Below are 57,671 nucleotides of genomic sequence, written 5' to 3' on the forward strand. Positions count from 1 at the left end.
ATTGCTTTGGCGCATCATCGACATCAAAAATGCCATCACATTTAACGAGGGTAACCACACAGCTCGCGTGGCAATGTTAAGTGGAATATCGTGCTTTTCTGCAGTTGCCTTCCATTCTATGTTTTGCCTTTCAAAGTAATCCAAGAATGGCCGTAAATTGCTAGAATGGCTGATATTGGCATTGAGTTGGCTCATCGCAGGTCTCTCTTTTGGCGGTAAATGACCTATTTTATCGCAGCTAGTATCACTATAGTTCGCCACATACAAAATGTGGAGACGAACGATGAAAATTGATCTAACAACTCTAATTATTGCCCCTTGGGTCCTAATCAGCTCACAAGCTTTTGCCAATAGCTCAGTTCAATTAAACCCAGTGGAAGCTGCGCTTCAGGTTGAAGGTGCGCAAGTGACTATTCCTGTAAAAGTCGCCAAACAGACCTTTGATCCTGACTTCATCTCAGCGGCTCGTAAAGAGTTCAACAACTTTCATTGGCAAATGGGAGGGGATCACTCTTTGTATTACAACATGCATATGAGCGAATTCCTACCGACTGCTATGGCAGCGCCAAATGCAGACTACAGACCACTAGAGAAATCGATAGACACCCGCCTAGACAAGCTTACTGTGAAAACAGAGACAAAAGGTGAACTGTCGATGGCCAATTACCTAGCAGATGAACAGTTTCGAACTCAAGGCTTTATGTTGATACATAAAGGCAAGATAGTTTATGAGGCATATCCGGGAATGAATCCGATGGATAAGCATGTATGGGCGTCTTCTGCGAAAACTACCGTTGGCACCGTTATCGCAATGCTCGTCGAAGAAGGGAAAGTCGATCCACGTGCACCGATCTCCACTTATGTTCCTGAACTAAAAGGCACTAACTGGGATGGCGTGACAGTGTTGAATACATTGAATATGTCTACGGCTCTAGACAATGAAGAAACGCTCGCTTCGATTTTAAACCCTGATTCAGATGTTGTGCGTTTTTTTGCATCAGCGTTTAACTCACCACGAGCAACAACGGGCGAAGTCGAGACTTGGATACAAGTTGCACAGGGTGCGCAAAAGCTAAAGGGCGAAAAGCCAGGAGATCACTTTAGATACGCTTCTATCAACACCATAGTGCTGACCAAGCTGGTGGAAAATGTAGAGAATAAGAGCTGGACACAAGTGTTTGAAGATCGCGTGTGGTCAAAGGTTCACGCAAGACAGTCAATGGACTTCAACCTAACGCCGGACGGAACCGCGTTGCCGGTAGGCTTAGTATCCAGCACAGTCGAAGATATGGCACGCTGGGGAACCCTGTTCACACCAAGCTGGAAAGCAGTAGCGGATGAGCCCGTTGTGTCTGAAGCTGTCATCGACCGAATCCGCAATAGTGGTGACCGCAAAGCATTCGTTGGTACAGAGAAAGAAAACAGCTCAATCCACGCCTTTGGTGAGAAAGCTGACTACAACGCCTATCAGTTCGACTTTATCTTTGATGATGGCGCCATGGCAAAAAGCGGTAACCTAGGCCAGTTAATTTACATCGACCCAGCACGCGACTTTGTTGGGGTGATGTTCTCAACCAATCCTTATCACTCAGGATTTGGAGAGAACAAAGGTCCGGCGTTGATGCGTTCTGCGGCTAAGCTGTTGGCGGATTAGAAATAGAAATTAATAGATGCAATAAGGCTCCTCTCGCGGAGCCTCTTTTTCACAAGCGTGAAGTTTAGAGGATGCCTGCTAGCACGGACAAAAGTGAGTTAGAGTTTAAGCCCTAAGTCGACAGCTTCGAATTATCTGAGCTTGGGTAAATGAAGCAGATGACACCCTACTCGGGCGTGTCTATAAAGTCAGTGGCTATTCAATATGCACTTTTCTGTGTCTGACTTCCGAGGATACTACCTAAATCAATAGCAAGTTGTGGGGACGGGACGTAGCTAGCTAATCGTAAAACTGAGTAAAGTGTGTATTTTTTTTAACAGCAAGCCCTAAACTTACCAATGAACAATACAAAGACTAAGCCCACCTTGGCCACCCACTTTATGTAATTAGACTGTGGCAATACAGTGGACGGCCAATAATTGCCATTTTAAAACCCTACTAATAAGGATTATTTTGTTTACTTTAGTTAAGAGAACACTAATCACAGTGGCTTGCTGTATGACTGGCACTACTTTTGCTCAAACAACACCAATCAACCCAGTAAGTTATCCTGTTGTTTCAATAACTTCAGGCCAATATCAGAACAACAATGACAATACGATTACCGATACTGTCACAGGCTTAATGTGGCAAAAAGACTATAAAGTATTGACTTATAATGAAGCAGTTGAATATGCAAAATCTGCTAATATTGGAGGCTACAACGACTGGCGACTCCCGAACATTAAGGAGATGTATTCGCTTATATTGTTCACTGGAGTGGATGCCAGCAATCGCGATATGTCTAAAGTTCCTGATGGTGCAAAACCGTTTATTGATATAGATAACTTTGATTTTGCTTATGGCACTAATGGAACACGAGTGATTGATTCACAGTACCTGACGACTTCCATTTATACCGGAAAAATCATGGGTAAAGATGAAGCCATGTTTGGTGTTAACTTTGCGGATGGACGTATTAAGGGTTACCCGCTTGTACACCCGCGTACTAAACAAGATAACAAGTTTACGGTTCGCTTGGTTCGTGGAAATACCGATTATGGTAAGAATAACTTTCAAGATAATAACGACCAAACAATTAGTGACTTGGCGACTCAATTAATGTGGACAGAGCAAGATAGTCAAACCGGAATGAATTGGGTGGAGGCTAAAGAGTGGATCGTTCAACTGAATAAAGAGCAATACTTAGGACACAGTGACTGGCGCTTACCTACAATTAAGGAACTGCATACGATTGTCGATTATACTCGTTCGCCTCAAGCAACTAACTCTGCTGCTATCAAACCTATATTTGCAATGTCTTCAATCAAAGATGAACAAGGGAATGTGAACTACCCTGTATTTTGGAGTAGTACTACTCATCTACGTGTTGGTCCAAAATCTCAATCACAAGCCGCTTATTTCTGTTTCGGGGAATGCTTAGGCTTCATGAAGAGACCAAACTCAGAGACTCGAACCCTACTTGATGTCCATGGAGCTGGAGCCCAACGAGCGGAACCCAAAGAAGGTAATGCGGAAGATTACCCTTATGGGCATGGTCCCCAAGGTGATGTAATTCGGATTGAAAACTATGTTCGAGCAGTACGAGACCTAAATTAGCTGAAGCTCTGGCAAACTTTGGGGCAGTTTTGAGTTACGAACTGCCCCGCTGTGAAATTTTTGGACAATAGTGGGTTACAGAGCTTGTGAAATTATAGGCGCATTGGTTAGCTGAAGTACCGCAAAATCTCTAATAGACTGGCCAAAATCACTCATCCACAACAATTGTTTTAATAGTATCCTCGCAACTCAGACACAGAAAAACGCATATTCTTGAAACTTATTTAGCCTCATTTTTTCTTTGGCAACATCCGTGTAAGAGTATCGTCTTTTTGCACGAAGTGATGATACAAGGCCGCTCCAGCATGAAACACAATCAAAATCCAAAGTACCCACGCACCGCTTATGTTTTTGTGGAAAAAGTCCCATTTCTTCTCCCAAGTATCCCAGTCAGTGTTGAACAAAGCCAAAATCCACTGTCCTAAACCTGTTTCACGAAATGTAGGTATCTGGAAAATTCCGTAGTCAATAGAACCACCAAACCCAAACCAACCTGAAATTGGCATTGCGAACATAAAAAAGTACAGTATCCAATGCATCCAGTGGGCACTTTTTAACTGCCATTTAGGCATTGGTGGCATTTCAGGTTGAACGTTGAAAAGCCTCCACCACACTCGTAAGCTCGCCCACAAAAGCACGCTAAATCCGATTGCAATATGAATATTCAGGCTCGGGCGAAATAGTGCATCGTCTTTGTCCAAAAACCATATTTTGTAGTAAATAATCACATATGCGGCGAGGAAACAAAGAGCGATCAACCAGTGGAACCACTTGGCAACGCTGCCATAACTTTTAGCTGTATTCTTGATCATATATAACTCACGATGTATAACGCAGAATCGAGGCACAAGCCTCAATCCAGTTTATTTTATTGTTCTGCTTTGTTTTCGGTTGCTACTAGGTTGTCATCTGACTTGAATAATTTGCAGATCAAGACAAAAAATAGCGGTGCAAAGTAAATCACCAATAGAGTTGCCCCCATCATGCCGCCCAATACAGATGTACCAATCGCATTACGTGCATTCGCACCTGCTCCTGTGCTCAGAACTAAAGGCAACACACCAAGCCCAAATGCCAATGACGTCATAATGATTGGACGCAGGCGCATCTCACACGCTTGGATCGTTGCCTCAATAATGCTAGCTCCTTTTTCATAAAGCTCTTTGGCAAATTCAACAATCAAAATGGCGTTCTTGGCGGTTAAACCTATGGTGGTTAATACACCTACTTGGAAGTAAACATCGTTCTCTAGCCCTCTTAGCATAATGGCTGCCAGTGCGCCGAGTACCCCTAGAGGAACCACGAGAATAATTGCGATTGGGATGCTCCAGCTCTCATACAATGCAGCCAAACATAGGAACACCATCAAGATGGAGATTGCGTACAGGATAGGGGCTTGGTTACCTGCTTCGATCTCCTGATACGACATTCCCGTCCAACTCACCTGCACATCATTAGATATTTCAGCTGCCAGTCGATTGATTTCATCCATCGCTTCACCAGTACTGTAACCAGCAGCAGCTTCACCAACAATTTCTACCGCAGGGTTACCGTTATAACGAGCTAGCTGCGGAGAGCCTTTGCCCCAATGGTACGTGCTGAAAGCCGAGATAGGCACCATCTCATTGTTGTTGTTACGTACATGCCATAAATTTAGGTCCTCTGGTGTCATGCGATATTTGGCGTCAGCCTGTATGTAAACCTTTTTAGAGCGACCGCGATCGATAAAATCATTTACATATGACGACGCCCAAGCAATGGATAGTGACTGGTTAATATCATCAATATCTACCCCTAGCACTTTGGCTTTTTCATAATCGACATCAAGGAAAAGCTGCGCTGTATCCTCAAGGCCGTTAGGTCGTGTATTTTGCAATAACGGGCTTTGTGCCGCAGCACCAAGTAACTGGTTCCTAATCTCAATTAGTTTGTCATGACCAACAGAGCCCACGTCTTCTAGGTAGAAGTTAAAGCCTGTTGAAGTACCAAGCTCGCGAATCGCTGGACTACTAAAAGCAAAGACCTGCGCATGTTTGTAATTTGAGAACTCGCCCATAACTCGGCCGATAATAGAATCAACATCGGTGCCAGGCTCTGTCCTCTCTGACCAATCTTTCAAGCCAATGAACGCCATCGCTGCATTTTGCCCTGATCCTGTAAAGTTAAATCCAGAAACGGTAAACACGTGATTGACGGTATGTGACTCGTTTTCTTCAAAGTAATCCTTAATATCCAGCATCACTTCTTGTGTCTTTTGTAACGTAGTACCCGTTGGCGTCGTGACCATGACCATGAAGTCACCTTGGTCTTCATTTGGCAAAAATGAGCTTGGCAGCACGTTGTACAGATAAGCGGTACCAGCAAAAAGTGCGAGGTAAACAAACGTGAAGCGGATTGGACGCAGTAAAGCGTGTTTAACTGAACCTCGATACTTGTTCGACAACTTATCGAATCCTCGGTTAAACAGGGCAAAAAACTTATTGTTAGATGCTTTATCAACAGGCTTTAAAAGCGTTGCACAGAGAACCGGAGTAAGAATCAATGCAACCAAAACCGATAGAACCATTGCCGAGACAATCGTCAAAGAGAACTGTTGGTAGATTACGCCTGTAGAACCAGACATAAACGCCATAGGAATGAATACAACCGACAACACCATAGTAATACCAATTAGGGCACTGGTAATTTGTCCCATTGACTTTTTGGTCGCTTCGAGAGGAGATAGGTTCTCTTCATGCATCAAACGCTCAACGTTTTCCACCACAACGATGGCATCATCCACCAGTAGTCCGATCGCTAGCACCATACCAAACATGGTTAATGTATTGATCGAGAACCCCAGCATTGCCATAACGCCAAAGGTACCAAGCAGTACCACAGGTACCGCAATAGTCGGAATTAAAGTGGCTCGCCAGTTTTGCAAGAACAGCAACATGACGAGAAATACAAGCCCAACCGCCTCAAAGAGAGTTTTAATAACTTCACTAATAGACAACCGGATAAATAAATTATTATCCGTTGATTTAACCAGTTCTAGCCCTTCGGGAAACCCTTTGGAAAGTTGCTCAAGTTTTGCGTCAACCGCTACTTGTGTATCTAACGAGTTTGCGCCGGTAGCAAGGGTGATGGCTATACCTGAGGCACCCATCCCCATATAAGCAGGAATTACTGAAGACTCTTCACTGGCTAACTCAACGCGTGCCACATCTTTGAGCTTAATTTGAGAACCATCACTATCGACTTTAATTAATATGTCCTCAAACTCCTCAACACTAGTTAATAGACTTTGAGCTGTGATACTGGCATTGATTAGCTGAGAATCAACGGCTGGCGTCCCACCTAGTTGGCCAACAGTAACTTGACTATTTTGAACAGATACTGCGTTAGAAACGTCAACAGGGGTGAGACTGTAGCTGTTCAGTTTGGCAGGGTCTAACCAGATACGCATCGCATAAGATGGGCCGAAAATGGTCACTTCGCCTACGCCATTGACACGGCTTAGGATGTCCTTGATGCTTGAGTTTGCATAATCTTGAATATCTCCCGCACTCATACTGCCGTCAGGAGAGTATAGATTGGTGACCGACATAAAACCTGAGGTGCTCTTGGTTACGGAGGTTCCTTGGTTTTGCACAGCGGTTGGGAGGCGATTACTCACTTGCTGTAAGGAGTTTTGTACTTGTACCTGAGCGATATCTGGGTCTGTGTCCGCACTAAACGTTAAGGTAACACTCGCACTACCAGATGAGTCACTTTTAGATGCCATGTAAAGCAAGTTATCTAACCCAGTCATGCCTTGTTCGATGACTTGAGTTACGCTGTCTTCAATGGTTTTTGCTGAAGCGCCCGGGTATGACGTTGAGATAGTCACGGCTGGCGGTGCAATCGTCGGGTATTGTGCGACAGGCAAGGAGACGATAGCCGCAATGCCTGAAAGCATAATGACAATAGAAATTACCCAAGCAAAAATAGGTCTGTTAATAAAAAAATTCGATAAGGACATGGTTTATTCCTCGCTCGTCAAAGCAGGAACGCTACTGTCTGTGCTGCTATCGACAACAACCTCAACCCCATTTTTCATGTTGAGGATATTGCTGATGACGACTTTTTCACCGCTAGAAAGTCCCTCTTTGACTACCCAACCGTTGTTAACTTCATTACCCAGTACAACTGGCTTTTTCTCGACATTGCTGTCTTGGTTAACCACAAATACTGAAGGCTCACCAGACTGGCTTCTAACTACCGCAGATTGTGGAACAACGAGATAGCCTCTAGCTTCTGGCATCGAGATATGAGCGCGAACGTACATACCTGCTAGTAATGTATTGTCAGGATTTGGAATGATGGCACGTAGCGTTACCGTCCCTGTCGAGCCCGAAACCTGCGTGTCCGAAAACTCTAAATGACCCGTTTCATCATAGGCACTGCCGTCTTCTAGAGTAATAGTCACTGGGATCTCAGCATTTTTGTCAGTAAAGTGTGCAAACTCTTTTTTGATTTTCGTAATCGCTAACGAAGATTGCTGCATATCCACGTAAACATTCGCGGTTTGTATAATAGTTGTCAGGTAAGAAGACTGCTCAGAGGTCAACAGAGAGCCTTCAGATACCAAAGAAAGGCCAGCTTGACCAGAGATAGGGGCTTTGATTTTGGTGTATGAAAGTTCAATATTGGCATAATCCAATTCCGCTTGGCGGATCGCGACTTCAGCTTGGGCTTCTTTATAAAGCGCATTTGCATCGTCATAATCTTGCTGGCTAGCCAGTTTTTTTCTTATGAGTTCCTTATAACGAAGCGCCGTTTTTTGAGTGGCATCTTCGCTTGTCAACGCTTTCGCCAACTGAGCTTGCGCGCTATTAACGTTGGATTGATAAGTGGTCGAGTCAATTTCATAAAGTACGTCACCAGCTTCTACCTGAGAGCCCTCTTTGTATAGACGACTTTTGAGAATACCCGTTACCTGCGGTCTCACTTCTGCTTGTTTGAACGCGGTAATTCGCCCCGGTAACTCGGTCGTTAAACGCAGTGTTGTTGGGGTCAAATCCAAAACGTCAACATGTATAGGACCTGAGACTGGTCGTTGCTCCATAGCTTGTTCGCCGCAGCCCAATAGAAGCGAGCTAGAGAGAAGTAAGCCCAAAGGCAACCTTAACGCATGGGGTAGGTACATAATTAACCTTATTCTAGAAACAGAACTACAAACATAGAAAAATAGTATAGTCGACAGATGGTTAAGGCAGGGTTAAGACGGACGAATTGTCGCTTGGCTCATAGAACGGCAGTTTTACATTACGGGGACGCTAAGTTTTCAACTCTATCGGACAAATTTGAGTAGGGTAAATTCAGGTTAATAAGATATGAATGAGTAAAGGCCTAACAAGAAAAGGGGCGCTTCAGAGTTATGGAGTGCCATCTTCACGCGGAGTGAAGAAGAACTCCCCACGGTAATTGTCCATGGGCATACCATTTCCACCGAGCAATACCTGATAGCTAAAATAACGATGCAACTCAAAACCAACGACTTTCTCGGTTAATTGGATTTTGTCGATTTTCAGTTTGCGTATTGCACCAATACCTTGAAGTGCACCGTCACCCTCACTAACTAGGGTCATTTCACCTTGCATAATCTCAGACTCAGAGTACCAATCAAGGTCTAGAAAAAAAGCCCAAAACTCTTCTGGCGTAATATTTTTATAGTGGTGGCTTAGTTCAAAAGAATACGTCTTTATTCTGCTCAAAATGAGTCTCCAATCTTCTATCTTTGTTGCTACTCGGTCACTTAACACTCACCCGATTATTTGAGTATTTGTCTTTTCCTAACGTCCAACCTCAACATGGCTAGTGTGTTGCTGTTGGATCATTTCGAAATTGCCGTGGGCTTACCCCTGTTTTTGCTTTGAATAGTTTTGAGAAATGTTGTGGGTACTCAAAGCCTAATTCATAGGCTATTTGAGTAATGCTGTCGCTGGTATCTAAAATCTGGCTCTTTGCTCGCTCTATTAAAAAAAGATGTATATGCTCTAGAGCTGTCTTCCCTGTTTCCTTTTTTATTAGATCACTTAAGTAATAAGGGGACAAACCAATCTCTTTACCACAGTATTGAACCGTTGGAATACCTTGTTCAAAAGGCTTCTCCCCTTGGTAATATGAGTCTAAGAACTGATTAAAACGTCTCATGTAATCGTGATTTAAATCTGCACGTACGATGAACTGGCGATCATAAAATCTAGAACAATATTTCAACAACAACTCAATGCTAGAGCAGATTAACGATTGAGTGTGTTTGTCCATATTCATTTCGGTTTCATTTCCGATACTAGAAGCAATATCAGTGACCATCACTCGCTCACGCTCAGATAGATGCAACGCTTCGCTATTTTGATATTCGAAGAAGGTAAACTGTGACATTTTGCTGCTAAGATCTGACCTTGCAATCAGTTGTGGATGAAAAGCAATAGTCCAACCTAACGAGTCTTCTAGCGGCTCAGTTGCTTCAATAACGACTTCTTGCCCCGGAGCAAGAAAGGTCATCGTCCCAATATCAAAGTCGTAGGTTGTATTACCATAGCCAATCGTGCAATGAGCAGAATCCTTTAAGGAAATCAGATAGAGGTCAAAACAAACTTTGACGCTCGAAGTAATCCCTTGCTTAACTTGGGATGGATGGAAAAAGCTCACCAGCGGGTGTGCGGGTGCATCCAACCCTAATGCAGCGTGTAGCTCCGAAATAGAAGTGATATGCAGTGTATTGGTCATTTCGATACCCTCAAAATTTTATCTAATCGACCTAAAAGGCGACCGTTTTCATCGTTTTTTCCAATTCGGTATAATAAGGGTTCCAAGTTAGTCGAGCATGAATACGATCTTTTTCAGTGTAACCCCATGCTGAAAACCAAGTCTGCTCACCCTGATTGCACGCCTCTACATCAGAAGTGCTCATACTATTGTCGCAGATTATTTTCTCACCATACTGTCCATAATAGTTATTATCGGGTGCAAATAAAGGGCTCATGTGAGAGGCCGTACTTACTCTTAGATCGTCTCTTTGCATTGAGTAGCTTTCTACTTTGGCCAGCTCGGTAAAGTCTGTGTTCCCCCCGTACCAAACCAGTTTACTTTTAGGATGCGTAAAATGCTGGTCAAAATAGGTATACAGGGCATTCGCATCAATCACGCTGTCGGCTTCTGATGTGACGAGCATTACTGGAATATCCAGTGTTTTGTTTGCGACTTTATTGCGAAACACTTTAGCGCTTTCAGAGTAGGCTAGGGCACTGGCAAGCAGACCAGAGTTATATTTTGCAAGGTTATTCTCTTCAGTGAACCAACCCTCTGCAAAGATTGTGGCTAATGGCGTTAATTTTTCTAGGATTGGCGTCGTGGTTTGAAAGCCAGGTGAAAACAACAATAAGCCATCTACACCCTGCTTTTCTAATGCATGAATAGAGACCAAGTTACCGCCCGTGGAGAAGCCTCCAAGCCAAACTTCATCGTATTGTTGTTTTAACTGCTGGGCATAATGATCAACCAATATTTGCCAATCTTGATACTTCGCCATTTCCATGTGTCTAGGGTTACTGCCGTGACCTGGCAAAAGCACGACTTGCACATAGAAGCCCTGCTCAGCTAGAGAATCCGAAATATCAGTAAAACTAAAAGGCGAGTCACCAAGACCATGTGCGAGCAAGATCGCTTTATGCGAGTTTGGATCACCCTTTGTGTAAGGAACGTTCATCGCTAACTCAGTTGTTTGCTGCTCACGCTCAGTGATAAAAGCACGATTTTCCTTTAGCCATTCTGTTGTCGTTTCCACATATTGGTCGAAAGTCGGCTGCAAGTAGTTGTAGTACTGCTTTGATTCATACATTGGCTCACGGGAGATATCGTTGCTGGAACAGCCAGTGATAATCAGGAATAAAGTTGCTAAAAGTAATGCTAATGAAGACTTAGTGGTTTTCATCGCTAGGTGATCCTCTGCTGTTCTTAGTTACAAGGCATAAGGAAATTCTAAGTGAAACGGCCAACCAAAACTTATTCATATCCCAATTAATCCTGAGTCTTAAAATAGCACTAAAGCTAATAAGTTATTGATTTGGCTGAGATTGGTGGCCTTATTTAACAATTGTGGAAATGTATAAGTTTATGAAAGGTTGGTCGATTAAACTTACAACGTAATTACAGCAGCCTAAAGAATTAGGTTGATACTGGGGGCTTAATATTGAAAAAGCACATTTTATCCATAGGAGTCTGCATGGTTTCCGCAATAGCTTTATCAGCTAACGACATGAATAAACAGTTATACCAACTAGAAGATACGGTTCAAGATGCTGAAGGTAATATCTACCGTACCGTCACCATTGGCGATCAAACCTGGTTAGCTGAGAGCCTCAGGAGTACCACATTTCAAGACGGTTCCGCTGTAAGAACAGGGGTAATCCCTAAAGATGAACCAGAGAATCTATTAAAGTATGGCAGGCTATACGATTGGCATGATGTTTCTGATAATCGAAACCTCTGCCCTGTGGGTTGGCGTGTAGCAACCGATGATGATTGGAAGCAATTAGAGCGCAATATTGGCATGTCCGAAGAGGAAATTGACCAAGATGGTTGGCGTGGCGGCGAGCAAAACCTTGGCGCTCAACTCAAAGAGTCCCAAAAAGATGGCCTGTTTAAAAAGTTTGATCCATCAATCGTAAATAAGCACCGATTTTTTGCTCGACCAGCCGGAGTGAAGTGGAATGGGTTCTACATCACTCAAGGTGCTTACACTGAATTTTGGACAGCGAGCGCTTCAACTGACGAAAAAGCCATTATACGAACCCTTGCTTACTCTTGGTGGAATGCACATAAAGGCGAGATCCGCCGAGCGACAAGTACCAAGGATTACATGTTCTCGGTACGGTGCGTAAAGATTGAGGGCTAATGTCTAAAACACCCTAACGATTAATTCATGGCCTTGCGCCACTCTTACACTTTTCATTATTGGTAAATACTATGAGCTTATCTTCAGTTCTTATTACAGGCGCTAATGCCGGACTTGGTTTCGAGGCTGCACGGCAGTTCGCTCTTCGCGAGGGCATCTCTAAAGTTATTTTGGCTTGTCGCGATAAAGCTAAAGCTCAAGACGCTCAGCAGCGCCTAGAACAATTGACGGAGAAGAAAATTTTCGAAACCTTGATCGTTGATGTTGGTGATTTAGATTCATGCAGAAGTGCTGCTGAAAATCTAGAGACCAAAGTTGATGGAATCGTGTTGAACGCGGGAGGCGGCGGCGGAACTGAGCCAACTAAAGTGACAAAAGATGGCGTCATGTTCGTCCTCGGGGTTAATGTGTTGGGACATGTTCATTTTACCGATCTTCTTATGGAGAATGGTAAGTTATCTGATAAAGGGTCGGTGATGTACGTCGCCAGTTTTGCTGCTAGAGGCGCTCCTGAGGTACGTGCTGCAAAACCTCCTATCATTGATGGCTCAATTGCAGAGTGGACATCGGTAGCTAATGGCACGAAATTCAATGGAAATAATACCTATACAGACATCTATGGGGCGGCAAAACTTATGGGGGCTCTTTGGACGATGAGTATGGCGCGCAAGCATCCGAGAATGCGATTCATTACGGTCGATCCAGGTATGGCGCGTGGCACTTCAGGGACCTCCCCGTTACCATTAGGTCAGAAGCTGTTAATAGAAGCTGTAATGTGGGTTATGCAAACACTTGGTAAAGCCCATTCTGTAGATGTAGGCGCAAAACGTTATGTAGATGTTTTGCTAAATGAAGATGAATTCAAAACGGGTATTTGGTGGGGGAGCAAGAAGGGGCTTACGGGAGCGTTGGCTAACCAGTCTGCTCACTGGCCTGAAATTATTGATAATGCAAACGTACAAAATAATGCCGATACAGTCATTCATAACTTTCTTTCGCAAGCAGTAAACCCAAGCAATCGTGCATAACCGATAAAATGGTCTCCTCCACCTAAACGCTGCATCATCATGTGCTCTGGCAGAGGTGGCGATTTTTACAATATAAGAGGGAAAGAAAGCCGATTTCCCGAGCACTTACAAGTGGTTGACTGAAATTGGCCATTTAGTTGGAGGAGTTATCTGACTCCGTTTCGACTTTTGTGACATTATTAAAAGTAAGCCAAGTTACGCTTCGTTGAAACTCGTGACAATCGACTGCAACTCGTTTTGGGGCAAAACCTTCTTAGAAGTTAAAGCTTTAAGCATCGTAGCTGATTTCGTAATACGCTTCGATCAACTCTTTCGATAATTCAACAAGTGAGTCGTAGATAACTGGTAATTCGTTATCTTTGAAAAAAAGCTTCAGGATTTCACATTCTTTAATCCCTTTGTTGTTTGGTTTTGTATATGTGAGATCATATCGCTTAGAAATTGGCGCAAAAATTTCTCTTAACTTGTCTCTATTCTTTTGTTTGGTCTCTTTGAACTCTGCTTCCACGTTAGCATACTGTGTTAAACGGAGGTAATAACCAGGTATCTGTTCGTCGACTCTCCAAAAAAGATGCTCAGTACTATCCGCATAGGCTTTGGGTTTCTTCCCTATATCTAGTTGAGTCCAAGGCCTCCCACCAACGTTTGCTCCCGACTTAAACCAAGTAGCGTCATTTGTACCGTCAATCTCACGATGAATTGCATCAATTAAATGATGTTGGGCCTGCGAGTCAGCAAAAAGACTGTAGTTGTTGTCTGATACCATCGATGATTCGATATATTGGATTTTTTCAATATACTTGAACTTCAAAAACTCAGTAAACTCCCGAGTAACTTGGTTACTAAACGTGAGACATTCAATTGCCGAACAAAGCTCTTGAGCACCAATGGCTACATACTCCAATTCATCAAGCAGCTTTTGTTCTGCGAAGTTAATACGGGCTAACTTAAGGAACTTGTAGTACTGGAAGTCAGAAAATTCTTTTTTGTACTTTTTTAACTGCTCCCGGCTAGCACTGCCCCTTGTTTTGTTTTCAAACAGAGCTTTATACGGTTTAGAATCAGCTGAGTACCGGATGATCAAGTCAGTACTTTTCTCTTGGCGTCTGACTTTTACTTCGGAGATGGACGATGTACCATTTGGGCACAAGCCTAGCTTTGTGAAAAATGATACTATGTCATCCGTTGCTTTTATTTCAATGATTAACCAGTTGAGAAATCCATCTAGCGCCAACTCTTTAGGCGCATGATTGAAAAAATTATTTTTCACAAATCACTAATCCTTTTCCAATTTATAGCGAATGTATCGAAAAGTTGTACTATGCGCTATATCCTAACGTTTTAACTGCTGCGTCAGCAAACTTAGACTCTTTATAAATACTGTTTGATAAGCTCCCGCTTACTAGACATTACTTTGATTAAAAAAAGTAGGTCGATACCTATCCACAAAGTGAGACTTAAAAGTGCGCTAGCTTGCAATGGGGCATTTCTAATTTAGCCCCAAATCAGCTAGAACACACCTCTGGACAGGAATAAGTTTGAAGCTTCCGACTAAATTTACCTATCAGAGAGTTTTTCACATCCCAAATAGCAAGACGACACCGCATCAGGTGATACCGCTTTTGGACTTTTTCTTTCATAGCCCACCAGATAGATGAAACGCATCTGATTGCGTAATTATTCTGTTCATTAAAATTTCATCCTACTATCCGTTAAAGTAGCCCTTACATTGCTTTCAGCCTGTGTTGAAAAAGCGCTACCAGTGCTCCGTTACGGCCATTGATAGAATTGCGCAATATAAAATCACTTGGCTGCATTTTGTCGGAATTTTTACTGCATTTGATGGCACGTTCGCTTCAGATTAATTAGACTTCTTTTGGATAAACTCAACTATAAAGGAATTTAATGGAAGCTACAAAAAACTGGTTTCGCTCCTGTCTAGGGCGTTACATTTCGTACATACAAAGAGCGAAAGCAACGGACGGAAGCAGGATTCTATCTCTACTAATTGGGGGCGTTCTATCTCTTGGCTTAAGTCTGGCAGGTGCTGAGGCAGTTATTCATGATTTAGATACTGAACACAAAAACTCAACTCAGAAATTCTTGTTCGATCAAAATCGGAAAGTAATTGAGAAAGGTTATCTCAAAGCGGAATATTGTGCTTCTAAAGACACAGTAAGTCGAAAAGCTAAAGTATGTGCGGATGCAGAAATAGCGCTGGTCGATTACTACAATAACAGTTCAGTGAAAGAGGACTCTTTAGTAATAGGTACAGACTACGACTACTTGCTGCTTTTGTATAAAAAAGCTTTATACGAGGTGCGAACAGCAACCTTAACCCCCGAAATGAGTATCTTTTCAATGTTTCCATTTAACATGGTTTCCGTTAATTACTTTGAGCTTGTAACCAAAACAGGAGTCGCTTCTTGGAAAGTCTGGATAATACTCTTGTTCCCGCTAATCTTTTTTGTACATGTCTACTTTTTGTATGTGAGGAAATCCCCTGAACCAACCCCTGATGATAGTTCAGGTAGCGGCCTAAATGGTACTGACAACGCGGAGCCTGATAATCACGGGGATTGCACTAATAACCTAAGCGAAGACGAGTTATCACCAACACGTTAACTTGCCCGTACTCAGCTAAATTCAATCTACAAAAAAGCGTACTCTAGCCTCAAGCCATTGCGCTTTGTTGTGTTAGTTGAGGGTGAAGAGGGGCTGTAAAGCTCCTCTTCAAATATATCACACATAGCATAATCACCATTGTGAGACACTTTTGGACAGGAATGAATCCAAAGCGTCTACTTCGGTGTTAGCTGCGCGACACTTGTTCTTGTTTGTTATGCTTTTATTTGAAGTAGAACGGATTATCGTAGACTGTATGCGGTTTCACTGAATCATCCAGATACAGGCGAAGATGAACGCGATAACCTAAGCTTTGATAGACTTCAAATCCAAGTGATTTATAGAAGCCGACTAGATTCTCAATAGTTATACCGCTACCGTCATCTGGTTCGGCGGTGATCTCAACACAAGCTTTAGGGCATGCGACTTCAATACGTTTTATTGCATCCTTCATCAATTCTCGAGCGAACCCTTTACCTCGAAATTCAGGCAATATGTCTATACGTTCAATCGTATAGACATTGTCGGGTTCAGGAGCTTTTCTCCACATGCAATTACAATCATCAGCGTAATTTTCGAAGTATGAATATGAAAAACCTTGGCTTTCTCTATACCAAATATTGGACAGCAGGTTCATGTAACTCCTTATAGATAAACTGTGATTAGCTAAGTTTATCGTAAAAGCGTGTAGATATTTACCAATAACATAACAGCTCAATAACAGCGTAGCTTTGCTGCGTCTGGCTTCGTAGGTGTTAAGTTGTTCGATTGTTATGAGTCAAGGCCACGGATGACTATGGTAAGACCCAACTTACTAGACATTACACAGATAAGAAAAAATAGGTCAAATCACCTCTTTGTGATTTGTGAGGTTGAGCGACACTAGCACAAAATGGGGCACTTCTGAGTTACGAAGTGCCAGCTGTGAAGGCTTTGCCATTTCTGAGTTAAAACATACCATCAATTAGTAAAGTTTGAATAAGTAAACGTTGGTCTAAACCGATCAAAATAGTGGATACCTCTAATTCTCGTATTGAGGAGGTAGGTACGCTTTTACATAATAAACAACTTCAGACACATACTTTCCAGTATCAAAGACTGGAGCACTGTGACCAACACCTTGCTCAACAAAAAGTTGATTCTCTACACCGTACTTGTCTAAAACTTGCTTGAGTAACTCGCTTTGCTCTAATGGTACAGGCTTATCTAAATCACCGTGAAGCATGATAAACGGTGGCGAATTTTCAGTGATGTAATGTGTTGGTGAAGCAGCTTTAGCTATCTCTGGTATCTCGCTAGGTATCCCACCAAGGAATCGAGATACTGATGCGCGTTCAGTCGTTGGTCTATTGCCCTTGTTACCTAAAGCCAGCAAATCGGTGGGCCCAAAGAAACTCACCACCGCTTTAACTCGATACTTTGGCTGTTCAAGAAAGTCGACCTGGTGCTCATTCGTAGCACCAACCAGATTCGCTAGGTGCGCGCCTGCAGAACGGCCCATTACGATAAGTTCATCCGCTTTTACACCATACTCACCAGCATGCGTGCTCAAATAATTGATTGCATCATTGACATCTTGAACTGGCTCTGGGAATGATGCTTCTCCGCTCAATCGATAGCTGACTGCAGCAATGGCATAGCCTTCAGTTAACACAGACTCTAGCAACAGTGGATTTTGCTCTGGCAATAGTTCTTTATTGCCTCTCTTCCATGCTCCCCCATGTACCCATACTAAGAGGGGGGATTCGACGCCTAACTCTACATTGGGCAAATAGAGGTCAAGTGCGAGTTCTCGATCATCAAGCTGTTTAAAAGGAATGTCTTTTTTTACTGTGTAATCGTCAAATGCATAAACATTAAACGTACTCAGTAACGAAACGAGCACAAACGGTATGACATGTTTCATAAATTAACCTATGAAAATTGCCTCAAGCACGTTGAGGCATGTGACCAATGACTATTGAATTAACTGGATATATTTTAAAAACTAGTATCAATGGCAATCCAGTAGCGACGGCCATCTTCAACATACCCATACTCTTCATAGCTGGTTTCTTGATCAAATAAATTGTAGATAGCTGCCATCAATTTGACGTTATTGTTGATACGCCAGTTAGCGCCAATATCTACATATGTGATCGAGGGTGCGAGGGTGCGAGTTGAATTAATGGAAATATTATCATTCTCCTCGCTACGGTATGCGACACGTGTCCAAGTATTCACATTGTCCCTCACTTTCCAGTCTGCATTCACAGAGGCTAAATGCTCTGGCATTTGGGTTAATGGCTGCCCTTTATCCTCACCTGATTTTTTCTCACTGTAAGTGTAAGTATAGTTAGCCGCTAATCGGACATCAGTGGTGATATTCCTCGCTACAGTAAACTCCGAGCCATAAGTGATCGCTTCATCAACGTTTTCATACGTCTTATCACAATCGCCGCTGCAATTGTCATCCAGTTGGCGCAGATTGATTTTGTCTTTGAAGTCGCTATAGAAAAAAGTCATGCTAGATGTCAGTGTATTGCCGCCGGCATAGTAAAAACCGATCTCGCTGTTCACTGAAGACTCTGCTTTCAGATCAGAGTTTCCGTAAACTACGCAGTTGCCCCTACAGCTCTCTTGCTCCCATTCTTCTTCCATTTCTGTCAAACTCGGTGCACGGTAGCCTGTCGAAACACCACCTTTGATCACCCAGTCAGTATCGACATTCCACACACCATAGACTCTTGGGCTAAGTTGTGATTGAAAATTCTCATTGTCGTCGTATCTCAAACCTAACGTCAGAGCGAAGTCTTGCATCATGTACCACTCATTCTCAGCATACAGTGACCATTGAGAGTTTTTGAATACGAACTCGTTGTTATCAAGTGCTTGTTTAGAATAAGCAATGCCTGCAGTAACGAAATGATCTCCTAAAGGAACAGACCATTGCGAATTGAAATTGGTGTTTTCTACTTCAAGCTCTCGACCTACGTTCTCAACCACCTCTTGTGTTACGTAGGAAGTAGCATCACCCCATAAGTAGCTCCCTGAATGAGACAAACTGTATGACTCACGGTTATTGTTAGTCTCCGTACTACCGCGATTGGTCGACTTACCATCTGTATTAAAGCGCTTCTGATCATGGCTAGTGTAGTCAAAGCTAAAGGTGTCATTATCTGTTGGTGTTAAGTGGACCGACGCGCGGTAGTTATCCAGCTCTTTACCACCGTTTCCATTTTCAATATTGTCTTCTTTTCGCTCTTGGTACATACCGGTCAATGATGCACTAAGTAGCCCGTCAATTAAGGGGCCAGCTAGATAAAGCTCACCTTGGTAAGTGTTCCCGGAGTTAGAGTTTTCTTGTAGGATTGTCTCTGCTCGTAAGTTACCATGCCACTGCTGATAGTCTTTACGTGTGATGATGTTGATGACACCACCGATCGCATCCGAGCCATAAAGTGTCGACATTGGACCGCGCACAACTTCAATTCTTTCTATGGCATTGAGCGGAGGCAACCAGTCTTGCTCAAAACCACCGCTGCTGCTCGGTTGAGTCTCTCGGCCAGTTTGCTTTCGCCCATCAACTAAAATTGCAGTATATTCAGGCGGCATGCCACGCAAAGAAATGTCTTGTCTTGAACCACCACCCGTCACGGTCACACCTGGTATGTCACGAAGAGCATCGGTCAAGTCCTGATAGGCACGATTCTCAATCTGCTCTCGGTCAATCACACTGATGGAGGCTGGTGCTTGCGTCACTGTCTGCTCGTACCCTGCCGCTGTTACGACTAAGGTTTCCATCGGCTCGGTGTTTGATTCCGCAAAAGTAGGCAGTGACAGTGTTGTCGCTACGCCACTAATTACTACAGCTAACGGAGTACGATGAAAAATTGCTGATGACATTTCCTTTGTAACCTACGATATAAATGATAATCGTTTTCAATTACACCGTAAATGAAATTGATTCGCAATCAATATGCTATCGGCAATGAGCAAAACCACTATCCCAAAATTGCATAGTAGTATGACCCTACTATGCAACTGTAGGGTTGTCGCTATAGAGCTCTTTAAAAATTGAGCGCACCCATTGGCACATTGGATCTTCGTGAAATCGCTTATGCCAAAAAAGATATACCGCTTCAAAATCCAATTGCAGCTCCTTTGGCACTGGTTTTCCGATTAGGCGTTCATCTGAGCATATGTCTTGGGCATAGCTTGTGGGAACATGGAATACAGTGTCGGTTTCGGCCGCAATATTCGCCACAGAACTAAAATGGCTGACTTGTATAGGTATCGAAAGCCTGTTCTTCTTGTCGACCAAACCCAGCTCAACAAACTTATGTTCAAATGATAGGGTCTTCTCTCCCTGTAACGAGATCTGACCAAATTGGGCTTTTAATAGCATCTCTGGTGTAATGTCTTTATTGGCTAACGGGTGCTCTTTATTCATCACCAAACGAAAGTCTCGATCTGCTAGCTTCATTTTATATAAGCTCTGTTCTGAGTTTGATGGTTGGTGTGATGACAATACAAAGTGCACGTCACCTGCGTTCAAAGACTCAAAATGCCTTTGCGCTGAAGTATCAATGCTCACAGTCATTTTCGGCGCAGTCTCACGAATCCGTTTGATCACTTTTGGCATCAAGGTATTCATCTGAGGGTGCAATCCAAAGAAGCGAACAGTCGCTTCGTTGTCTTTAGGAGAAAACGATTGTTTGTGTGCTAGTACCTCGAGACTATTAATCACTAGGTTAATATCTGCACGTAGACTTTCTGCTTTCGTGGTGAGTTCATAGCCAGTATGAGTTCTTACTAAAAGCTCATCGGCAAACAGTGCCCTCATTTTTTGTAAAGCCCGACTTACTGTAGACTGACTAAGGTTCATATGATGAGCCGTGTTTGAGACGTGCTTCTCTTCAAGCAGGGTTTTCAAAACTATCAGAGATTGAATATCGAGTTGGGAGATGTCCATGGAATTTAGTATCACTGGTTACATTGAACGAAACTGTATTATTCACATAATATCATCTCTTTTAGGGTGACATTCCTTGTGACAGGCATTTTTAGCTTTAACGAGCTAGGAATGACAACGGTATAGCGATACACACGGAAAAATCATTTAATTACCGTTTGGCCTATTACTTTTGTTTTATCAATTATTGTCGGTAACCTAAGCTTCAAAGAGGGTAACTGTCTTCATTTCAAACTGAAGTGTCAGATCTAGTCAGAATTAATACAGGTGAAGGTACGTTTAAATGTTTTGTTCGCTAAAGAAATTACTCATTCACATGCTGTTATGCGCGTTTGCCATACTAAAAGTTATCTAAACTCCGCTCCAGACGAATTCATGTGTCTCAGTACCCCATCGAACTGATCATTCCTTTTCTGATTCCGTAACCTTTCTGTGCAAGTTCAACGTGTTCAATGTTTGAACTACGATCTCTGGCGTTATGGAATATGTCAGTAGATAGGAAGAGTTATTTCACTAGCTAAGTCATGTCCCGAAGCTTTTTAGGCTTCAGTGAACGATCTATTTGAAAATAGTGTGTTGACCTACTTTTGGATAAGCAGAATTTTGGTAATTGAAGCAGAAGAGCCTAACCCACACGTGTCTATCAAGTCTGTGGCTGTTCATGTGCTAACTGAACGAAATGTGTCGACAAATATCAGGAATTATCACAATATGCGGCGTTTCTGTATGCTGAAAATTTAGTCCTTACAATTATGAAATCCCCCAACATAGAGCATATTCACTACTTCGTTGCCGTTGTCGAAACGGGTAGTTTTACTAAAGCTTCGAAAAAGTTAAGAAAAGATCGTAGTTCTGTAGGCCAGGCCATAGCTCTTTTAGAAATCGATCTTGGTGTTTCTCTATTCAAGCGAAATGGACCGAGTATAAAAGTGACCGATGAGGGTGAAGCACTTTAAAGGCGAGCACACTCTTTAATTCAGCACTACCAGTCATTCTGCCAATTTGGTCATAATCTTTGTGCCGACAGCAAAGCGACTCTGAGTATTGGCGTTGATGGCTTTACAAGCCCAAGAGACATAGCGGTAATAGACAGAGCTCTTTATGAGAACTACCCAGCGGTTATCGTTAACTGGGTAAAAGGAACCGGTGAGGTGCTCGGTACGATGCTTGAAAAGGGGGAGTTAGATTTTGCTATCAGAATGTACAACAATCGAACCTTGCCGGAGGGTTATCATACCGTTCACTTAGATGATGTGAAGTTACTGGCGGTAACTTCATCTTTGAACTTGGACAAAGAAGCTCGCGATCTCCCTATCTTTTTCTTTGATGGCTTAGATGAGGTTATCTTGAGTACGCATTTTGAACATTCACAAAAAGTGCCTGATGCGACGACAGCACTGTCCATTTTGCGAGTCAAGCCAGGGGTAGCAATAATACCTGAATCTATGCATGAACAAGGAGAACATCAGCCTATTGCGATTAATGGAGCAAATCATCTTCTCATTCGACGAGTATTACTTTGGTATCAAAATCTTCAGTTAAACCCAGAAAAAAGATTCATAATCAGTAACTTAATGAGCCTTCTTCAATCCAACTGATCGCTAATCTCAATTAATAACGTACCGTTGAGGGGGCGAATCCCCCGCTAAGCGTTCCTATCGATTATTTAACTGATGGTATTTTCTATTAAAATCGACTCAGTTTGATTTAATAGTTGAAAGAGACGGGCTATAAAAATACAAATAAGCAACACGTACTATACAATTTTAACTTTCGATAATATGTTTACATGGAATCTTAATACCCCCTAATTGGAAACTATGTGTCACTTCTAGATAAAGTGAATTATTTATTTCGGAACTTTAGATTTATGGTTCAGATCTGGCTTTTTATTTATCCAGTAAGTTAAGGGACGACATATAATGTTGAATCTTAATTATATTTAAATGCCTGAATCTTTATTAGATTTTAACTATTGAATTGATTGCTACAATCAAATATCCATTTCTAAATTTATTGTTAGTCTATATGTAATCAATGTTTCTATAGCAACACGAAAGGAAAAATTTGTGGAAAATAAAACAAATATAGGCGGTGGAAAGTGCCCAGTGATGCATGGTGGAGCAACGTCTTCAGGTATGAATAATGTGGCTTGGTGGCCCAATGCATTGAACTTAGACATTCTGCACCAACACGATTTGAAAACTAATCCTATGGAGATTGGCTTCAGCTATCATGATGAGTTGAAGAAACTTGATGTAGAGAGTTTAAAAGCAGACGTGAAGGCGCTGATGACAGACAGCCAAGATTGGTGGCCTGCCGATTGGGGCCACTACGGTGGTTTGATGATTCGAATGGCGTGGCACTCTGCTGGAACATACCGCACCAGTGATGGGCGTGGTGGTGCAAGTACCGGAAATCAGAGATTTGCCCCTCTCAATTCTTGGCCAGACAATGGTAACCTTGATAAAGCACGCCGTCTTCTATGGCCAATCAAACAAAAATACGGAAACAAGATCAGCTGGGCTGATTTAATGATTTTAGCCGGCAACATGGCCTATGAAACTATGGGGTTACAAACATTTGGATTCGCATTCGGCCGTGAAGATATCTGGCACCCTGAAAAAGACATCTACTGGGGTTCAGAGACAAAATGGCTTGAAGAAAGCGGTGGTGAAAATAGTCGTTACTCTGAAGAGCGTGAACTAGAGAACCCACTTGCTGCGGTAATGATGGGCTTAATCTATGTGAATCCAGAAGGTGTAGATGGTGAACCAGACCCAGTTAAAACAGCGAAAGATATGCGTGATACGTTTGCTCGCATGGGTATGGATGATGAAGAGACCGTTGCTCTAGTTGCTGGTGGGCATACCGTCGGCAAAGCACATGGCAATGGCGACGCATCACAGCTTGGACCAGAACCGGAACGAGCAGACATCGAAGAGCAGGGTTTTGGTTGGGTAAACAATCATTCACGTGGAGTAGGGCGTGATACCGTAACCAGTGGAATCGAAGGGGCTTGGACAACAAATCCAACACAATGGGATGATGGGTATTTCCACCTGTTACTCAATTACGATTGGTGGTTACGTAAGAGTCCCGCTGGCGCGTGGCAATGGGAACCGGTTAGCATTGCGGAAGAAGATAAACCTGTTGATGTTGAAGATCCTAGCATCCGTTTGAACCCAATTATGACTGATGCTGATATGGCGCTGAGAATCGATCCTGATTATCGCAAAATTTCAGACCGCTTCAGTAAGGATCCAGAATATTTCGCTGAAACTTTTGCTCGAGCATGGTTCAAATTAACTCACCGTGATATGGGCCCTAAAAGTACCTATTTTGGACCAGATATTCCTCAAGAAGATCTAATTTGGCAAGACCCAATTCCTGCAGGCAATAGTGACTACAATGTTGAAGCTGTAAAGGACAAGATTATTGCAAGCGGGCTATCAATTAGCGATATGGTCTCAACAGCATGGGACAGTGCTCGAACGTTCCGCAATTCTGACAAGCGTGGCGGTGCAAACGGCGCTCGAATTCGACTAGCCCCAATGAACCAATGGGAAGGCAACGAGCCGCAAAGGCTTGAGAAAGTTCTCTTCACCTTGGATAGCATTGCGCATGAATTTGAAGTGAGTATTGCCGATTGTATTGTTTTAGCGGGCAATGTTGGTATCGAGCTGGCTGCAAAAGCGGCGGGCATTGATATTAAGGTTCCATTTACACCAGGCCGTGGTGATGCAGCAGCCGATCAGACTGATGGCAATTCGTTCTCGGTGCTTGAACCTGTTGCTGATGCTTTCCGTAACTGGCAAAAGCAGAACTATGCAGTCACACCAGAAGAATTGATGTTAGATCAAGCACAACTTTTGGGTTTAACTGCACCTGAGATGACAGTATTGGTGGGTGGTATGCGGGTGCTGGGTACCAACTACGCGAATAGTACAGATGGTGTATTCACGGAAAATCTAGGTGTTTTAACAAACGATTTCTTTGTTAATTTGACAGACATGCGATTCTCATGGAAACCCACTGGTCGTAATTCATACTCAATTGTTGAACGTAATACAGGTAATGAAGTTTGGACTGCAACAAGAGCTGACTTAGTTTTTGGTTCTAACTCAATCCTTCGCTCTTACGCAGAATACTATGCGCAAAGTGATAACCACATTAAATTTGTTCATGATTTTGTTTCTGCATGGAGCAAAGTAATGAACTCAGATAGATTTGATGTTTGTTAAGAAAGATTGTTGCTTTTACTGAAGTGGTTTATGTAGGGTAAATTAACCACCAAAATAGAATGTATTATTGATTATGAAGGTAAGAGGTCTGTCCCTTGCCTTCATTTTTATTTAAGCAAGAGAATTAATGATTTTGAAGTTTGTAGATTTATATAAGGTATTCAACACGCCAGGGTTGTTTATATTTTATTAGATAGTGCTTAACGCTATCCTGATATTGAGCGTGAATATAGTAACGAAAACTGCCCCAGACAGAGTAGTCAGATTAGGCTCGGATAGGCAATATATTTCTATGACCCGCCTAAATGATGTCGAAATGACAACTTGAAGCTACTTCTAAAAAGAACCTCACCTAAACGGTGAGGTTCAATTAACCAGATGTACTAAAAAATAAAGGCCACTTTATCGATCCGGAGTAATAAGCACTTTGAACAATGGGTTAATAATCCGCGTAAACTTATTTAGCGGAAGAAAATCTTTGTTGAGCAATGCCCAGCAGTTCTTTAGCTAAATGCTCATCTTTATAGCCATTAAGCTCAACGGTTTTTCGCCCTTCAGGAAGCTGCTTATAAACGCTGTAGAACGCATAGATTCGATCCAATTCAGCCTTAGGCAGATCGAAAACTGAATTGATTTCTGCGTAGGTCGGATCAACGTCTTCTACAGGGACGGCAATAAACTTCTCATCCTTTTCACCGCCATCGGTCATATCAATGTAGCCGATGACCTTGATATCAATATAAGTTGCAGGCAGTAAGGGTTCTCGAGTGATCACCAATACATCCGCCTCAGCGCCATCATCAGCTAAGGTTTCATCGATATAGCCGTAGTTTGCAGGGTAGCTAACTGGCATTGATTGGAAATGTTTAACTTTGAGTCGCCCTTTTTCATCAAAATTGTAGCGCGTAATACTTCCCGCAGGAATTTCAACTTTCATTGTGTAGTTCATGGTTTACCTTATTCGTTGATCAGTAGGCAATGCTCAAAGGGCATATCAACATTGACCTTGCTGCCTGCTTCTAGAGATTGTGGGTGTTGAATTGGGATATTAATTTCAGAGCCAACATCGATATCGATTCTCCAGTGACTCCCTTCGAAGTTGGACTTTATAACTCGACCTGCGACGGTGTTTTCATCTTTTTCTAATACCGATGAAAAGCGAAGGCCAGAGCTGCGAAGCCATAAATGCTTGCTGGTGCCACCTGCATCGCATGAGGGTTTGGCGTTGATGTACTGCCCAAGAAAGTATGCACTAGCGACTTGCTCTTGATGATCGATATGCACTTTGTCTAACGGCAGTTTGCAGTCAAAGCCGGCCAAAGAAGCAATCCATGGAGAGCTAGGTGCAGAGAACAAGGCTTGGGGTGAATCAATTTGTTCGATCTCACCATCTTTCATTACGATAATTTTGTCGGCGAACGCACAGGCTTCCAGGGGATCGTGTGTCACGTAAAGAACCGTCTTATTTAGACGCTTAAACAGCTTGGAAAACTCAGAGCGCATCTCGGCTCTTAACTGAATATCTAAATTAGACAATGGTTCGTCAAACAGCAGCACATCGGGGTTGGTTGCAATTGCTCTAGCGATAGATACACGTTGAGCCTGACCACCCGATAGTTCTCTAGGGTAGCGTTCCGCATATTGAGTGATTTGTAGCAACTCAAGCATCTCATTAACGCGGTAAGCTCGGTCTTCTTTATTCATTTTGTTGAGGCCATAGCCAATAATGTCTTTGACTTTCATATGTGGCCACAAAGCATAATCTTGAAACACCATATTCATTTGTCGCTGCTCTGGTGGCGCAACCTTAGGGCCTTCAGTGATTAAAGTGTCTTGTAATTTGACCGATCCTTGGTCCGGTGCATCGATACCGGCGACAATTTTTAGTAGTGACGATTTACCGGATCCAGAAGGGCCAACGATGCAGTAAACCTGTCCTTCTTCAAGAGTGAACGAAACGTCTTTAAGGATATGTTGTTTTCCAATTGAACGATGAATGTTACTGCAGCTTAAAAAGGCTTTTGACGGTATATTTAAGTTAGTAGGCATGAATTATTACTCTTTAATCAAATGGCCAAAGTGGCGGCGTAACAGCGCGTTGCATACAGCGATAATGATGGCAGCAACCGTACCTGCAATGAACACAGCAGCAGTAGAGATACCATATTCCCCTGAGTTAAATTGAGCACTCACAAAAGGAGCGAGCATCTCGAAGCGAGGAGGTCTAAGCATAGAATTAATCGCTAGTTCAAAGATGCTTGAACCAAAGCCAGATAAAGTGGCTGAAATAATCGCTGTAAGGACCAAGGGCATCACAATCGTATATAAACGTCGCGCTAATCCGGCTCCTTGCAGTCTTGCTGCATTTAGCTGACTGAGTGGTACTTGCGCCATCGCACCCATCAATATTCGAACTGCAACTGGGACAGATGTGGCTGTTGAAGCAAGGACTAGCAGTTCGGACTTTCCGTATAAATTGAGCCCGATAGTTGAAAGCCAAGGCGAGTTCCATACAAAGATAAAGCCGACACCAAGAATGACACCAGGGATAGCCATTGAGAGCGTACATGCTGAATCAATGATCTTGTTCATGCCGTTAGAAGTGAAGGTTAATAGGTAGGCGGCTAAGAAAGCTAAAATCCCGCTTAGAATGGCCGATTGACCTGCAATAGTGATCGAATTAACCAAACTGTCTGCAAACAATGAACGCTCTGCAAACAAATTAATGTAGTTGATAGCACTAAAGTTACCTATGAAGAAACCGTTCCATAGTTGCCCCATAAACGACACCATAAAACTGGTACCTATAGGTATTCCCACAGCAACAAATAGAAAGGACCATACGCTGGTAGCTAAGAGTTTAGAGTAAGGTGCAACAGGTGTTTCTTGCATACCTGTTTGGCTAGAGAGAAACTGGTAAGGTTTTGCGCGAAGAATCCAAAAATAAGCTGCCAATGCGATAAACATAATGATGGCGAGATACGTGGCTAAGATACCGGCTAAATCGAAACGAATCGGTGAATGATTTATCGCCGCGTAAATAGTATATGGGAGCGTTGGGTAACGGTAACTGGTTGCAAGAGCAGCTGGCAAACCAAAGTCACCAATGGTATCAATAAAGACGAGTACAACACCCGATAGCAGAGCCGGAAGCAGCAGAGGTAGACGAATAGTGAAGAATACTTGCCAAGCAGGGCGGCCACAGAGTCTTCCGGCCAAACTTAGGTTCTTCATACTCCACTGCAATGCGGCTGACATCGCTAAATAAGCAAGTGGAAAGTTCTTCATCGCCATTATAAACACCAATCCATTGGGATTGAAAATCAGCTCTGACACAAAGCTTGAGCCTGTTAATTGCGTTGCGATGCCCGAACGACTGGCAAATAATACCCAGCCTTGTGCGATCACAAATGATGGAATGATTAAAATACACCACACGACTAGGTCAACATATCGGCTACCTGGAAAACGATATGAATGACGCGCTATTGCAAGCATGGCGCCCATAACGCCACCAATTAGGCCTGCGCCAATAGAGAGGTATAGGCTATTTTTGAGAGATGCCATCCAAAGGCGTCGTTTGAAAATTTCACCTAACCCTGCAGCATCAGAGCCGACTTCAACCCAGTGTAATAAAGGTTGAATGACCACCATAAGCATTGGTAGCAAAACTAAAATGGCGAGTATAGCTAGGACCAATACACCAAGAATTTGGTCAGGAGATAGCCAATTTGTGGGTTTGATTTTTTGCCAAAATGAAGGCGCAGCATTTTGCTGCGCCTTGTTTGTTGTGATGGTAAGCATAATTAGTTAATTGCGTTATCAGCGAACCAGCTTTTGATCGCTTCGTCGTTTTTGTAAGCGAATTGTACTGGGGTAAAATTGTATTTTACTTCAGAACCTGGACCAAAAGAGACTTCTGTAGCTTGTGTTATTGTTGGACGGAAAACACCATCACTGCCACCGTTGTCGGCTAGGAACTGTTGGCCTTTTTCACTTAACATCCACTCAGTAAATGCTTGAGTTGTTTCTTGGTGTTTGGTTTGGGACTGGACACCAAATGCGCGAACTGTGGCAGGTGCACCAGATTCCGGCCAGATGATTTCAAAATCAGCACCTTGTTCTACAAACGTGTACGCTTGTTGTGAAGTGAGCAACGCAACTTCTATTTCACCTGATTGCAATGCACGGCCTGTTGGACCATTGGTGCGGAAAATTCGCAAGCCATTGTCAAACGCATCCGAGAACAGTTTACGAGCACTTTCATCACCTAGTTGGTGGAACAAACCCGCAACACATGGATAAGCAGGGGCTGCGACAGAAGGGTCAGCCATGCCGACTAAGCCCTTTAACTCTGGTTTAGTGATATCTTGATAGTTGTTGATTTCAATGTTGTTGTCTTTACGTTTTACAATCACACAAGCAGAAGAGATACCTACTGGATAGTAAGCCGAGTTATTGGGAACAAGAGCTTTTGCTTCGTTAGTTAAGTTACCTGCATTCTCTGCGTTTAAATTCTCTTTTAAATCGCCACTAGCGTTTAGAGAGTGCAGGGTGTTGTCTCCATTGAATAGAATTAAGTCCCATTGTGGGTTGCTACGCTCTGCTGCAACGCGTGCTATTAGGTTACCGCCCGACATTTTCACAACATCAAGTTCATAGCCTGTATCTTTGGTAAATTGGTCACCAATGATCTCTTCGAAATCATTAGTATAAAGTACGGGTGCAGCAATAGATTGGGCGCTAAAAGCCCCAATGATTACTAAAGGAATAAACTTTAATTTGCTCATTTTTAAACTGCCTTGTCATATTGCATTTGAGTGAATTTGGGTAAGATTACGAGTTTCTGGTTAGGCATTTTATGAGTTGAATACGACAAAACAATGATAGATATAATCAAAACTGTTTGGACAAAAAGTTGAAAGTGGATTCATCTATCCGTCACATTTATATGGCAAACTGCCAAGCTATTTTGTCGAACTTCGATAAGAATATTGAACAATACTTCCTTTTCTCACATGCTCTCATTTGTTCACTCCGTCAAATGTGGAAGCTTTTCTGAAGCCGGCAGAAACATTGGCATTACCGCCTCAGCTGTCAGCAAGAATGTGTCTCGTTTAGAGGAGTCGTATGGTGTTCGTTTGATTCGCCGTACCACTCGTACGTTAGTACCGACCGACTTAGGAGTGCAGGTATTTCAAAAATTAGAGGCAATACTGGCGGACTTGGAAAGTGTAGAAAACGATATTCAAGACTCCATTAGTACTCCAAGAGGAAATATCAGTATTAAGCTGCCTAGGGTTTATGGTGGTCGATATATTGTCCCGCTTCTGCATAATTTTGCTCAACAGCACCCAGAACTAACGTTTGACATTATGCTCGATGATCGACCATCTAATCTCATCGAGAATAAGTTCGATCTTGCGATCCACATCGGTGAACTTACCGACAGTAATCTGATTGCTCGTAAGCTTGATGAAGAGCAACTCACTACCTGTGCCTCTCCCGAATACCTTGAGGCTTATGGGCTGCCTAGTACGCCCGATGACTTGGTCGAGCACCAGTGTTTGGTTTTACGTTCTCAAACTTCTGGGATGTCCGAAAAATGGAGTTTTAAAGTCGGACATAAAGAGCAGCGCATCAACTTGAAAAGTCGATTTATCATTAATGATGGCATGGCTTTGGTGCGTGGTGCTGATAAAGGCATGGGTATTGTCCAACTTCCAAGAAATATGCTTGGCCGCTCCGTCGATGCTGACCGATTAAAGGTGATACTAAAACAGTATCAACCAGCAGCGACACCCATTTACTTACTGTATGCTGATAGCAATCAACCCAATCGTAGCAAGGTGTTGATTGATTATTTGATCTCTAAGAGAGGCAGAATCAGTTAGTCTGAATGATCCGGAATAGGTTGGTTAGATATAGATTTCCTCTCTGATCGCGAAGAGAAGACTTATCTAAGCTAGGTTCATAACCTCACTATGTAATGTCTTGTTTCAAATTCCTAGTATCTGCAGCACTTGCACTCCCTTTAGTAGGCTGCTTTGGTTCCAGTGACCAAGAAGGCGTCACCGGTGAGAAATCAGAGATAAGTGTCGCGATGATGGTTCCTCCAAGGAGCGGGCTCTCTCCGTTGTCGGATGACGCGTTCAAATTATCACGTTGGAATACCCCGAGTCAGGTTATTACTCTTTGTAAGTTTCTTGTTGGATGTCCCATAGCTTGCGATAAAAGCCCTTTTGCATCAGAAGATCGTCGTGCGTACCTTGCTCAACTACTTGTCCTTGACTCAATACCACAATGTTGTCGGCATCAACAATGGTAGATAGTCGATGAGCAATCACTAAGCTGGTGTGCTGGTTTGCAAGTTGAGCCATCGCTTCTAAGATTGATTTTTCTGAGTGACTGTCTAAGCTTGACGTCGCTTCATCAAACAGCATTATTGGTGCCTGTTTGAGTATGGCGCGAGCAATGGCAATGCGCTGCTTTTCACCACCAGAGAGTTTTAAACCTCGCTCACCAACCGTGGTTTGATAGCCATCTGGCAAGCTCTCAATAAACGTTTTTAGGTGTGCCATTTCGATCGCTAGATAAATTTCATCTTCGCTGGCATCCGGACGGCCGTAGCTGACATTATTGAAAATAGTATCGTTAAATAGCACAGTATCTTGCGGAACGATGGCAATCTCTTGGCGAAGCGACTCTTGGGTCACACTTGAAATAGATTGCCCGTCTAATCGAATGTCACCCGAGTCGATGTCATAAAATCGAAAAAGCAGTTTTACTAAGGTCGATTTACCCGCACCGCTGTCGCCCACAACCGCGACCTTTTTGCCTGCGGGAACGGTAAAGCTGATCCCTTTCAATATGGGTCTTTTGTCATCATACCCAAAGGTAACGTTATCAAACTCAATGTTTCCAGAAGATAGGTTAAGCGTGGTGCTGTTGTCGTTGTTGACAATCTTAGGGGGCGTGTCGAGTAGTTCAAACATACGCTCAATGTTGGCCAAAGACCCACGAATTTCGCGATAGACAAATCCTAGGAAGTTAAGCGGAATAAACATCTGCATCATAAAAGTGTTGATCAGCACGAAATCACCCAAGCTCATTTCTCCTGAATGTACGCTGAATGCTGCAAGCATCATCATCGCGGTCATTCCGGCAGAAATAATAAAAGCTTGCCCACCGTTTAGGGCAAATAGCGACAGACGGTTGCTTCGACGCGCCTGCTCCCACTTGTGCAGTGCGTCGTCATATCGGTTTGCTTCGAACTGTTCGTTGTTAAAATACTTAACGGTTTCATAGTTGAGTAAACTGTCGATTGCTTTAGTGTTGGAGTTAGAGTCAGCGAGTGCTGCTTCCTTGACATACTTGGTGCGCTTTTCCGTGGCAACAACAGAAAACGCCACATAGAGTCCGATGGAAATCATGGTAATTAAGGCAAACCAAGGGTCGTAGGCCATAAAGAAGATAATGATCACCACGGCTATTTCTAAGAACGTGGGCACGATATTGAACACCATAAAACGCATCAAAAAACTGATGCCGGAGGTGCCGCGATCGATGTCTCTGGACAGTCCGCCGGTTCGCCTCTCCAAGTGAAAGCCTAGGTCGAGTTTGTGCAGGTGTTGAAACACTTCTAGTCCCAAACGACGCATGGCTCTCTCAGTGACGCGGCCGAACAGGGTATCGCGGATCTCTCCTAGTAGGGTATTGATCAAACGAACCACTCCATAAGCGAGCACTAACGCCACAGGTACTGCAATAGCTTGGGTTGTCGCTGCATCCAAATCATCAACAATGTGCTTGAGGATGAACGGCAAACCAATATTAGCCGCTTTAGCCAGTACCAGACAAAACAACGCAATCGCGATGCGCGCTTTGAACTCAAGCAAGTAGGGGATGAGTTTAGAAAACACACGCCAGTTAATAGGGGTGTCGGGACGGTCTAGAATTCGTGAAGCTCGCATAATTTCCTTACGACGACATACTCGTGAACTCAAAGAGGGAATACTATCCTATTTCAATGAGTGATTGGCAATGTTACGTCTCATTCTCATTCGTTCGCTAGAGTATTGTTCTAGCGTTAAAAAAACCTTGTAAGAATCGTGAATTTTTTCAAGACTTAACCCAAACTCTAGATCGTAAACATGAAGACTGCGTTCCCAATAATAGGAGAAACATTATGAAAACGTTGCATCTTGCAATGATCACTGCAACTGCTCTATTTACTTTGACTGCCTGTGAGTCAATGTCTACGACCAATAATATAGACGGCAAAGATATGGATGCGAAACAAGAGATGAGCGATAACATCGAGCAACAGGAAATTGGTTCATTGATGGGACATCCATTGCGTACTTACACCAGCGGATCAATGCTTACAATGGATCACAACCCCGATCGCGTAAACATCGAAGTCGACTCTGAAGGGAAAATCGTCAAAATTTGGAAAGGTTAGGATAGAGGACACGGTCAAGTTAACTAGAAATAGACTGCAGATCTCAGCTTAACTCCGATTATCCAGCAGTAACATCATTTCACCGAGCAAAAGCATCCGATCTGCGGCTTTTGTAAACTTCGGCACGGCACAAGTGCTTTTGCAAATTGAAAGCGTCATATACCGTAGAAAAAATGTTGAGAAAACGCTGCGCATGTACCCCACTCTTAAATTGCCTCATCTGTGGCTCCCTAACTCTTGTTGGCGCATGGGAGCTTTTACTAGGCATAAGGAAAGGTAAGTCAAATTGCGAGTATTGATATCAAGTTTCATCTTGCTCTAGCTTATCTCGGGGCATAGCTGTGTCAGCGATGGACGCTTCTATGTCCGGAACTTTGCCCAAAAAAAAGGAGCCCAGTTGGGCTCCTTTTTTTGTCATAGAAAAGCGTAATAGCTTGTCAGAGGCGAAGGCTGATTAGAAACTATCTTATCAACAAGAGCGGCACCGTTGTGTCAGTAATGATTCGTGTGGTATTACTTCCAACGAAGAACTGACGAAGCTTCGAATGTCCGTAAGCCCCCATCACAATCATGCCAATATTCTGCTTTTGCTGATAGGTCAGAATTGCAGAGTGGACGTCACCTTGGAGCTGAGCTTCAACTACATTGACGCCACTAGCTTTTAGTTTCTGCGCAGCATTCGCAAATGTCTCCGCTTTGCTATCGGAATCTTCCACCATCACTAGGTGGCAAGTCATCCCTTCTAGTAAGGGAGTATTGATAGCCTTTTCGACTAATTTCTCGCTGATCGCACTGCCATCCAAAGCAAGCAAGTAGCTCTGAGGCTGAGAAAAAGGACCTGATGCAATAAGGATGTGCGCTTTAATTGAGCGCACAACACTTTCTAACTGAGAGCCGATAGTTTTGGTGTCTTTGCGGTGGAGTTCACCAGATTTACCCATAATCAAAACACGTATGTCTTGCTCTATATCGGTTAAGGTTTCAACCAGATCACCGTGCTTTTGTAGCTTCTTAGTGCCATCGTAACCCTGTTCACTTAAGTGACTTTCGAGTTCACTTAATAAGGCTTTACCGTGCTTAAGCGCTACCTTTGCTCGTTGTTCATCAAGTTCAATAAGCTCCGTCAGTAACTGTTCTCTTGCGCCAAGACCGATATTGCCACTTAATTCGCTTTGTGCTTCTTGTGACGATTTGTCTAATACATGAAGTAACGTTAGCGGCGCTGATAGTCGTTGTGACGTCCATGCACCTATCTCGGCAACAGATTGAGAGTAACTTGACCCATCGATACACGCGATTATATTTGTCATGTTTGGCTCCTTAGTGTCCGCCCATTAATTTTTCAATTTCTTCTGGTTTATCGTGAATACCAAATTTATCAACGATGGTGCTGGTCGCTTCATTCATACCGATCAAATTAACGTCGGTACCTTCACGTCTAAACTTAATCACCACACGGTCTAATGAGGAAACAGAGGTGATGTCCCAGAAATGCGCATGGGTGAGATCAATCGTGACACGCTCAAGAACTTCTTTAAAGTCAAACGCTTTTGAAAATTGATCTGATGATGCAAAAAAGGTTTGCCCAACAACGCGATAGGTACGTTCTTCACCACATTCGGATAATTCGCTTTTGACCACCATGAAGCGAGCAATTTTGTTGGCGAAAAACAGCGCCGCCAATAAAACACCTACAAACACACCGATCGCAAGGTTATGGGTCACGACAACGACCACGACGGTCGAGATCATTACGATATTGGTCGATAAAGGATGAGATTTAAGATCTTTAACTGAACTCCAAGAGAAAGTACCAATAGAAACCATGATCATCACGGCAACAAGTGCGGCCATTGGGATAAGCTTCAACCAATCACTGAGGAAGACCACCATGATCAGTAAGAAAACACCAGCAATAAGCGTTGATAAACGACCACGACCGCCTGATTTAATATTGATGATCGACTGTCCAATCATCGCACAGCCTGCCATTCCACCAATGAAGCCGGTTGCGATATTGGCAATACCTTGACCTTTACATTCACGGTTCTTATCACTATCTGTATCGGTCAAGTCATCCACAATCGTTGCAGTCATCATTGATTCAAGCAAACCAACAGTCGCAAGTCCCAATGAGTACGGCAAAATAATCCAAAGCGTTTCAAGATTGAGAGGAACATCAGGCCATAAGAAAATAGGCAGAGTATCAGGGAGTTGCCCCATATCACCGACGGTGCGAATGTCGATATTAAACGCAATGGCGACGATCGTTAGCGAGATGATACATACTAGCGGTGACGGTAAAAGTTTGCCTACATATGGGACGTATGGGAATAGGTAAATAATCGCAAGCCCTGCTGCCGTCATGGCGTAAACATGCCATGTCACGTCAGTTAACTCAGGCAATTGCGCCATAAAGATCAGAATCGCTAAGGCATTGACAAAACCTGTCACCACCGATCGAGACACAAAGCGCATTAAGTCACCCAGCTTGAGATACCCTGCAGCAATTTGGAGCATACCTGTTAATACGGTTGTGGCTAATAGGTATTGAAGGCCATGGTCTTTAACCAGAGTGACCATCAACAGGGCCATTGCCCCTGTTGCTGCTGATATCATTCCGGTACGTCCACCGACAATCGAAATGATAAAAGCAATACTGAATGAGGCATAAAGGCCCACTTTAGGGTCCACGCCTGCGATAATAGAGAACGCAATTGCTTCAGGGATCAAGGCCAGCGCTACAACGATACCAGCCAGCACATCACCACGCACATTGGATAGCCAATCACGTTTCATTGTTTCAATCATGAATTTTCTCGTAAAATTAATAAGTTTGTTAATATATAGAAAGGGATATAGAACGGGATTTAGAAAGGAGTGTGATCTAAGGCGGCGTAGTTGACATTGAGTTACTCCAAAACAAAAAAAAGAACACATCGAACTACAAATTAATAAATAGTCAAAGCCGTGTGAGTACTTTTACCATATCGCTCATTAACGTTATAACTATAAGCTCAATTAAGGTGAAACTGTGGGGAGAAGACCGCTTCGCATGCGCAAATAAAAAGTCATAGTCTCTATTTAGTCTATCTTTTTTATCCATACAATAATGCAGTAAAATTACTGCATAGAGCTACATTAATTATCTTCTGATACAGCTATTTTTGCTTGATAGGATATTCGCGAGAAAGAAAACATCTTAAAAGTTGGGTTTCTGATAGCAGTGTGAGGTTTGTAAGCTAGATTAACCTTTGAGATGTGTAAACTATGACTCATTAGAGGTTTAGATCCGACGTTTACATTAAACAGTGAACTCACTCGCCTCCCAATGCTTTCCAGTACATCACAAACGACAGTTCAATAAATTCATCGTGAGACATCGACAGCTCTTTCGCATTGTCTAGCAAGGTTAATCCACAATACATAGTGTGGCTGTGACTGTATAGTCGCAACACTTCTACAGGAATAGACGACAGGAGCCCTTGACGCTGTGCCTCTAACAGTTTTGCTTCAAGAGGTTCGAAAACATCTTGAACAACCTGGTTTCTCGTCTCATTTTTAGGATGATGCTGAATTTGATTGAAGAACATCAACTCTGCGGGACGAGAGATCAAAGAATTAACCCCTTCAATCCAAACACGCTTGATGTTCTCAGATAAACTCAGTGTCGGGTCATCTATCATTAACCCAAGGTCGCCAAACAATGACTTTTTCAAATCGACAAATAGCTCGTCTTCTAGTTTCGATTTGTTTTCAAAGTGGTGGAAAAGCGTCGCTTTTGCTACTCCAGCAGCCTTCGCGATTTGTGCGGTGGAGGTATTATCCATACCTTGTTCAGCAAAGAGTTGCAGCGCAGATTTTAGGATTTGATCCCGTTTAGTTATCATATTATGAGTCTTTGGCCAGCATGTTTACTGCCCAACAGTCAGGCAGTTCAATATTTTATTCTGAAGCATTGTAGATCATTTTAAAGAGAAACTTGAGTGTTCGATACTCTCAAGCTCCTCTTTTTCATTGATCGCTTAATTACTGTGATTAATATAACCACCGTTACAGGCGCTAAACTTGTACCTTACTTTTTCGCAATGAGATCCAATAGCACAAGATGTAAGTCGTAATCAAAGTATCGGCCAACCCAAATGGTATAAACCGCATATTGAGCCAAGCCCATTCAGGGTCAAAGAAGTTAGCCACATAGAGGTAAACCATGAAGAGCTTCTCAACAAATGCATACAGAATCACGACTTGCTGCCATTCTTTTTTGAAGGCAGACACTATCATGAATATTCCTATCAATAACACCATCATTCCCCAGTGGCGAAAAATAAAGGTGTAATGATGGTCATAATGCAAGCCATTCAATAATGACAACGCTCTCTCTGGGTCGATGACGTATAAGCCTGCGCTCATAGTCGCAATGCCTGCAATGACCAGAAATTTTTGTAAGTGCTTTAGAAAAAACATAGTGCTTCTCTCAATGTGTTTATCGTTAAGTTTGATCGGGATAAAGCGACGTTGGATGCGCTGAAATCGCCTTATCCTTTGAATTTAAAGCGAGTAGCCATAGCTACACATGTTTCACCTTTAACCACCGATTTTTCTAATGATTGTTTTCTTAAACCACGTGTCGTATGGAGGGTGAAGCAACTTGGTGAAATTGATGGAACCGCGATTCAATACCGTCTTTGCGTGACTTAACGTCTTGAAACCTTCAGGGCCATGGTAGTGACCAATTCCAGATGGGCCATTACCTCCAAACGGGGCATCGTCCACCGCAACTTGCATCAATAGATCGTTAATGCACACTCCACCAGATAAGGTATTTGTCACAAAGCGCTCTTGCAGTGCTTTGTCGTTACTGATGATGTACAAGGCCAGGGGACGGTCGTGATCCAACACATATTGATGTGCCTCATCAACAGACTGATAACCAATAATAGGCAAGATGGGTCCAAACAACTCTTCTTGCATTACCGTCATCTGATCGGTCACACCAGTCACTAAATGCGGGATCATTCGATGTCTATTATCGTCAAAAGCAACAGGTCTAACCGGATCGATTATCGCTCCTTTGTCCGATGCATCTTTAAGGACACTTTTAAGACGCTGGTATTGACGCTGGTTCACGATCGAAGTGTAGTCTTTGCTGTTTATTCCATCTTTAAACATTGAGTTAAAGTACGCTTTATACGCATCAATAAACTCTGTGACTTTTTCTGCAGGCATCAGCACGTAGTCAGGAGCCACACAGGCCTGACCGGAGTTGATCGATTTCGCAAAAGCGATTCGTTCAACAGCTTGTTGAACATCAAAGTCAGGGCCGATAATAGTAGGAGACTTTCCGCCTAACTCAAGAGTAACAGGTGTTAGATTGGCTGAAGCCGCGCGCATGATGTGCTTGCCCACTGCTGTCGAACCGGTAAAAATAATGTGGTTGAAAGGTAATTGGCTAAAGCGAGTTGCGACTTCAACCTCACCTTCAATAAGGGCGACCTTTGACTCCGCAAAACCTTCCGCTAGCATCGTTTTCAAAACCGCATTGGTCTTTGGCGTAAACTCTGACATTTTTAGCATCGCGGTATTACCCGTTGCTAGTGCAGTCAGCAAAGGTGAAAGTGATAAGCCAATAGGAAAGTTCCACGGAACAATGATCCCAACAACACCGATGGGCTGATAGTGTACATAAGCCTTCGATGGTGCAAGCATCAATCCTGCACTGCGTTTAGAGGGCTTCATCCACTTCTTAAGGTTTTTCCTTGTATATTCTAAAGAGTGAAGCGTCCCTGATATGTCTGAAATGAGCGTATCAAATGTAGAACGGTGACCATAGTCTTCAGCGACTGCTTCCACCAACCGATCTTTATAATTGACGATCAATGATCGCAATATCTCTAGATCTTTTAGCCGTTCCTCACAGCTCGAATTTGGATTAGCTCGAAAATGCGCTTGTTGTGTTGCAAAAAGCGTGTCTAAACGTGTTAATTCGGTTTCAGTTTGAAGATCTAGTATCGCGTTCATTGTTGTGCCTCATCAAAATCAATTCGTTATGTGTACTTTCGGTGGCTACTTATTTGGATCGATCGCTAAGGAGAGATTCTGCAAACCTCTCCTAGCGTAAGAGTTAACTAGCGTTTATCGTTATGACCAGCCATGAAGTCGTTGGTACCACTCACTTTGAGAAGCCAATCGAACATCTTAAGACCTACGATTCCGCGTAAAAACGGCATCGCATAAACAGCGCGTGGACGTGCGACCATCGCCTTTTCTTTTTTCACGCCCTTCCACACTGCATCAACCATTTTGTCGATTGAGATCAATGGTAAGAATTTAGAGTGTGCACCTTCAAACATGCCGGTATCAATATGGCCAGGGGTTACTGTGGTCACCTTGATGTGAGGAAGCGTTTCTTTAAGTTCAATGCGCAGCCCTTGTGACCAACCTAGCATTGCCCACTTGCTTGCGCAGTACACAACGATACGTGGGCAATACATCAAGCCAGCACCAGACGCGATGTTGACGATATGTGCGTCATTGGTTTCAGCCATAGCCGGTAAGAAGGCTCGAGCGACGTGCATCGGTGCAGTGCTGTTGATTTGCATCGACAAATCAATTTTTTTCGGGTCGTGATTGATAAAATATTCGGTAACAACAATGCCTGCATTGTTAATAAGCAGTTCGATGGGACCAATTGTGTCAATAACCTGCTGCGCGGTGTCATACACTAATTCGGTATTAGTCACATCGACTTTAAAGGTGTGAATTTGAGTTTTTTCGTTGCTCAGCTCTTCTTTCGTCGCCGCCATTGCCTCTTCATTCATATCCCAAATGACGACATTCTTTGCGCCGTCTTTGATTGCGCGGACAACATAGGCCTTGCCCATTCCCATTGCACCACCGGTAACCAAGACGTTTTTATTCATTACTGATTTCATGTTTTCTCCAAAGTTTAAAAATCATTAGATAAGGGTCAATTATCAAATGACTCTCACTGACCAATCGGTCGGTCAGCGAGAGTAAGGTAATCAATTCGATGAACTAATTCAAGTAAATTTTGGAGTTTTTATTCGACCAGTCGGTTTACGGTTTAAGAGGTTCTTTGTTGCAGGCAGTGCCGTTCGGGCAGTTGTTCATAGTGTGTGACTCCGCAAAATAGACTGGATACACAAGTGCACTCTGCGCCATTGGTGTCTTGCACAATAGAAGTTATCTAGAGATTGAATTCAACTAATCTACGTTTAGTCACCTAGTTAGATTGTGCTCGACTAACGCTTATCAAGACCCCACAGATAGAGTTTATTATTAGTTTTTCTGAGGCAAACTCAGCTTACTTTTATCATCTGTAATTCGTCTTGGGACAATTCTGAGTTACAACGTACTAATTGTGAACATAATTGAATCCGTTTAAATCTCGTCTATGATAATAAAAGTTTATTAAAAATATAATTATTGATAATTTCAAGAAATGGCCGATTATCCCTATACTTCTCCACATCGAAACGAAATACGAAACGAATTAATCAAACAGTTCTTGGAGAAAGTTATGAAAATGAATCACGTTGGTATCATGGTTGGCGATATGGACAAAGCTGTAGAGTTCTACACTAAAGCGCTAGGTCTTCGCGTAGTAATGAACAACACTAAAGTTGTTGAAGAGCGCGAGTCTGCTATCGGTCGTATGTGTATCGCAGTGTTCGGTGAAGGCTTCAAAGGCTTCAACATTGCTCACCTAGTAACAAATGACGGTATCGGTGTTGAGTTATTCGAAATGGTTGACCGCGAAGAGCGTCATAACGTTGATTTTTCTCGCCTAGGTATCTTCCACTTCTGCGTACAACTACCAAAAGAGCAGTTTGAATCAGCAATCAAACGTGTAGAAGAGTTTGGCGGTAAGGTTCGCATGGATATTCACCGTTACCACCCAGAAGATGATTCTAAGCAAGCACAAATGGTTTACCTAGAAGACCCGTTTGGCAACTTATTTGAGTTCTACTCTCACTCTTACGAAGATACTTACGCTACTGATTACGAGTAATTCTCAGGCTTGCTAAACTAGTATTTTTAATGCCCACTAGATATATAGTCTTGTGGGCATTTTATTATCGCCTAAATGATCTTGGGGCATTTCTGAGTTAAGTCGCCCAGCTAGCAAGTATCTGGACAAAAACGTGCTAGCAGTTGTCATGTTGGCACGTCTTTGAGGACTTTCGTATTACTAATTTAATAAGATTGAATGAACTCAGATAACCTACAAAGTTACGAACGATTTTACATATCCACTGCAATCCAATATTGAAAACGATAGAATCAATGACAGCAACTACTGAGTAACAACACTAATACGCTCAACGTCCACTTTTGCCTTTGTCCAGCCTCGATTTACTTCCCCTTGAATAACAATTTTTGTTATATGAATTCACCCATATCTAAGACACTGTGATTTGGGTCTATTCTAATAATCACCTAACAATAGAAATAATTAGCATCTATTCAAAAAATGAATACATAACTATAAATCTATACTCCATACATTTATTAACTGTTCCATTTCATGTAAACAAACCAACCCTTCAAGATAAGAACGAACTCTTAAGTAACTCCGCGGTATGTATTTGAGAAGCAATGCTATCCCAAGCTCATTTTTAACTTGTTATCCACCAAAGTTTTTATAAGCAGGTTATCAATCCACGAGTTAATTTCGAATGGCGTATAGGCATCGAATAAAATAGGTAATAATATACAGCCACCTAGCTTTTATTTTAATTTTCAATTGATCCGATGATGTTTACGAAGTGTTTTCATCAGCGAGTGCAGTAACTCGATATCTTCGGTGGGCATGCCCATCATTTCATCCATTAAATTTAGTACACTTGCAGGCACTGCTATTTGACCGCCGATGGTGCGGTCTATTTCGTCAACTGGAAAAAACTGCAAAATACTCACATCCAGCACTTTCCCTAAACGGAACAAGTCCGACACCGTAAACTCGCTACCCTGTTGCTTATCCATTTTACTGTAAAAGGCAGTTTTACCAATACCAGCCTTATCGGCCAACGCACTTTTGCTGATGTTGTTATGCACCATGTACGCTTCTACACGCTCTATTAACATCATTCTAAAGCGTTGTTCATTTTCACCAAAAAACTCAAAACCTTCGGTATTCAATTCCGCCATTAGGGTCCGCCATTTTTACATAATATGAAAATATATTAGCTTCTTATTCATATTATGAAAGCGAAAATATTTAGAGTTTCCCTCAGTACTCTTATGAAAATAACTCTGAGGTAACAAAAAATGAACCCTGAATTACCGTTTTACGCTTCTATCACAATAGGCCCACAACTTAAAAAGAGCTTAGCCTGTCTTTGCTTAGTGCTTTTAAGCGCCGAATTACCTGCCAAGCAATTAAATATTGGTTTGGGCTACGGTCCGCAGGTGGGGAAAAATGTTGATCGACAAAATAACGCAGTGTTTGATCTAAGCTACACCTTTTGGGACCAGCGTTTTGGTAAAAATGAAAACTGGCAATTATTACTCGGTGTAGGCTATAGCCACTTGGTTAGCGATGTAGAGCAAAATAACAAAGTTGATGTTTATTCCGTATTGCCGACCATCCGTTACAACTTTACACCTCGCGACAACTTTGACCCATACATTGGCTTCACCGCTGGGCCATCAATCATGTCATCCAATAAGTTGGGCTATCAAGAGCAAGGCTCACGGTTTCTATTTAATGACTTTGTCAGCTTGGGTGCCTATTTTGGTGAGAATAGGCAGTGGGAGGTTAGCTTTGCATGGCGTCATCTTTCAAACGCAGATTTATATCTTCCTAATCCGGGGTTTGATGTGCCTTTTAGCATTAGCTTAGGTCGTAAGTTTTAGTTTGTTCATAAAGCGAAATCAATGAAGTTGAGAGTTCATATTATGAAATCATCATTGCTTAATATGAACTCATAGAAACACAAACTTTACGACTTGAGGACCAAGTTGTTAACCCTAGGCAGGATTGGCCAAACGAATAGGTAAATACCATGAAAAATCACAAGGCTTTTAAATCTCAGTTATTGGCGAGCATTGTTGCCGGCTTCATTTTTAGCGCTAATGTTAGTGCTGCACCCTCTAACCAAGTGCCACTAAATATTGATACTTGGCAACAGCAGCGTGCTGAGGGTCTGGTGAGCTTGCCATCAATCACCCCGAATGTAATGGCGGTAAATGCGCAAGACACCTTCAGCATCAATCACCAAAAGCGTGATTATGAACTTCACGAAATAGACTCAGTCGCGAGAATAATGAGCCACCCAGCGGTCGCAAGCATCGTGGTAATGAATACCCACGGCGATGTGATGCTAGAGCACTATCACGACAGTGACCGAAACAGCACTTACTCTGACCAGTCTTCGACTAAATCAATGGGATATATATTGTTGAATCGTGCGCTTAAAGCTAAACAAATTAGCTTGACCGATAAGGTAGAAGACTACTTACCAGAGATCGGAGCAGGCTTTAGAGGTCGCACTGTAGCGGATGTGGCTAACATGGCTGTTAATCACAGCATTTCTGAATTAGCCGCATATACCGGTGACGAAGAGGCCCTGAAGATGTTCGATGAAGATGAACGTGTCATTGGCCTGCAACGTAACGACGAGCGTAAAACTCTACGTCAATTTGCAAGTGAAATAGGAAAAATGGGCAACAGCAATGAATGGCATGGAGAGAATGCCAACTACGCTACTATCAATACCAATGTGCTAATGCTGATCCTAAAGGCAGCAACAAATACTCCAGCGGATCAGTTGGTACGTGAACTAATGCATGATATTGGTGGAGAAAGAACAGTCTATATGGGTACTGATTTTGAAGGAGTCCCAATGATTGGCGCCTCATTAATGTCTGCCAGTCTAGACTTTGCTCGCTACGGCCGATTGCTACTTGAAGACAGTAACGCTGCTAAACAGGATATTAAGCAGTCTGTAAAAGATGGTGAAGTGGTACCTGCGGAACTGACTGGTGTTGAGTCTCGCTACTACAAATCAGCCATAATGAATGAGTACGGTTTAGGCCACAGTGGCTGGGGCGGTCAACTTATTTGGGCAGACCCTGAGTCTGGCACAATTATCGCAATCAATAGCCGAATTGCCAGCGAACTGCCTGCTCCATATGAGCATTTCAATAAGCTCTACCAAGCGGCTTACGACATTATCGAGCAACAACGTCAATAGGTCCGGGAAAACATTATGAATCAGCAAGAGTTCAATAATTATCTTCGACTTAAAACGACAATTGTTAGAAGTGTATTAGTAGCGATGATGGTTATGTTTGCGTCATCCTTCGCAGTGCAAGCCAATGAACCGAAACCACAAACTGATGAAGAGTACGCCATGGTGATAGCAAGAGGAAAGCTACTAAACATCACTAAATGGAAGGTTGAGGTCGATTTTGGACAGAAATTAGAAATCGGATTTAAAAACAAAGATTTATTACGAGATGACGAGGGTAAGGTGATTGATTTTAACTCACCAATGGACGCGCTAAATTACCTGAACCAATCGGGCTGGGTATTGGTCACAGCCAATACCAGTGGTGACCAGTTTTCAGCGATCATGAAACGTAGCAAAATCACAGATAATGAATCTTAATCAAATGGACTTTGAGTATTACGCAGTAGAAAGCCTGTCCATCTGTACTATTTAGACTTCATCAGTAACCGATTAGAGCGCACATACAAAGAAACATAGTATGTGCGCTTTTTGGTTCGGAGTGCCCAGCAAGTTTCTGCTCTCATAAGCCTCTGTTCCCTGAGTAATCTAGACAAACTATCTATTAAACCTGACGTTATTACAATACGGAACAGACAATGGAGCAAAGACGTTTTAGAGCAATGGCACTAAGGCGGTAATGTCCCAAAGCGACTCTGTCATTACTGCTGTCATTACTGCTGTCATTACTGCGGTAACTCACTTTTGGACAGAACTTTGCCAGCCACTTTCCTAAATTAGCAATTCATGAATAACTACAGGTATGAGAAAATCACTTAATTAAATTTACTTTATCGAGGATAAGTGAAAAATATTCGACATGGAATGCTTTGCTATAATTCGAAAGAGAAGTTTACCTTTTAAGTCCTTATTGGTGCTTCTTTGTAATTTCGAAAAGGTGTTGATATGAACCCGTAAACTATCTAACACCAGTGAATAGAGTGAGTTTTATGAAATATGAGTTGACCACTATTCGTGATACAAAAATCACACTGTCGGTATGTGTGGCTGGAGATGACTTGAGTTTGACCCTTTATGGTGGAGAGAAAGGTCATATCGGAGCTGTGACATTAGGGTATGCGCATAACGGCAAAGTCAATTACGAGACATTGTCGGTGCCAGAACATAAAGAGCACTTTCTAACTAGAAACTTGATTGAGTATGTTGTTCCTCAATACGCTAAAACCTGTGTGATTAGTTGCGGAATACACTGGGATAATATTACCCAAGATGAAATAGAACAATCAGTACAAGATAGTATTAAGCTTGTGAGTCGCTATCTGAATGATCTTGAAAATACGCTACAGTAAAATCAATGAGTGCTCTCAAAGCAGCTGGGATGTTACTTCTACTACGATAAATTGCACTCACTGGTATGGAAGAGTGATCGTTCAAGAGAGTAATTTTTTGAAACTTCGTGTGATCGAAACCATTGCGCAGTAAAAGTGTAGGTAAATAAGAGTAACCTTCATAGTTATATAAAGACTCTAGAATTAGGTCTGCGTTGTTTACAACTACTTGTTTGTCTAAAAATTTATTTAGTGTAATCCTTTCATTATCCTGACTAATTACACTATATGTGAGCCCCTTTCTTGCAGCAATAAAATGCTTGCTATCAAAATACTCTTGAGTAATTGAGTATGCATTTCCGTCATTTATCGCTATTAATGACATTTCTAATTCGGTGATTTTTCGACTGATCATATCTTGTGACGCAGGTGTACCAATGATGAACGATAGGTCCATATTCTCAGGAAGCTCATTTTTATAATAATTAGTATCTACTTCGATATTTATAGTGGGATACTTTTTGTTGAACTCGGTGAGTACTTTAACCATTGCTTCGCGGTAGAAAAAAGCCGGCATGGATACGAGTAAGTTGCCGGTTATAGTAGCATTGTTAAGGAGTAGCTTATCTAGGCTGTCCCGAATATCTGAAAAAGGCTGTGCGAGCGATGAATAAAATTTTCTGCCCTCTTTTGTTAATACTAATTGTCGACCGTTGCGACTAAACAACTCTACCTTCAACTCATCTTCCAACAGGGCGATTCTTCGGCTGATTGTCGTTGCCGATAAATTATGCTTGTTAGACAGTTTAGTAATAGAACCGTATTCAACTACCAGTAGAAAATAATTCAAATCGTCGAAAAGTGACTTCATATTAACTCCTATGACCAAATACAAAATTTAAGCGACAATCACATCTAAATCAATCATATAGGGCCTATTTCTCTACTTAGGTGCATTTCTTTTATATTTACACACTCTAAATTATCAATCTATTACTATGTCATTTTTGACATAGTAACCCCCATCTTTGTGTCTTAAATTTGGAAAAACCTTATGCAAGAATGCACGCAAATCAATTGCATAGTTAAGAGCCTATTCGTTTACAAAGATTAAGCGAATAAGCATCACTCTTAGTTTAACCATTTTATTAGTTGGAAAGGTTCATATGAAACGTTTAGTCGTAGGTATAACAGGAGCATCGGGTGTCATTTATGGAGTGAAGATATTAGAGATACTAAAAGATATCCCAGATGTTGAAACACATTTAGTTATGAGTCCTTCAGCGAAAGTTAACCTCAAACTAGAGACTGACTACAGCGAGGAATATGTATTAAGCCTGGCCGATAAAGTACATAGCCATAAAAACCAAGCCGCATCTATCTCTAGCGGTTCCTTCAAAACAGACGGCATGATTATCGCTCCATGTTCGATGAAAACCTTATCGGCTGTTGTGAACTCTTACGCAGATACCTTGGTCGCAAGAGCTGCAGATGTCGTTCTTAAAGAACGTCGTAAATTAGTCCTTATGACAAGAGAGACCCCAATGCACGTAGGTCATTGCAAATTGGTGTACGAGGCTGCAATGCTTGGAGCCATCATTTGTCCTCCTGTTCCGGCTTTCTATGCAAGACCAAAAACTATTGAAGAAGTAATTACGCACACGGTTGTTCGAGTTTTAGATCTGTTTGATATCGAACTCAACACTATTAACCGTTGGTCGGGAAAATAAATTTTTAGCATACGAGGAAATAATATGAAAACGCAGCTTAACAGAGACGCTATTCCTAAATCTTATCGTGAATATTTAGACAGAATGAAACAAGCCGGTGAAATGGTAGAAATTAATGACGAAGTTGATTGGTATCTTGAAATGGGCGCAATTTACCGCTTAAGTAATGAGACTCACGCACCAGGCGCTATTTTCAATAATATTAAAGACTGCCCAAAAGGTTTTAGGGCTGCAGATTTTGGTATGTCTAAGAGTAATACTCCAGGACGCCCATGGGCTCGATTGGCTATTATGCTCGGATTACCCCCTGAATCAGGTCTTATGGAGATCCAAGCAGCTTACCTGGAAGCAATAGAGACAGGTGAACGCCACGACCCGATTCTACTTGAAAGCTCGCAAGCCCCATGCAAACAAAACATTTGGATGGGCGATGATATTGATTTGACTAAATTTCCTGCACCCATTGGGCATGATGGTGACGGTGGTCGTTATATCCAAACTGCAGGTCTGAATATTGTACAAACGCCCAATGGTGAATGGACTAATTGGTCTACAAATAGAGCAATGATTGTAAATAAAAATACCATGACTGGTCTTTGGATACCTTCTCAACATAACGGAATGATCCACCAAATGTGGACAAAAGAGGGGAAAGATACTCCATTTGCTATTGCTCTTGGTGTTAGTGCAGCAGCTGTGACCCAAGCAGGCGCTCGTTGCCCTGATTGGGTGGACGAATACGACTATGTAAGCCGTCTATTAGATGCCCCATTAGAGATGGTCAAGTGTGAAACAAACGATTTATTAGTACCCGCCGATGCAGAGATCGTCATTGAAGGGTACGTATCCAAAGATGAATGGGAAGTCGAGGGGCCGTTTGGAGAGTTTCCTGGCTATATGAGTGAACAAACTGACAGAGCACCTCGCCAGATAATTACGGCTATTACATTTCGTAATGACCCTATCTTACCAATTTGTTTACCTGGTGTACCCTTAGATAGTGGTCACGTTAGCATGAGCTTCTTTGGCTCCACTGATGCAGTAATAGCCATGCGAAAATCTGGTTTCCCAGTTATAGACTCGATTAGTATGTTTGAATCAGCCAATCATTGGCAGGTTTTTAGAGTAAAGGATGACTGGCACAAAATTACAGGATTAACGATTAATGATTTTGTAAATCAGTTCGCAGACACGTACTGGGGGCAGCATGTTGGGGGTAGAACTAAGCTCTTGTTAGTGGGTGAGGATATAGATCCAAGTGACGTTGATAAAGTAGTTTGGGCCTTCGCAACTCGTAATCACCCGACTGAAGGAACGTACCATTTTCCCCAAATCGCGAGAATGGGGACGGGTCTTGAGTATTACCATACAACAGAGGAACTTCTTAAACACCGTGGTGGGTTGGTTATTTATAGCTGTCTTGAATTACCTGAGCGCGTAGGATTAAGCAAAAAAGGTGTTCTATCTTTTGAGGAAAATTTCCCTATTCCTGTAAAAAACAAGGTACTCAACAACTGGTCAAAATGGGGATTTGATAAACCAAAATCCAAATAATAGTCTAGTTAATGGAAGGTTCTGGTATCGAGTTTGCTAATTGCTGCTGGAGTTGAGATGAGTGATGAAGGTTGTTCAGTTATACTCGATGCCAGTTTATCTTTGGAACATTCCTGGTGCTTGGTTCGTCAACATACTCTCACTAAGTTGGATGTGTATTGATTGAGAAATTCAGCACTGATTGCAGAGGTTGAAGATATAGAAAAATGTGGTGCTACGAACCTCGTATATCAGAGTTGTGGCACCTTTAGACCAGTATTGTACAAGTTGAACAACAATATAATCGTCTTGGTTATGAGGCAGAAGTAACCTATAAAACGAAACTTGAGCATGCTTACAAAACCAATGTGATCGAGTGCTGGATTTTGTGGCAAAGGGGGGCTTCTATCTACTAGACATTTTGTTAACACGAGTAAACCGTGTAGTGGATGAGTAAATATCGCCAAGTGATTGGAGTTCCAAGTATTAGGAAAGGTAAGTCAAATTGCGAGAATTGATATCAAGTTTTATCTTGCTCTAGCTTATTTTGGGGCAGAAGTGAGTTAGTGATTTCGCTCCAACTGGAGTTCAGAGATAATTCTCATGTGTGGTTATGGTGACAAACCACCTGACATCTCCCTTTAGTTCGCTGAACAATAGATATCCTCCTATCACATCCTCTTTGAAAGTACTTGGAAAGCCGTACTTTCAAAATCTCGAAGCGAAATAATGAAAAAGGTATAAACAAACATCAGCTATCTCGTTGGTTAACATTTCATCTGCAAGCTAATTCATGTATAACGTCCCGATGAAAATACCTAAAAGAATACAGCCCTTAGTTGACGATGGTTTAGTCGACGAGGTGAAAAGCCAATTAATGAGTGGCAAAGAGGCTTCAGTGTATGTAGTACGCTGTGGCGAAACTATTCGTTGTGCCAAAGTTTATAAAGAAATAAGCCAACGCAGTTTCAAGAAGGCTACTGCATATCGCGAAGGCCGGAAGGTACGTAATAGCCGCCGCGATCGAGCGATGGAAAAAGGCTCTGGCTTTGGTCGCGATCAACAAGAAAAAGTCTGGCAAAGTGCAGAGGTTGATGCCTTGTATAAGCTGGCCGCTGCTGGAGTGAGGGTGCCGGAACCTTATGGTTGCTTTGATGGTGTTTTGCTTATGGAGTTAGTCACTGATGACGAAGGTTATGTGGCTCCGAGGCTAAATGATGTCGTTATTTCTCCTGAACAAGCCGTTCAAGATCATCAGGTTATGATGGGCTATGTAGTTAAAATGCTATGCGTCGGTTTGATTCACGGTGATTTGTCTGAGTTCAATGTGCTTGTCGATGAATCTGGCCCCGTGATTATCGATTTGCCACAAGCGGTAGATGCGGCTGCGAATAATAATGCTGAGTGGATGTTAACCCGTGATGTGAATAACATACGTGATTATTATGCACAGTTTGCGCCTGAACTCCTTTCTACTGAGTATGCCAAGGAAATGTGGGCATTGTACGAAAAAGGCGAGTTAAAGCCTGACAGTAAGCTGACGGGTGAATTCAAGGAAGACGAAACCGCGGCTGATCTTGATTCCATTATCCAAGAAATAGAATCAGCACGAGCCGAAGAGCTGAACCGTCGAGAGCGCCTTAAGGAAGCCACTGAAGGTGTTGACGACAGTAAATTCAATTGGGCTGAGCCCCAATAAGGAAATGCCAAATCACCAGATTCAGTGATTTGGCATTCATTTATGGGCGGTGTTAAGCAACAACCTTAAAGTTGGCTTTGATTAAATCAGAGTCTTTCGAGCTGGCGCCAACCATCAATTCAAAATCACCTGGCTCTACTACTCGCTTTAGTGCGGAGTTAATTAAGGCCAGGTCATCAAATACAATCGTCATGTTAACCACTTTGCTTTCACCCGCTTTAAGAGTGATACGCTCGAATGCGCGTAAGCTCTTGATCTCAGTGGTCACTGAACTGAATAGATCGTTGAAATAAGCCTGAACAATCTCCACGCCATCTTGCTTGCCTACGTTAGACACTTTGATGCTGAATCTAAGGTCTTCACCAGCTGAGAGTGCTGGGTTTTCGATCTGCAGGTCTGAGTACGCGTACTGGGTGTATGAAATGCCTTCACCAAACACGAACAACGGCGTTTCAGGCATGTCGATATAACGTTCTTGATTGTCTAGTTCAGCTTCTAGCAATGCATGCCAGCCTGCAAACTTGTTGTAATAGACTGGTACCTGTCCCACATGATGCGGGAAAGAAATGGTCAGTTTCCCGCTTGGGTTATACTGCCCAAATAGAAGTTCAGCTAAGGCTTGTCCGCCTTTGCAACCAGGGTTGAATGCAGAGATCACTGCACGACATTGCTCAACCATCTTAGGAATGGTCAGCGGCTTGGATGCAACCAGAACGCCAACCACAGGGGTTCCAGTTTGGCTAACCGCTTCGATTAGCTCACTTTGATAGCCACTTAGGTCGAGATTTGCGCGGTCATGAAACTCGCCATTTTGTTTAAGTGTATCGCCAACGCAAGCAATCACCACATCAGCGGCCCCAGCAGCAATACGAGCCTTATCGATCTCTTCAAATTCGGAATCTAAGCAGTCAGCACCCTTGATGTATTCCACTTCAAACCCTTGCTCTTGGCCCATCTTTTTCAGGGCAGCTAAAGGCGTGATGGTATGGCCACGGTGGTAGTTTTCGTTAGTGGCTTCTGCTTGCATTGAGCCAAAAGACCAATCGCCTAGCTGAGCAATAATATCGTCTGCATTCGGTCCCACAACCAACACTTTCTTGATGTTGTTTGCTGAAAGTGGCAATACATCTTCATTTTTCAGAAGTACTAAGCTCTTGCGACTGGCTTCAAGGGATATCTCCCAAGATTCATCGCTGCCCAGTAGCTTCTTGCGCTCTAGTGAGGTGTAACGATATTCGTCAAACAAGCCAAGCTTAAACTTAGCCTCTAGAATTCTGCGAGCAGAGTCATCGATGAGTGAAATGTCCACAAGGCCTTCTTCTACCAGTTCGATGGCAGATTGGTAGAACTCAGGTGTGGTCATCATCATGTCATTGCCACCGAGCAGTGCTTTGTAGCTTGCTTCTTTTAGGGTAGCGGCGACGCCTTGTTTATCATACAGAGAACCCACGTTGTTCCAATCAGTGACAATAAATCCATCTAGGCCCCATTGCTCCTTAGCTACGGTTTTCAATAACCAAGAGTTGGTGGTGCATGGCTCGCCATCAATAGACTGGTAGCCAGTCATTAATGTAGCGCAGTTGGCTTGTTTGACCGCTTTTTCGAAGGGCGGCAAGAACAGTGAAAGCAGTTTTCTTCGTGAGGTATCGGCTTCATAGGAGTCACGTCCTCCAAGTGTTTCCCCATAGCCAACATAGTGCTTGGCACACGCTAGGATGGAGTTCTCACTGGTAAAGTCGTTGCCTTGGTAACCGACGATGGTGGATGCTGCAAGCTCACCGATCAACCATGGGTCTTCACCATAGGTCTCATCTACACGACCCCAGCGCGGGTCTCTAGCAACGCAGAGAACAGGAGAAAAAGTCCAGTGCTGGCCAGAAGCGCGAGTTTCAAATGCGGTTACTTGAGCCATTCTCTCCATTAAGCTTTTGTCCCACGAGCAAGAAGCGCTTAGCTGAGTAGGGAATACGGTCGCATCATCTTCAAAGCAGTGTCCGTGAATGGCATCAATACCAAAGATCAGTGGGATACCAAGACGTGTGTTAGCCGCGCGGTCTTGAAGCTGCTGTGGTTGCTCTCCCGTGCAGTGTAAGTAACTGCCCACATTCATGGCTTCTAGGTTATCAACATGGATCTGATCATGTGCAGGAAGTTGTAGCATTTGGCCAATTTTTTCTTCAACCGTCATGCGAGATAGAAGGTCGTCTAGGCGTTCTTGGATGCTAAGTTTTGGGTTTTGGTATGGGTGAGTCATCTTTGGTTCTCCAATCATTTTGGTTTACCTTAAGCCTTCAATACCTTATAAACCTTGCCAAAAGCGACAATTATTAGCATTATTACGACATGATAAAAACTTATAGACTTAGCTCTCACCTTCTTCATCCGCATATTCCCTTTTGTATTCAGCCTGCAATACACGATGGAGCCTTTCATTTGCATCGGCACGATTTTTCCGAGCTGATGATAGTGCTGTCAGGCCAAGCTGAACATATCGTTGGCAATAAGCGTTCGACCATTAAAACGGGCGATGTGTTTGTTATGAATGGAACCGTAGAGCACGGTTTTAGTAATGCGAACGGCTTGGTCATCTATAATCTGATGTTTGATGGACAAAAGCCTTACTTTGAGACCTCGGGGATTCGAGTCCTGCCTGGCTATCAAGCCCTGTTCAATATTGATCCGCTCGCTCGCGAACAAGAATCTGCAGTGCCGTATCTCAATTTGCAAACCAATGCTTTGGCGAAAGTTGAGCTGTTGTTAAGAGAGATAGAGGAGGAATATACTGACGCCACCCTAGGGTTTGAGCCGGTATTGATGGCCTTGCTACAGCATCTCGCGGTTCTTTTAGTGCGTAACTACCCAGAGCAAGCAACCCCTAAGCAAAAGAATACCTTAGCTTTGGCGCGCGCTTTGTCTTATATCGAGGAAAACTATTCTGAATCGAATCTGCGGGCCACTGATATCGCGACCAATAGTTTCCTCAGCACTCGCCAACTAGAGCGACTATTTCATCAGTTTTTTCAGACCACCCCAAACCAATACTTGACTGATAAACGGATTACTCGAGCCAAAGAATTATTGGTCAGTGATATTAACTTGAGTATCAATCAGGTTGCTCACAGCTGCGGCTTTAGTGACAGCAACTATTTTTCTCGAGTGTTTCGTAAGCAAGTTGAGGTCTCTCCGAGAGACTATCGCAAGCAGGAATTTATGAGCAATCGATAGGGTTGATCAGAGAGTAAGTTTTGTTGTTATTTCTGTGAGGCAATATCTGTTATTGAAGGGCGCGCGCTTTCTCTATCGAGTTGGACGGTCAGGTCATCGTCCATACTGAAGCTAATAGATGAGATACATAGCGCAGAGATGGCAATTAATTTTTTAAGCAATGGTGTAACCTCGAATGCAACTCCGCCGATGCGGTGTTATTTGCAGTGGTGATAATCATTGCAAGTATATTAATTGATAACCCAAGAGATCACTTACCATTATACGCCAACCGAAAGCGTTAACTAGATCACGCTTTGTAGGCTGGTGAATTTGACATTTTTGCTTTCGCTATCCTTCAACGCGTTTGAAGCAACATACCCCTCTGTCATCTTGTTCCACCTTGCATTCCACAATGAGCCTGTGTTTGAGTTCTTTGCGAGCCCTACGAAGGCGAGCCTTGGTGGCAGGAAGACTGAGGCTGTGGAGCTTAGCATATTCGAGTTGAGTTAAACCAAAGAGGTCGCATTGCTCTATGATGTCCCGTTCACTATCGCTTAATTTGGGTAATAGCCGAGGTAGACAGGTTTGCAGCTGCGTCATCACTGGAGGGATCTTATTAGGCGCGACGTACTCGGTTATATCTTCACTGTCTATTTCTTTACGCAGACGGTCGATAAAATGGTTTTTAGTTACGCGAAACAGCCACGATTTCCCGTCTTCTAGAGTACAAAAACGTTCACTGTTCTTCATTGCCTTGAGAAACACTTCTTGCATGATATCTTCTGTTTCTTGCTGGCTTTGTGTTTGTTTGATCAACCAGCCATACAGTTGGTGCTCTGTTTCGCCCCATGCTTTCATCAAGCACTTCATTGCTGAGTTCCTATTTTCAATCGCTAAAGTCACTATACCTCAAGTGTGGCATAGCGACATTTATAGTGAGATTAATCAGGCGAATAGATCACGAACTTGCTCCACACTAGGGACAGAGCCACTATGTTTGATGACGCCATCGATACCGATTCCTGGGGTACTTAAAACGCCGGCTTGCATTATATCTTCTAAGCTAGTGACTTTTTCTAATGTGATGTTTTGGTCTAGTTCTTTTGCGACTTGCTCTATTCGCTCAGCTGTCACAGTGCAGCCCTTACACCCTGTACCGTAGACTTGAATATGTTTCATAACGAACTCCGTAAGTTAAGGTCAACAGACCCGAATAAAATACTTAATAAAAAGCATTGAATAGCCACCCGGTTATAGAGATGGCGATAAGTAGATAAATGGCGATAGCCCCAAGCAGGCGATACTGCATAACTTGTTTAAGCATCATAAATTCAGGAAGACTGACTGCTACCGCGCCCATGCAAAAAGCCAGCGTTGTACCCAGTGGCATTCCTTTATCGATCAAAGAAGCCATGATAGGAACCACGCCAGAGGCATTGGTGTAGATCGGGATTGAACTTAGCGTGGCCAGTGGCACTGTCCACCACTGCCCATTGGCCAGATTGTTCTCAAACCACTGCGCGGGTACAAAACCATGGATGAAGGCACCGATGCCAACGCCGATGATCACCCATTTCCAGATGCGCTTAACAATGTCACCAGTTTCGTTCTTGGCAAACTCATGGCGCTGCTGGTGGTTCATTGAAACCGGCTCTGAAGCGCTAGTTATGTTGGTGTTTTCTTCTTGTAGATAAGCCTTGGCGAGGAAAGGTTGCAGCCAACGATGAGCTTTACACATATCAAGTACAACGCCTGCGAAGATACCCAGCAACATACCAATAGCGACATACATAATAGTGAATTTGAGCCCCAGAATACTGCCGAGCATGATGATCACAACTTCATTAATCAGTGGCGAGGTGATCAGAAAGGCGATAGTGACGCCGATTGGAATGCGCGCGGAAACGAACCCCATAAATAGAGGGATAGAACTGCAAGAACAAAAAGGCGTGACGGCACCAAACATCGAACCGAGAACATAGCCTAAGGCTTTGTTCTTGCCTTGTAGATAATCGCGAACCTTCTCAACGCTTAAACTGGCGCGCAGATAAGAAATCATATAGATGAGCACTACCAGTAAGACGAGGATCTTACTGGTATCTTCAATGAAGAAATGTAGCCCCATGCCTGCTGAAGTCGAGGGATCTAGACCAAAGATGTCATAGGTTAGCCAACTGGCGAGTAGAGTGAAAACGTGCAATGTTTCTTTTCCTTATAAGTGTCTGCCAGTAACAACACGTATGAGATCGGAAAAGGATGCTTCTATTTGTGACTTTTTAAGCTTGTTTGTTGATCGCCTCAATAGCTTGCTTTGTTAACGCCTCCGTATAGGCATTTATCTTCCAATGGCTTGGGCACCATCCTTTGACAAAGCGCTGAAAATCAGCCCATGCAATGCAAAAAAATGGTCGCCATGCTTTTTCTACGTCAGCATAACTTAGCTTTGGTTGAGTGCTATAAATGGCTTCTCTTAGATGCCTGAAGTAAGTATCCAATATCCATTGTTCTTTTTCGGTACACTGCTGTGGGGCGACTGCGCTACTCATGAATAGAGCAACATCTTTCATTGCACAACCCTTTCCAACATATTGAAAATCTACAGCCGCCGCTTGCTTGCCATCGGCTGTAAAACAGAAGTTCGCCAGCTTTGCATCACCATGAATCAAGGTTTGAAAAGGTGCGTTTTTAAGCTTCAGATCTATCTGTTTGGCATGCTTTTTTAGCACAGGATCAAGCAATGCTTCTAGTTCATCTGGCCGTGTTTCGATATGCCAATAGCTGCCACTTTCCCATAGCTTGTCGCCTGGATTTTGAATATGAGTCGCGTGAAACCATGCTAGCCATTTTAAGCACGCGCTGATGTGTACTGGATTTGCTTCTTTAACAGTGTCGACGTAACCCAACTGATGTAGATCTTGCATGGCTAATAGGCATGTATGTTCTTGCTCAACGACCTTTAAAGGTAACGGAGCAGAACAGTTTTTATGAAGGTGAGGAACAAAGTTTTGATACCAGTTAAGCTCAACTTGATAAGAGTTAATCTTTCTTTGGTGGGATAGTGTTGTATTCCAACCTCTAGGGTGGTTTTGTGCTTCGGGTAAAGCGATATGCTTAACGATGATACTCGTGTTGTCTACAAACACACGCACCAATTCACCGTAGCCTCCCCATAGCGATTGAATTAACTGAGTGCTATGAAGTTCCTTGTAACCTAGCTGTTGAATTAAAGGTAAGTAGTCCATGATGATGTTAATCAGCCTTCTATTGGAGGGTTGCTAGATAATCTGCTTTTCACCGATCCTAGAATTATACCAATCACAGTAAGTAAATGGTCAGAAATAGCGTAGGAGAGACGCCGTTATCGAGTGTTTTAACAAGCTAGGATGCCCCGTTATTTACTACGATTGGTATTAGAGGCATCGGTTTAAATACCGAGTTTTACTCATCCCTAAAGCCGTCATATA

At 42.8% G+C, this 57,671-nt stretch carries 51 protein-coding genes and 1 pseudogene (2 of these 52 running past the window's edge); 20 read left to right on the plus strand and 32 right to left on the minus strand.

From position 1 onward, the window contains the following. Positions 1–195, minus strand: the start of a protein-coding gene (locus D5I41_RS04200; RefSeq protein WP_119008653.1) for a helix-turn-helix domain-containing protein. Its footprint begins 771 nt before the window's first position; the window shows 195 of its 966 coding nt (coding positions 1–195); its start codon is at positions 193–195; its stop codon lies off the left edge, out of view. Between the two features lie 88 nt (positions 196–283). On the opposite strand from D5I41_RS04200, the gene D5I41_RS04205 reads away from it, so the two are divergent. Together D5I41_RS04205 and D5I41_RS04210 are read left to right on the plus strand one after the other, a co-directional pair. Next, on the plus strand, positions 284–1,654 hold the full coding sequence (locus D5I41_RS04205; protein ID WP_119008654.1) for a serine hydrolase domain-containing protein: 1,371 nt from the start codon (positions 284–286) through the stop codon (positions 1,652–1,654). 498 nt (positions 1,655–2,152) lie between these two features. Further along, positions 2,153–3,253, plus strand: a complete 1,101-nt coding sequence (locus tag D5I41_RS04210) for an Lcl C-terminal domain-containing protein (RefSeq protein ID WP_235868853.1) — start codon at positions 2,153–2,155, stop codon at positions 3,251–3,253. A 230-nt stretch (positions 3,254–3,483) separates the two neighbouring features. Here the strand turns inward: D5I41_RS04210 and D5I41_RS04215 are convergent, their stop codons facing one another. The 6 genes from D5I41_RS04215 to D5I41_RS04240 form a co-directional block, all read right to left on the minus strand. Then, the gene (locus tag D5I41_RS04215) at positions 3,484–4,065 is read right to left on the minus strand and encodes a cytochrome b (protein ID WP_119008656.1); all 582 of its coding nucleotides are present in this window, start codon (positions 4,063–4,065) and stop codon (positions 3,484–3,486) included. A 56-nt stretch (positions 4,066–4,121) separates the two neighbouring features. Continuing rightward, entirely contained in the window at positions 4,122–7,256 is a 3,135-nt protein-coding gene (locus D5I41_RS04220; protein WP_119008657.1) for an efflux RND transporter permease subunit, read from the minus strand. A 3-nt stretch (positions 7,257–7,259) separates the two neighbouring features. Next, a complete protein-coding gene (locus D5I41_RS04225; RefSeq protein WP_119008658.1) occupies positions 7,260–8,423 on the minus strand; it encodes an efflux RND transporter periplasmic adaptor subunit in 1,164 nt (387 codons plus the stop codon). 229 nt (positions 8,424–8,652) lie between these two features. After that, entirely contained in the window at positions 8,653–8,991 is a 339-nt protein-coding gene (locus tag D5I41_RS04230; protein WP_162892790.1) for an SRPBCC family protein, read from the minus strand. Positions 8,992–9,091: 100 nt separating this feature from the next. After that, positions 9,092–10,009, minus strand: a complete 918-nt coding sequence (locus D5I41_RS04235) for a helix-turn-helix domain-containing protein (protein WP_235868854.1) — start codon at positions 10,007–10,009, stop codon at positions 9,092–9,094. 31 nt (positions 10,010–10,040) lie between these two features. Continuing rightward, a complete protein-coding gene (locus D5I41_RS04240) occupies positions 10,041–11,213 on the minus strand; it encodes an alpha/beta hydrolase (protein WP_119008660.1) in 1,173 nt (390 codons plus the stop codon). 291 nt (positions 11,214–11,504) lie between these two features. Here D5I41_RS04240 and D5I41_RS04245 point away from each other — a divergent pair, with 291 nt between their 5' ends. Then, complete coding sequence (locus D5I41_RS04245; RefSeq protein ID WP_119008661.1) at positions 11,505–12,176, plus strand: fibrobacter succinogenes major paralogous domain-containing protein; 672 nt, start codon at positions 11,505–11,507, stop codon at positions 12,174–12,176. A gap of 71 nt (positions 12,177–12,247) precedes the next feature. After that, entirely contained in the window at positions 12,248–13,204 is a 957-nt protein-coding gene (locus tag D5I41_RS04250; RefSeq protein ID WP_119008662.1) for an SDR family NAD(P)-dependent oxidoreductase, read from the plus strand. Positions 13,205–13,472: 268 nt separating this feature from the next. On the opposite strand, the gene D5I41_RS04255 is transcribed toward D5I41_RS04250, so the two are convergent. Next, on the minus strand, positions 13,473–14,474 hold the full coding sequence (locus tag D5I41_RS04255) for a hypothetical protein (protein WP_119008663.1): 1,002 nt from the start codon (positions 14,472–14,474) through the stop codon (positions 13,473–13,475). Positions 14,475–15,109: 635 nt separating this feature from the next. Between D5I41_RS04255 and D5I41_RS04260 the strand changes: the two genes are divergently transcribed. Then, positions 15,110–15,829 (plus strand): hypothetical protein, encoded by a 720-nt coding sequence (locus D5I41_RS04260; protein WP_119008664.1) that lies wholly within the window; start codon positions 15,110–15,112, stop codon positions 15,827–15,829. 223 nt (positions 15,830–16,052) lie between these two features. On the opposite strand, the gene D5I41_RS04265 is transcribed toward D5I41_RS04260, so the two are convergent. The 4 genes from D5I41_RS04265 to D5I41_RS04280 all read right to left on the minus strand — a co-directional run bounded on the left by D5I41_RS04265 (position 16,053) and on the right by D5I41_RS04280 (position 20,783). Continuing rightward, a complete protein-coding gene (locus D5I41_RS04265) occupies positions 16,053–16,466 on the minus strand; it encodes a GNAT family N-acetyltransferase (protein ID WP_119008665.1) in 414 nt (137 codons plus the stop codon). Between the two features lie 384 nt (positions 16,467–16,850). Further along, positions 16,851–17,735 carry an alpha/beta hydrolase gene (locus tag D5I41_RS04270; RefSeq protein ID WP_119008666.1) on the minus strand — a complete coding sequence of 295 codons (885 nt, stop codon included), beginning with the start codon at positions 17,733–17,735 and terminating at the stop codon, positions 16,851–16,853. 74 nt (positions 17,736–17,809) lie between these two features. Then, positions 17,810–19,714 (minus strand): TonB-dependent receptor domain-containing protein, encoded by a 1,905-nt coding sequence (locus D5I41_RS04275; RefSeq protein WP_119008667.1) that lies wholly within the window; start codon positions 19,712–19,714, stop codon positions 17,810–17,812. A 130-nt stretch (positions 19,715–19,844) separates the two neighbouring features. Next, positions 19,845–20,783: a LysR family transcriptional regulator gene (locus D5I41_RS04280; RefSeq protein ID WP_119008668.1), complete on the minus strand. Its 939-nt coding sequence runs from the start codon at positions 20,781–20,783 to the stop codon at positions 19,845–19,847. A gap of 752 nt (positions 20,784–21,535) precedes the next feature. Here D5I41_RS04280 and D5I41_RS04285 point away from each other — a divergent pair. The 3 genes from D5I41_RS04285 (at position 21,536) to katG (ending at position 25,027) form a co-directional block, all read left to right on the plus strand. Then, a complete protein-coding gene (locus D5I41_RS04285; protein ID WP_119008669.1) occupies positions 21,536–21,739 on the plus strand; it encodes a LysR family transcriptional regulator in 204 nt (67 codons plus the stop codon). 207 nt (positions 21,740–21,946) lie between these two features. After that, complete coding sequence (locus D5I41_RS04290) at positions 21,947–22,381, plus strand: type 2 periplasmic-binding domain-containing protein (protein ID WP_119008670.1); 435 nt, start codon at positions 21,947–21,949, stop codon at positions 22,379–22,381. A 471-nt stretch (positions 22,382–22,852) separates the two neighbouring features. Then, positions 22,853–25,027, plus strand: coding sequence for a catalase/peroxidase HPI (gene katG, locus D5I41_RS04295; RefSeq protein ID WP_162892791.1), 2,175 nt, complete (start codon positions 22,853–22,855; stop codon positions 25,025–25,027). A gap of 457 nt (positions 25,028–25,484) precedes the next feature. Here katG and D5I41_RS04300 read toward each other — a convergent pair whose 3' ends face one another. From D5I41_RS04300 to D5I41_RS04315, 4 genes are read right to left on the minus strand one after another with little or no spacing between them, the layout of a single operon-like run. Then, complete coding sequence (locus D5I41_RS04300; protein ID WP_119008671.1) at positions 25,485–25,976, minus strand: inorganic diphosphatase; 492 nt, start codon at positions 25,974–25,976, stop codon at positions 25,485–25,487. Positions 25,977–25,984: 8 nt separating this feature from the next. Beyond that, entirely contained in the window at positions 25,985–27,076 is a 1,092-nt protein-coding gene (locus D5I41_RS04305; protein WP_119008672.1) for an ABC transporter ATP-binding protein, read from the minus strand. A 6-nt stretch (positions 27,077–27,082) separates the two neighbouring features. Beyond that, on the minus strand, positions 27,083–28,831 hold the full coding sequence (locus D5I41_RS04310; protein ID WP_119008673.1) for an ABC transporter permease: 1,749 nt from the start codon (positions 28,829–28,831) through the stop codon (positions 27,083–27,085). Between the two features lie 2 nt (positions 28,832–28,833). Next, a complete protein-coding gene (locus D5I41_RS04315) occupies positions 28,834–29,817 on the minus strand; it encodes an extracellular solute-binding protein (RefSeq protein ID WP_119008674.1) in 984 nt (327 codons plus the stop codon). Positions 29,818–30,045: 228 nt separating this feature from the next. On the opposite strand from D5I41_RS04315, the gene D5I41_RS04320 reads away from it, so the two are divergent. Then, positions 30,046–30,921 (plus strand): LysR family transcriptional regulator, encoded by an 876-nt coding sequence (locus D5I41_RS04320; protein WP_119008675.1) that lies wholly within the window; start codon positions 30,046–30,048, stop codon positions 30,919–30,921. Between the two features lie 95 nt (positions 30,922–31,016). After that, positions 31,017–31,223, plus strand: a pseudogene (locus D5I41_RS21395) (ABC transporter substrate-binding protein); the annotation flags it as partial. Here D5I41_RS21395 and D5I41_RS04325 read toward each other — a convergent pair. Next, positions 31,216–33,000, minus strand: a complete 1,785-nt coding sequence (locus D5I41_RS04325; RefSeq protein WP_119008676.1) for an ABCB family ABC transporter ATP-binding protein/permease — start codon at positions 32,998–33,000, stop codon at positions 31,216–31,218. The pseudogene D5I41_RS21395 and the gene D5I41_RS04325 sit on opposite strands and share 8 nt — an antisense overlap. Before the next feature lie 215 nt (positions 33,001–33,215). On the opposite strand from D5I41_RS04325, the gene D5I41_RS04330 reads away from it, so the two are divergent. Then, positions 33,216–33,491, plus strand: a complete 276-nt coding sequence (locus tag D5I41_RS04330; protein WP_119008677.1) for an I78 family peptidase inhibitor — start codon at positions 33,216–33,218, stop codon at positions 33,489–33,491. 461 nt (positions 33,492–33,952) lie between these two features. Here D5I41_RS04330 and D5I41_RS04335 read toward each other — a convergent pair whose 3' ends face one another. The 6 genes from D5I41_RS04335 to D5I41_RS04360 form a co-directional block, all read right to left on the minus strand. Next, complete coding sequence (locus D5I41_RS04335) at positions 33,953–34,801, minus strand: universal stress protein (RefSeq protein WP_119008678.1); 849 nt, start codon at positions 34,799–34,801, stop codon at positions 33,953–33,955. A gap of 10 nt (positions 34,802–34,811) precedes the next feature. Beyond that, positions 34,812–36,302, minus strand: coding sequence for a SulP family inorganic anion transporter (locus D5I41_RS04340; RefSeq protein ID WP_119008679.1), 1,491 nt, complete (start codon positions 36,300–36,302; stop codon positions 34,812–34,814). 506 nt (positions 36,303–36,808) lie between these two features. Then, complete coding sequence (locus D5I41_RS04345; RefSeq protein ID WP_119008680.1) at positions 36,809–37,381, minus strand: TetR/AcrR family transcriptional regulator; 573 nt, start codon at positions 37,379–37,381, stop codon at positions 36,809–36,811. A gap of 172 nt (positions 37,382–37,553) precedes the next feature. Beyond that, positions 37,554–37,958 carry a hypothetical protein gene (locus tag D5I41_RS04350; RefSeq protein WP_119008681.1) on the minus strand — a complete coding sequence of 135 codons (405 nt, stop codon included), beginning with the start codon at positions 37,956–37,958 and terminating at the stop codon, positions 37,554–37,556. 120 nt (positions 37,959–38,078) lie between these two features. Further along, positions 38,079–39,512: a coniferyl aldehyde dehydrogenase gene (locus tag D5I41_RS04355; protein WP_119008682.1), complete on the minus strand. Its 1,434-nt coding sequence runs from the start codon at positions 39,510–39,512 to the stop codon at positions 38,079–38,081. A 107-nt stretch (positions 39,513–39,619) separates the two neighbouring features. Then, a complete protein-coding gene (locus D5I41_RS04360; RefSeq protein WP_119008683.1) occupies positions 39,620–40,426 on the minus strand; it encodes an SDR family NAD(P)-dependent oxidoreductase in 807 nt (268 codons plus the stop codon). Between the two features lie 608 nt (positions 40,427–41,034). On the opposite strand from D5I41_RS04360, the gene D5I41_RS04365 reads away from it, so the two are divergent. Next, complete coding sequence (locus tag D5I41_RS04365; protein ID WP_119008684.1) at positions 41,035–41,526, plus strand: VOC family protein; 492 nt, start codon at positions 41,035–41,037, stop codon at positions 41,524–41,526. Positions 41,527–42,257: 731 nt separating this feature from the next. Here the strand turns inward: D5I41_RS04365 and D5I41_RS04370 are convergent. Further along, on the minus strand, positions 42,258–42,665 hold the full coding sequence (locus tag D5I41_RS04370; RefSeq protein ID WP_119008685.1) for an XRE family transcriptional regulator: 408 nt from the start codon (positions 42,663–42,665) through the stop codon (positions 42,258–42,260). Between the two features lie 120 nt (positions 42,666–42,785). On the opposite strand from D5I41_RS04370, the gene D5I41_RS04375 reads away from it, so the two are divergent. The 4 genes from D5I41_RS04375 (at position 42,786) to lpdD (ending at position 46,059) form a co-directional block, all read left to right on the plus strand. Beyond that, positions 42,786–43,373, plus strand: coding sequence for an acyloxyacyl hydrolase (locus D5I41_RS04375; protein ID WP_119008686.1), 588 nt, complete (start codon positions 42,786–42,788; stop codon positions 43,371–43,373). 149 nt (positions 43,374–43,522) lie between these two features. Beyond that, on the plus strand, positions 43,523–44,713 hold the full coding sequence (locus tag D5I41_RS04380; protein ID WP_119008687.1) for a serine hydrolase domain-containing protein: 1,191 nt from the start codon (positions 43,523–43,525) through the stop codon (positions 44,711–44,713). Positions 44,714–44,728: 15 nt separating this feature from the next. Next, the gene (locus D5I41_RS04385; RefSeq protein ID WP_119008688.1) at positions 44,729–45,130 is read left to right on the plus strand and encodes a hypothetical protein; all 402 of its coding nucleotides are present in this window, start codon (positions 44,729–44,731) and stop codon (positions 45,128–45,130) included. Between the two features lie 569 nt (positions 45,131–45,699). Beyond that, positions 45,700–46,059, plus strand: coding sequence for a prenylated flavin chaperone LpdD (gene lpdD / locus D5I41_RS04390; protein WP_119008689.1), 360 nt, complete (start codon positions 45,700–45,702; stop codon positions 46,057–46,059). On the opposite strand, the gene D5I41_RS04395 is transcribed toward lpdD, so the two are convergent. Further along, positions 46,010–46,909 (minus strand): LysR family transcriptional regulator, encoded by a 900-nt coding sequence (locus D5I41_RS04395; RefSeq protein WP_119008690.1) that lies wholly within the window; start codon positions 46,907–46,909, stop codon positions 46,010–46,012. The genes lpdD and D5I41_RS04395 overlap by 50 nt on opposite strands. A gap of 295 nt (positions 46,910–47,204) precedes the next feature. Between D5I41_RS04395 and D5I41_RS04400 the strand changes: the two genes are divergently transcribed. From D5I41_RS04400 to D5I41_RS04410, 3 genes are all read left to right on the plus strand, one after another. Next, a complete protein-coding gene (locus tag D5I41_RS04400) occupies positions 47,205–47,768 on the plus strand; it encodes a UbiX family flavin prenyltransferase (protein ID WP_119008691.1) in 564 nt (187 codons plus the stop codon). Positions 47,769–47,792: 24 nt separating this feature from the next. Beyond that, positions 47,793–49,322, plus strand: coding sequence for a UbiD family decarboxylase (locus D5I41_RS04405; RefSeq protein WP_119008692.1), 1,530 nt, complete (start codon positions 47,793–47,795; stop codon positions 49,320–49,322). A 787-nt stretch (positions 49,323–50,109) separates the two neighbouring features. Then, positions 50,110–51,000, plus strand: a complete 891-nt coding sequence (locus D5I41_RS04410) for a PA4780 family RIO1-like protein kinase (protein ID WP_280525080.1) — start codon at positions 50,110–50,112, stop codon at positions 50,998–51,000. Between the two features lie 52 nt (positions 51,001–51,052). On the opposite strand, the gene D5I41_RS04415 is transcribed toward D5I41_RS04410, so the two are convergent. After that, positions 51,053–53,272: a glycoside hydrolase family 3 N-terminal domain-containing protein gene (locus D5I41_RS04415; RefSeq protein WP_235868855.1), complete on the minus strand. Its 2,220-nt coding sequence runs from the start codon at positions 53,270–53,272 to the stop codon at positions 51,053–51,055. A 161-nt stretch (positions 53,273–53,433) separates the two neighbouring features. Between D5I41_RS04415 and D5I41_RS04420 the strand changes: the two genes are divergently transcribed. Further along, positions 53,434–54,225 (plus strand): AraC family transcriptional regulator, encoded by a 792-nt coding sequence (locus tag D5I41_RS04420; protein WP_119008694.1) that lies wholly within the window; start codon positions 53,434–53,436, stop codon positions 54,223–54,225. Between the two features lie 26 nt (positions 54,226–54,251). Here the strand turns inward: D5I41_RS04420 and D5I41_RS21505 are convergent, their stop codons facing one another. From D5I41_RS21505 to D5I41_RS04445, 6 genes are all read right to left on the minus strand, one after another. Then, the gene (locus D5I41_RS21505; RefSeq protein ID WP_268978191.1) at positions 54,252–54,386 is read right to left on the minus strand and encodes a hypothetical protein; all 135 of its coding nucleotides are present in this window, start codon (positions 54,384–54,386) and stop codon (positions 54,252–54,254) included. A gap of 169 nt (positions 54,387–54,555) precedes the next feature. Continuing rightward, entirely contained in the window at positions 54,556–55,065 is a 510-nt protein-coding gene (locus tag D5I41_RS04425; protein WP_371860098.1) for a sigma-70 family RNA polymerase sigma factor, read from the minus strand. An 87-nt stretch (positions 55,066–55,152) separates the two neighbouring features. Then, positions 55,153–55,386: a thioredoxin family protein gene (locus D5I41_RS04430; protein ID WP_119008696.1), complete on the minus strand. Its 234-nt coding sequence runs from the start codon at positions 55,384–55,386 to the stop codon at positions 55,153–55,155. 43 nt (positions 55,387–55,429) lie between these two features. Then, on the minus strand, positions 55,430–56,407 hold the full coding sequence (locus D5I41_RS04435; protein ID WP_119008697.1) for a permease: 978 nt from the start codon (positions 56,405–56,407) through the stop codon (positions 55,430–55,432). Positions 56,408–56,483: 76 nt separating this feature from the next. Next, positions 56,484–57,449: a phosphotransferase gene (locus D5I41_RS04440; protein ID WP_119008698.1), complete on the minus strand. Its 966-nt coding sequence runs from the start codon at positions 57,447–57,449 to the stop codon at positions 56,484–56,486. Between the two features lie 168 nt (positions 57,450–57,617). Further along, a protein-coding gene (locus D5I41_RS04445) for an acyltransferase (RefSeq protein WP_119008699.1) crosses the window boundary here: on the minus strand, positions 57,618–57,671 show its end. It continues 984 nt past the right edge of the window; only the last 54 of its 1,038 coding nucleotides appear in the window; the start codon falls outside the window, past its right edge — the gene reads right to left on this strand; it ends in the stop codon at positions 57,618–57,620.

This window comes from Vibrio superstes, from assembly GCF_003569005.1.
In the GTDB taxonomy this organism is placed as follows: domain Bacteria; phylum Pseudomonadota; class Gammaproteobacteria; order Enterobacterales; family Vibrionaceae; genus Vibrio; species Vibrio superstes.

Bases quoted from the DNA above. Each gene is read 5' to 3' on its own strand.
- D5I41_RS04205 (WP_119008654.1), top strand. From the start codon at position 284: ATGAAAATTGATCTAACAACTCTAATTATTGCCCCTTGGGTCCTAATC.
- D5I41_RS04210 (WP_235868853.1), top strand. From the start codon at position 2,153: ATGACTGGCACTACTTTTGCTCAAACAACACCAATCAACCCAGTAAGT.
- D5I41_RS04215 (WP_119008656.1), bottom strand. From the start codon at position 4,065: ATGATCAAGAATACAGCTAAAAGTTATGGCAGCGTTGCCAAGTGGTTC.
- D5I41_RS04220 (WP_119008657.1), bottom strand. From the start codon at position 7,256: ATGTCCTTATCGAATTTTTTTATTAACAGACCTATTTTTGCTTGGGTA.
- D5I41_RS04225 (WP_119008658.1), bottom strand. From the start codon at position 8,423: ATGTACCTACCCCATGCGTTAAGGTTGCCTTTGGGCTTACTTCTCTCT.
- D5I41_RS04235 (WP_235868854.1), bottom strand. From the start codon at position 10,009: ATGACCAATACACTGCATATCACTTCTATTTCGGAGCTACACGCTGCA.
- D5I41_RS04240 (WP_119008660.1), bottom strand. From the start codon at position 11,213: ATGAAAACCACTAAGTCTTCATTAGCATTACTTTTAGCAACTTTATTC.
- D5I41_RS04245 (WP_119008661.1), top strand. From the start codon at position 11,505: ATGGTTTCCGCAATAGCTTTATCAGCTAACGACATGAATAAACAGTTA.
- D5I41_RS04250 (WP_119008662.1), top strand. From the start codon at position 12,248: ATGAGCTTATCTTCAGTTCTTATTACAGGCGCTAATGCCGGACTTGGT.
- D5I41_RS04260 (WP_119008664.1), top strand. From the start codon at position 15,110: ATGGAAGCTACAAAAAACTGGTTTCGCTCCTGTCTAGGGCGTTACATT.
- D5I41_RS04265 (WP_119008665.1), bottom strand. From the start codon at position 16,466: ATGAACCTGCTGTCCAATATTTGGTATAGAGAAAGCCAAGGTTTTTCA.
- D5I41_RS04270 (WP_119008666.1), bottom strand. From the start codon at position 17,735: ATGAAACATGTCATACCGTTTGTGCTCGTTTCGTTACTGAGTACGTTT.
- D5I41_RS04275 (WP_119008667.1), bottom strand. From the start codon at position 19,714: ATGTCATCAGCAATTTTTCATCGTACTCCGTTAGCTGTAGTAATTAGT.
- D5I41_RS04280 (WP_119008668.1), bottom strand. From the start codon at position 20,783: ATGGACATCTCCCAACTCGATATTCAATCTCTGATAGTTTTGAAAACC.
- D5I41_RS04285 (WP_119008669.1), top strand. From the start codon at position 21,536: ATGAAATCCCCCAACATAGAGCATATTCACTACTTCGTTGCCGTTGTC.
- D5I41_RS04290 (WP_119008670.1), top strand. From the start codon at position 21,947: ATGCTTGAAAAGGGGGAGTTAGATTTTGCTATCAGAATGTACAACAAT.
- D5I41_RS04300 (WP_119008671.1), bottom strand. From the start codon at position 25,976: ATGAACTACACAATGAAAGTTGAAATTCCTGCGGGAAGTATTACGCGC.
- D5I41_RS04305 (WP_119008672.1), bottom strand. From the start codon at position 27,076: ATGCCTACTAACTTAAATATACCGTCAAAAGCCTTTTTAAGCTGCAGT.
- D5I41_RS04310 (WP_119008673.1), bottom strand. From the start codon at position 28,831: ATGCTTACCATCACAACAAACAAGGCGCAGCAAAATGCTGCGCCTTCA.
- D5I41_RS04315 (WP_119008674.1), bottom strand. From the start codon at position 29,817: ATGAGCAAATTAAAGTTTATTCCTTTAGTAATCATTGGGGCTTTTAGC.
- D5I41_RS04320 (WP_119008675.1), top strand. From the start codon at position 30,046: ATGCTCTCATTTGTTCACTCCGTCAAATGTGGAAGCTTTTCTGAAGCC.
- D5I41_RS04325 (WP_119008676.1), bottom strand. From the start codon at position 33,000: ATGCGAGCTTCACGAATTCTAGACCGTCCCGACACCCCTATTAACTGG.
- D5I41_RS04330 (WP_119008677.1), top strand. From the start codon at position 33,216: ATGAAAACGTTGCATCTTGCAATGATCACTGCAACTGCTCTATTTACT.
- D5I41_RS04335 (WP_119008678.1), bottom strand. From the start codon at position 34,801: ATGACAAATATAATCGCGTGTATCGATGGGTCAAGTTACTCTCAATCT.
- D5I41_RS04340 (WP_119008679.1), bottom strand. From the start codon at position 36,302: ATGATTGAAACAATGAAACGTGATTGGCTATCCAATGTGCGTGGTGAT.
- D5I41_RS04345 (WP_119008680.1), bottom strand. From the start codon at position 37,381: ATGATAACTAAACGGGATCAAATCCTAAAATCTGCGCTGCAACTCTTT.
- D5I41_RS04350 (WP_119008681.1), bottom strand. From the start codon at position 37,958: ATGTTTTTTCTAAAGCACTTACAAAAATTTCTGGTCATTGCAGGCATT.
- D5I41_RS04355 (WP_119008682.1), bottom strand. From the start codon at position 39,512: ATGAACGCGATACTAGATCTTCAAACTGAAACCGAATTAACACGTTTA.
- D5I41_RS04360 (WP_119008683.1), bottom strand. From the start codon at position 40,426: ATGAAATCAGTAATGAATAAAAACGTCTTGGTTACCGGTGGTGCAATG.
- D5I41_RS04365 (WP_119008684.1), top strand. From the start codon at position 41,035: ATGAAAATGAATCACGTTGGTATCATGGTTGGCGATATGGACAAAGCT.
- D5I41_RS04370 (WP_119008685.1), bottom strand. From the start codon at position 42,665: ATGGCGGAATTGAATACCGAAGGTTTTGAGTTTTTTGGTGAAAATGAA.
- D5I41_RS04375 (WP_119008686.1), top strand. From the start codon at position 42,786: ATGAACCCTGAATTACCGTTTTACGCTTCTATCACAATAGGCCCACAA.
- D5I41_RS04380 (WP_119008687.1), top strand. From the start codon at position 43,523: ATGAAAAATCACAAGGCTTTTAAATCTCAGTTATTGGCGAGCATTGTT.
- D5I41_RS04385 (WP_119008688.1), top strand. From the start codon at position 44,729: ATGAATCAGCAAGAGTTCAATAATTATCTTCGACTTAAAACGACAATT.
- lpdD (WP_119008689.1), top strand. From the start codon at position 45,700: ATGAAATATGAGTTGACCACTATTCGTGATACAAAAATCACACTGTCG.
- D5I41_RS04395 (WP_119008690.1), bottom strand. From the start codon at position 46,909: ATGAAGTCACTTTTCGACGATTTGAATTATTTTCTACTGGTAGTTGAA.
- D5I41_RS04400 (WP_119008691.1), top strand. From the start codon at position 47,205: ATGAAACGTTTAGTCGTAGGTATAACAGGAGCATCGGGTGTCATTTAT.
- D5I41_RS04405 (WP_119008692.1), top strand. From the start codon at position 47,793: ATGAAAACGCAGCTTAACAGAGACGCTATTCCTAAATCTTATCGTGAA.
- D5I41_RS04410 (WP_280525080.1), top strand. From the start codon at position 50,110: ATGAAAATACCTAAAAGAATACAGCCCTTAGTTGACGATGGTTTAGTC.
- D5I41_RS04415 (WP_235868855.1), bottom strand. From the start codon at position 53,272: ATGATTGGAGAACCAAAGATGACTCACCCATACCAAAACCCAAAACTT.
- D5I41_RS04425 (WP_371860098.1), bottom strand. From the start codon at position 55,065: ATGAAAGCATGGGGCGAAACAGAGCACCAACTGTATGGCTGGTTGATC.
- D5I41_RS04430 (WP_119008696.1), bottom strand. From the start codon at position 55,386: ATGAAACATATTCAAGTCTACGGTACAGGGTGTAAGGGCTGCACTGTG.
- D5I41_RS04440 (WP_119008698.1), bottom strand. From the start codon at position 57,449: ATGGACTACTTACCTTTAATTCAACAGCTAGGTTACAAGGAACTTCAT.